The sequence below is a fragment of the Bradyrhizobium sp. RT6a genome (assembly GCF_040547675.1).
GTDB lineage: Bacteria > Pseudomonadota > Alphaproteobacteria > Rhizobiales > Xanthobacteraceae > Bradyrhizobium.
The window spans coordinates 1235952-1293622 of record NZ_JBEPQC010000002.1 but is presented as its reverse complement, the minus strand read 5'-3'; the positions used below and the strand labels follow the sequence as shown (position 1 = coordinate 1293622).

At 64.1% G+C, this 57671-nt stretch carries 48 protein-coding genes and 1 pseudogene (1 of these 49 only partly in view); 13 read left to right on the top strand and 36 right to left on the bottom strand.

All coding sequences use genetic code 11. The annotated features are described in order from the left end of the window. Positions 1-95: 95 nt before the first annotated feature. From ABIC03_RS16105 to ABIC03_RS16090, 4 genes and pseudogenes are all read right to left on the bottom strand, one after another. Positions 96-1316, bottom strand: a pseudogene (locus ABIC03_RS16105) (ComEC/Rec2 family competence protein); the annotation flags it as partial. A 95-nt stretch (positions 1317-1411) separates the two neighbouring features. Continuing rightward, positions 1412-1645, bottom strand: coding sequence for a DUF2171 domain-containing protein (locus tag ABIC03_RS16100; protein WP_354059068.1), 234 nt, complete (start codon positions 1643-1645; stop codon positions 1412-1414). Between the two features lie 84 nt (positions 1646-1729). Further along, positions 1730-2116 (bottom strand): YybH family protein, encoded by a 387-nt coding sequence (locus tag ABIC03_RS16095; protein WP_354059066.1) that lies wholly within the window; start codon positions 2114-2116, stop codon positions 1730-1732. Positions 2117-2125: 9 nt separating this feature from the next. Next, positions 2126-3802, bottom strand: a complete 1677-nt coding sequence (locus ABIC03_RS16090) for a glutamine--tRNA ligase/YqeY domain fusion protein (RefSeq protein WP_354059064.1) — start codon at positions 3800-3802, stop codon at positions 2126-2128. A gap of 156 nt (positions 3803-3958) precedes the next feature. Here ABIC03_RS16090 and gltX point away from each other — a divergent pair, with 156 nt between their 5' ends. The 8 genes from gltX (at position 3959) to ABIC03_RS16050 (ending at position 13215) form a co-directional block, all read left to right on the top strand. Next, entirely contained in the window at positions 3959-5386 is a 1428-nt protein-coding gene (gene gltX, locus ABIC03_RS16085; RefSeq protein ID WP_354059062.1) for a glutamate--tRNA ligase, read from the top strand. Positions 5387-5556: 170 nt separating this feature from the next. Further along, the gene (gltA, locus tag ABIC03_RS16080) at positions 5557-6861 is read left to right on the top strand and encodes a citrate synthase (protein ID WP_354059060.1); all 1305 of its coding nucleotides are present in this window, start codon (positions 5557-5559) and stop codon (positions 6859-6861) included. Between the two features lie 177 nt (positions 6862-7038). Next, complete coding sequence (locus ABIC03_RS16075; RefSeq protein WP_354059058.1) at positions 7039-8217, top strand: ROK family transcriptional regulator; 1179 nt, start codon at positions 7039-7041, stop codon at positions 8215-8217. Positions 8218-8274: 57 nt separating this feature from the next. Next, entirely contained in the window at positions 8275-9561 is a 1287-nt protein-coding gene (locus ABIC03_RS16070) for an ABC transporter substrate-binding protein (RefSeq protein WP_354059056.1), read from the top strand. Next, positions 9558-10481 (top strand): carbohydrate ABC transporter permease, encoded by a 924-nt coding sequence (locus ABIC03_RS16065; protein ID WP_275171260.1) that lies wholly within the window; start codon positions 9558-9560, stop codon positions 10479-10481. Before ABIC03_RS16070 ends, ABIC03_RS16065 begins: the two co-directional genes overlap by 4 nt. Then, positions 10474-11331 carry a carbohydrate ABC transporter permease gene (locus ABIC03_RS16060; RefSeq protein ID WP_275171261.1) on the top strand — a complete coding sequence of 286 codons (858 nt, stop codon included), beginning with the start codon at positions 10474-10476 and terminating at the stop codon, positions 11329-11331. The genes ABIC03_RS16065 and ABIC03_RS16060 overlap by 8 nt, the downstream gene beginning before the upstream one ends. Positions 11332-11341: 10 nt before the next feature. Beyond that, positions 11342-12451 carry an ABC transporter ATP-binding protein gene (locus ABIC03_RS16055; protein WP_275171262.1) on the top strand — a complete coding sequence of 370 codons (1110 nt, stop codon included), beginning with the start codon at positions 11342-11344 and terminating at the stop codon, positions 12449-12451. Next, the gene (locus tag ABIC03_RS16050) at positions 12448-13215 is read left to right on the top strand and encodes an SDR family NAD(P)-dependent oxidoreductase (protein WP_275171263.1); all 768 of its coding nucleotides are present in this window, start codon (positions 12448-12450) and stop codon (positions 13213-13215) included. Before ABIC03_RS16055 ends, ABIC03_RS16050 begins: the two co-directional genes overlap by 4 nt. Before the next feature lie 108 nt (positions 13216-13323). Here the strand turns inward: ABIC03_RS16050 and ABIC03_RS39270 are convergent, their stop codons facing one another. The 4 genes from ABIC03_RS39270 to lpxA all read right to left on the bottom strand — a co-directional run bounded on the left by ABIC03_RS39270 (position 13324) and on the right by lpxA (position 16679). Next, positions 13324-13713 (bottom strand): DUF7674 family protein, encoded by a 390-nt coding sequence (locus ABIC03_RS39270; RefSeq protein ID WP_354129737.1) that lies wholly within the window; start codon positions 13711-13713, stop codon positions 13324-13326. A gap of 116 nt (positions 13714-13829) precedes the next feature. Beyond that, positions 13830-15014, bottom strand: coding sequence for a lipid-A-disaccharide synthase (gene lpxB, locus ABIC03_RS16045; protein WP_354059052.1), 1185 nt, complete (start codon positions 15012-15014; stop codon positions 13830-13832). Beyond that, entirely contained in the window at positions 15011-15868 is an 858-nt protein-coding gene (locus tag ABIC03_RS16040; protein WP_219682193.1) for an LpxI family protein, read from the bottom strand. The genes lpxB and ABIC03_RS16040 overlap by 4 nt, the downstream gene beginning before the upstream one ends. A gap of 19 nt (positions 15869-15887) precedes the next feature. Next, complete coding sequence (lpxA, locus tag ABIC03_RS16035) at positions 15888-16679, bottom strand: acyl-ACP--UDP-N-acetylglucosamine O-acyltransferase (RefSeq protein ID WP_354059050.1); 792 nt, start codon at positions 16677-16679, stop codon at positions 15888-15890. A gap of 175 nt (positions 16680-16854) precedes the next feature. Between lpxA and ABIC03_RS16030 the strand changes: the two genes are divergently transcribed. After that, complete coding sequence (locus ABIC03_RS16030) at positions 16855-17199, top strand: KTSC domain-containing protein (protein ID WP_354059048.1); 345 nt, start codon at positions 16855-16857, stop codon at positions 17197-17199. A gap of 6 nt (positions 17200-17205) precedes the next feature. Here the strand turns inward: ABIC03_RS16030 and fabZ are convergent, their stop codons facing one another. The 15 genes from fabZ to ABIC03_RS15955 all read right to left on the bottom strand — a co-directional run bounded on the left by fabZ (position 17206) and on the right by ABIC03_RS15955 (position 37623). Continuing rightward, positions 17206-17667, bottom strand: coding sequence for a 3-hydroxyacyl-ACP dehydratase FabZ (gene fabZ / locus ABIC03_RS16025; RefSeq protein WP_354059046.1), 462 nt, complete (start codon positions 17665-17667; stop codon positions 17206-17208). Beyond that, positions 17664-18731, bottom strand: a complete 1068-nt coding sequence (gene lpxD / locus ABIC03_RS16020; RefSeq protein ID WP_354059044.1) for a UDP-3-O-(3-hydroxymyristoyl)glucosamine N-acyltransferase — start codon at positions 18729-18731, stop codon at positions 17664-17666. Before lpxD ends, fabZ begins: the two co-directional genes overlap by 4 nt. Positions 18732-18856: 125 nt before the next feature. After that, positions 18857-21406, bottom strand: coding sequence for an outer membrane protein assembly factor BamA (gene bamA, locus ABIC03_RS16015; RefSeq protein ID WP_354059042.1), 2550 nt, complete (start codon positions 21404-21406; stop codon positions 18857-18859). A 186-nt stretch (positions 21407-21592) separates the two neighbouring features. Beyond that, positions 21593-22744, bottom strand: a complete 1152-nt coding sequence (rseP, locus tag ABIC03_RS16010) for an RIP metalloprotease RseP (protein WP_275171269.1) — start codon at positions 22742-22744, stop codon at positions 21593-21595. A 44-nt stretch (positions 22745-22788) separates the two neighbouring features. Beyond that, positions 22789-24012 carry a 1-deoxy-D-xylulose-5-phosphate reductoisomerase gene (gene dxr, locus ABIC03_RS16005; RefSeq protein ID WP_354059039.1) on the bottom strand — a complete coding sequence of 408 codons (1224 nt, stop codon included), beginning with the start codon at positions 24010-24012 and terminating at the stop codon, positions 22789-22791. A gap of 4 nt (positions 24013-24016) precedes the next feature. Next, on the bottom strand, positions 24017-24802 hold the full coding sequence (locus ABIC03_RS16000) for a phosphatidate cytidylyltransferase (protein ID WP_354059037.1): 786 nt from the start codon (positions 24800-24802) through the stop codon (positions 24017-24019). Between the two features lie 53 nt (positions 24803-24855). Continuing rightward, a complete protein-coding gene (locus ABIC03_RS15995) occupies positions 24856-25614 on the bottom strand; it encodes an isoprenyl transferase (protein WP_354059035.1) in 759 nt (252 codons plus the stop codon). Positions 25615-25707: 93 nt separating this feature from the next. Continuing rightward, complete coding sequence (frr, locus tag ABIC03_RS15990; protein WP_007603628.1) at positions 25708-26271, bottom strand: ribosome recycling factor; 564 nt, start codon at positions 26269-26271, stop codon at positions 25708-25710. 66 nt (positions 26272-26337) lie between these two features. Next, positions 26338-27054 carry a UMP kinase gene (gene pyrH / locus ABIC03_RS15985; RefSeq protein ID WP_018455040.1) on the bottom strand — a complete coding sequence of 239 codons (717 nt, stop codon included), beginning with the start codon at positions 27052-27054 and terminating at the stop codon, positions 26338-26340. A gap of 60 nt (positions 27055-27114) precedes the next feature. Next, the gene (gene tsf, locus ABIC03_RS15980) at positions 27115-28038 is read right to left on the bottom strand and encodes a translation elongation factor Ts (protein ID WP_354059032.1); all 924 of its coding nucleotides are present in this window, start codon (positions 28036-28038) and stop codon (positions 27115-27117) included. Between the two features lie 131 nt (positions 28039-28169). Further along, the gene (locus ABIC03_RS15975) at positions 28170-29162 is read right to left on the bottom strand and encodes a 30S ribosomal protein S2 (protein ID WP_007610895.1); all 993 of its coding nucleotides are present in this window, start codon (positions 29160-29162) and stop codon (positions 28170-28172) included. A gap of 222 nt (positions 29163-29384) precedes the next feature. Beyond that, positions 29385-31904, bottom strand: a complete 2520-nt coding sequence (locus ABIC03_RS15970) for a caspase family protein (RefSeq protein ID WP_354059029.1) — start codon at positions 31902-31904, stop codon at positions 29385-29387. Between the two features lie 178 nt (positions 31905-32082). Continuing rightward, positions 32083-32823 (bottom strand): carbonic anhydrase, encoded by a 741-nt coding sequence (locus ABIC03_RS15965; RefSeq protein WP_354059027.1) that lies wholly within the window; start codon positions 32821-32823, stop codon positions 32083-32085. Positions 32824-32939: 116 nt separating this feature from the next. Continuing rightward, complete coding sequence (gene dnaE / locus ABIC03_RS15960; protein ID WP_354059025.1) at positions 32940-36443, bottom strand: DNA polymerase III subunit alpha; 3504 nt, start codon at positions 36441-36443, stop codon at positions 32940-32942. Between the two features lie 454 nt (positions 36444-36897). Continuing rightward, complete coding sequence (locus ABIC03_RS15955; RefSeq protein ID WP_354059023.1) at positions 36898-37623, bottom strand: outer membrane protein; 726 nt, start codon at positions 37621-37623, stop codon at positions 36898-36900. A gap of 252 nt (positions 37624-37875) precedes the next feature. Between ABIC03_RS15955 and ABIC03_RS15950 the strand changes: the two genes are divergently transcribed. Both ABIC03_RS15950 and ABIC03_RS15945 read left to right on the top strand, forming a co-directional pair. Beyond that, entirely contained in the window at positions 37876-38196 is a 321-nt protein-coding gene (locus ABIC03_RS15950; RefSeq protein ID WP_354059021.1) for a DUF3551 domain-containing protein, read from the top strand. Between the two features lie 217 nt (positions 38197-38413). After that, on the top strand, positions 38414-39748 hold the full coding sequence (locus ABIC03_RS15945) for an MFS transporter (RefSeq protein WP_354059019.1): 1335 nt from the start codon (positions 38414-38416) through the stop codon (positions 39746-39748). A 10-nt stretch (positions 39749-39758) separates the two neighbouring features. Here the strand turns inward: ABIC03_RS15945 and map are convergent, their stop codons facing one another. From map to ABIC03_RS15925, 4 genes are all read right to left on the bottom strand, one after another. Further along, complete coding sequence (gene map, locus ABIC03_RS15940) at positions 39759-40508, bottom strand: type I methionyl aminopeptidase (RefSeq protein ID WP_354059017.1); 750 nt, start codon at positions 40506-40508, stop codon at positions 39759-39761. A gap of 78 nt (positions 40509-40586) precedes the next feature. Then, the gene (locus ABIC03_RS15935) at positions 40587-43736 is read right to left on the bottom strand and encodes a GAF domain-containing protein (protein WP_354059014.1); all 3150 of its coding nucleotides are present in this window, start codon (positions 43734-43736) and stop codon (positions 40587-40589) included. Positions 43737-44218: 482 nt separating this feature from the next. Further along, a complete protein-coding gene (locus ABIC03_RS15930) occupies positions 44219-44857 on the bottom strand; it encodes an HD domain-containing protein (protein WP_354059012.1) in 639 nt (212 codons plus the stop codon). Between the two features lie 89 nt (positions 44858-44946). Beyond that, a complete protein-coding gene (locus ABIC03_RS15925; RefSeq protein WP_354059670.1) occupies positions 44947-45411 on the bottom strand; it encodes a carboxymuconolactone decarboxylase family protein in 465 nt (154 codons plus the stop codon). 124 nt (positions 45412-45535) lie between these two features. Between ABIC03_RS15925 and pdxR the strand changes: the two genes are divergently transcribed. Beyond that, complete coding sequence (gene pdxR, locus ABIC03_RS15920; RefSeq protein WP_354059010.1) at positions 45536-46942, top strand: MocR-like pyridoxine biosynthesis transcription factor PdxR; 1407 nt, start codon at positions 45536-45538, stop codon at positions 46940-46942. A 25-nt stretch (positions 46943-46967) separates the two neighbouring features. Here the strand turns inward: pdxR and ABIC03_RS15915 are convergent, their stop codons facing one another. Continuing rightward, positions 46968-47741, bottom strand: a complete 774-nt coding sequence (locus ABIC03_RS15915; RefSeq protein ID WP_354059008.1) for a helix-turn-helix transcriptional regulator — start codon at positions 47739-47741, stop codon at positions 46968-46970. Positions 47742-47850: 109 nt separating this feature from the next. Here ABIC03_RS15915 and ABIC03_RS15910 point away from each other — a divergent pair, with 109 nt between their 5' ends. Further along, complete coding sequence (locus ABIC03_RS15910) at positions 47851-48930, top strand: alcohol dehydrogenase catalytic domain-containing protein (RefSeq protein WP_354059006.1); 1080 nt, start codon at positions 47851-47853, stop codon at positions 48928-48930. 78 nt (positions 48931-49008) lie between these two features. On the opposite strand, the gene ABIC03_RS15905 is transcribed toward ABIC03_RS15910, so the two are convergent. The 8 genes from ABIC03_RS15905 to ABIC03_RS15870 all read right to left on the bottom strand — a co-directional run. Continuing rightward, a complete protein-coding gene (locus ABIC03_RS15905; protein ID WP_354059004.1) occupies positions 49009-49710 on the bottom strand; it encodes an ABC transporter ATP-binding protein in 702 nt (233 codons plus the stop codon). A gap of 7 nt (positions 49711-49717) precedes the next feature. Continuing rightward, a complete protein-coding gene (locus tag ABIC03_RS15900) occupies positions 49718-50998 on the bottom strand; it encodes a lipoprotein-releasing ABC transporter permease subunit (protein ID WP_007603606.1) in 1281 nt (426 codons plus the stop codon). 90 nt (positions 50999-51088) lie between these two features. Beyond that, the gene (gene proS, locus ABIC03_RS15895) at positions 51089-52408 is read right to left on the bottom strand and encodes a proline--tRNA ligase (protein ID WP_354059002.1); all 1320 of its coding nucleotides are present in this window, start codon (positions 52406-52408) and stop codon (positions 51089-51091) included. Between the two features lie 152 nt (positions 52409-52560). Continuing rightward, on the bottom strand, positions 52561-54123 hold the full coding sequence (locus tag ABIC03_RS15890) for a copper resistance CopC/CopD family protein (protein ID WP_354059000.1): 1563 nt from the start codon (positions 54121-54123) through the stop codon (positions 52561-52563). Further along, a complete protein-coding gene (locus ABIC03_RS15885) occupies positions 54123-54665 on the bottom strand; it encodes a YcnI family copper-binding membrane protein (RefSeq protein WP_473300891.1) in 543 nt (180 codons plus the stop codon). Before ABIC03_RS15885 ends, ABIC03_RS15890 begins: the two co-directional genes overlap by 1 nt. Further along, the gene (locus ABIC03_RS15880; RefSeq protein WP_354059668.1) at positions 54665-55183 is read right to left on the bottom strand and encodes a copper chaperone PCu(A)C; all 519 of its coding nucleotides are present in this window, start codon (positions 55181-55183) and stop codon (positions 54665-54667) included. Before ABIC03_RS15880 ends, ABIC03_RS15885 begins: the two co-directional genes overlap by 1 nt. Positions 55184-55322: 139 nt before the next feature. Continuing rightward, positions 55323-57530 (bottom strand): TonB-dependent receptor family protein, encoded by a 2208-nt coding sequence (locus ABIC03_RS15875; RefSeq protein ID WP_354058998.1) that lies wholly within the window; start codon positions 57528-57530, stop codon positions 55323-55325. 83 nt (positions 57531-57613) lie between these two features. Then, on the bottom strand, positions 57614-57671 hold the 3' end of the coding sequence (locus ABIC03_RS15870) for a DUF2946 family protein (protein ID WP_354058996.1). 317 nt of this gene lie beyond the right edge of the window; the window shows 58 of its 375 coding nt (coding positions 318-375); its start codon lies off the right edge, out of view; its stop codon occupies positions 57614-57616.

The window sequence follows — 57671 nt, the reverse complement described above, 5'->3', positions numbered from 1 at the left end:
TTCGTGCCTGCCGCGCAACGACGGGGAGAAGAAAAGCTGCCCATTTCCAATAAGTTAGAACAGCCTTCACCGCACTTGTTTGGTTACGACGCCAACATCTGAAAACTCGGATGCACCAGCGCTTCCGGCGCGACCGCCAGCACGATCAGCGCGGCGACAGCAAGCGTGCGGAAGGTGATGGCGCGGCGATCGACCATCACTGCGATCAGCACCACCGCGGTCATGAAGAACGATCTTTGCGTGGCGACCTCCGCGCCCGACAGCAGCAGGTAGAACGCAGCGGCGACCAGCGCGGCGGTGGCCGACCATTTCTTGATGGCGAAGCCGGCCGCCAATCCCGGGATCAGAGCGAGCAGCGCCCGCACCGCGAAGAACACGACACCGGCAACGACGGCCATGTGATAACCGGAGATCGAGAGCACGTGGCCGAGGCCTGAGATGAACATCGCGTCGTTGACGGGCGTGGTGATCGCATCGCGCCGCCCGGTGAGCAGCGCGGTCGCGATTGCCCGGTTGTCGCCGTCGAGCGTCGCCCGGATGCGGGCATCGATCGCATCGCGCAGGCCTTGCATGAAGGCCGCGTAACGCAGTCGCAAGCCGGCGGTCTCAGGCGGCGCCGCCACCGTGATGGCGCCCATCGCGAAGCCGGAGGCGCCGATGCCCTGGAAGAACATGTCACGCGAAAAGTCGTAGCTGCCGGGCCGCACCGGCGCGAGCGGCGGCATCAGCCGCGCCTTCAGTTGAACGAAGCTGCCGACCTCCGGCGCGGTGCCCTTGCGGACCGACAGGCGCACGCGCTCGAGCTTGACGTCGCTGCGCTGCGCCTCCATCGCGGTGACGCGCAGCACGAAACGATCGGTGCGCTCGCGGATGTCGCGGGCCTCGACGAAGCCCGACAACGACACCGAATAGAGCGTCTTAGCCAGCACCGGGTGGGCGATGCGCGCCGTCTTCCAGGTCGCGACGGCAAAGCCGGCCGCGACCGCCGCGATCATGATGGCCGGGGCAAACAGCCGGCTCCGCCGCAACAGAGCCGCGCCAAGCAGGAGCGCAATGGCGGTCGTTGCAACGACCCACAGCACCGGCTCGTGATCAGCAGAGAAATAAAGCGCGACGCCGCAGCCAAACGCGACGGGCACCCACGGCAACAGCCGCCCGGCACCAGCCTCGGCGCGCAGCCACGCGCGGAGGGTCTCGGCCAGCGATGTCCAGAAGTCGAAGCCTGCAGGCGCGAGGCCGCCCGCGGACGCGGCGCGGCCCGTGGGCCACGTCCCTGCTATCCCTTGCGACCGTACCGGCCGGCCCGGCTCCGCCATTCCCTGCACTCGATGATACGCAACGAAGTCAGAAGCTACCGGAACGTGCAGGCGGGCGGATAGCGGTACAGATCAGGAACGAAAGGGCGCGACCGCTACTTTTCCTCTTCCATCGTCACGGCGACATCGGCTTTGGCCGACAGCCGAACCTTGTTGCCCTCGACTTCGGCGACGAGGCCCTTATCGATGAAGTGGTGGTGGCCCTTGTGGCTGCCCTCACCGCTGTCCTTCTTGGTCAGCTTGATGCGATTGCCTTCGACCTTGTCGACGGTGCCGACGTGAACGCCGTCGGCGCCGATGACTTCCATATGCTCTGAGATGTTTTGCATGGTGGGTTCCTTGTTGGGCCCACCCCAACGCGCGAGGTGCAGGTTCGTTCTCTCACGGGAATGACGAAGTCGTGTGCCCGCTGGTCAGATCAGCGGCGCCTGCGACGAAGCATGGTGATTGACGATCTTCCAGTCGCCGTCCTCGCGAATGATGACCCAGCTCATCTTGACCACGAGATCGGGGCGCTCGCCGGCGAGGTCGAACGAGATGGTTGCGCCCATGTTGATGAGGTCAGGACCTGCCTGCGCCGCCTTCACCTCCGAAAACACCGCAGCTGGCTGGCGCCAGCGCGGCAGGCCGTTGAAATAGTCGGCGACGCCATCTCTGCCGCGATAGAGCTTCGGATTGGAGCCGAAGAAGAAGGCATTCTTCGAATACAGAGACGAGAGGGCCGCGGCGTCGAGCGTGGCGAAGCCGGCGCGCCACTTCGCGATCATGGCGGAAACGATGGCGTCGGCTTCGTCGCTCATTGCGGTCCCTCAGCCTTTGGCAACTTCCTTCGCGAACGTGTCGCGCAGACCGATGGTCCTGGAAAATACCGGCTTGCCGGGCGTCGAGTCCTTGTCGCGCACGAAATAGCCTTGGCGCTCGAACTGCATCGGCTCGGTCGAATTGCTCTCGGCGACCGATGCTTCGATCCGGGCATCAGCGAGAATTTCCAGCGACTGCGGATTGAGGTCGGCGGCGAAGTTCGAGGCGTCCGGGCTCGGGTTGGCAAACAGCTGATTGTAGATGCGGATTTCCGCAGGCACGGATGTTGCTGCCGACAGCCAGTGCATAGTGGCCTTGACCTTGCGGCCGTCGGGCGCGTTGCCGCCCTTGGTCGCGGGATCATAGGTGCAACGCAGCTCCACCACTTCGCCGGCATCGTTCTTGATCACGCCGGTGCATTTGACGAAATAGGCGTAGCGCAGCCGCACCTCGTTGCCCGGCGACAGACGGAAGAACTTTTTCGGCGGGTTCTCCATGAAGTCGTCCTGCTCGATATAGAGCTCTCGGCCGAACGTGACCTTCCGGGTACCGGCGGAGGGATCGTCCGGATGGTTGATCGCCTCGAGCTCCTCGGTCTGCCCCTCCGGATAGTTCTCGATCACGACTTTGAGCGGCTTCAGCACCGCCATGCGCCGCTGCGACGTCCGGTTCAGCTCCTCGCGGATGCAGAACTCGAGCATGCCGACGTCGACGACGCTGTTGGCTTTCGCCACGCCGATGCGCTTGACGAACTCGCGAAGGGCGGCCGGCGGCACGCCGCGGCGGCGCATCCCAGCCATCGTCGGCATGCGCGGATCGTCCCAGCCAGCGACATGGCCCTCGCGGACAAGCTGGGTCAGCACGCGCTTGGACAGCAGCGTGTAGGTCAAATTCAGCCGCGCGAATTCGTACTGGTGCGGCTTCGACGGCACCGGCAGCTTTTCGATGAACCAGTCATAGAGCGGTCGGTGGTCCTCGAACTCCAGCGTGCAGATCGAGTGCGTGATGCCTTCGATGGCGTCCGACTGGCCGTGCGCATAATCGTAGCTCGGATAGATGCTCCACTTGGTCCCGGTGCGCGGATGGTGCGCATGCAGGATGCGGTACAGCACGGGGTCGCGCAGATTGATGTTGCCCGCACCCATGTCGATCTTGGCCCGCAGCACGCGCGCGCCGTTCGGGAATTCGCCCGCCTTCATGCGACGGAACAGGTCGAGGTTTTCATCCACGGTGCGATCGCGGAACGGCGAGTTCCTGCCGGGCTCCGTCAGCGTGCCACGTGAGGCGCGGATCTCTTCCTGGGTCTGGTCGTCGACATAGGCGAGCCCGTCGCGGATCAGCTGCTCCGCCCATTCGTAAAGGCGATCGAAATAGTCCGAGGCGAAGAACAGGTTCTTGCCCCAGTCGAAGCCGAGCCAGCGCACGTCGGCCTGGATGGAATCGATATATTCCTGCTCTTCCTTGACCGGGTTGGTGTCGTCGAAGCGCAGATGGCAGCGGCCCGGAAACTCCTGGGCGATGCCGAAATTGAGCGCAATCGACTTGGCGTGGCCGATATGGAGATAGCCGTTCGGCTCCGGCGGGAACCGGGTCACGATCTCCTTGTATTTGGCCTGATCGAGGTCGGCCTGGATGATGTCACGAATGAAATCGCGCCCAACCTCGTTCGCCACCGGTTCTGTCATTACGAAAATCCTGTAGGGAAATCAGCGGCCCTTCTGCCAAATTCGGGACGCTGAGCCAAGAGCTTAAGCAAGGCCTTAAGCCGTCCGCTGCCGGGCTTTAGTTATGCACCGGTCCTGTTATATACCACCGCCTCCAATGCATAGGCCTTGCCAAGAATGACCTCTCCCGTCGTCACCCGCTTCGCTCCCTCGCCGACCGGCTTCCTCCATATCGGGGGCGCGCGCACAGCGCTGTTCAACTGGCTCTATGCGAAGAAGCACGGCGGCAAGATGCTGCTCCGGATCGAGGACACCGACCGGGAGCGTTCGACGGAAGCGGCGATCGGCGCCATCCTCGACGGCCTGAAATGGCTGGAGCTCGGCTGGGATGGCGATGTCATCTACCAGTTCAGCCGCGCCGCCCGCCACCGCGAGGTCGCCGAGCAGCTGCTCGCCGAGGGCAAGGCCTATCGCTGCTACGCCACCGCCGAGGAGCTCACCGCGATGCGCGAGAAGGCGCGCGCGGAAGGCCGCACCCGCCTCTATGACGGCCTGTGGCGCGACCGCGACCCGGCGACTGCGCCAAGCGACGTGAAGCCCACCATCCGGCTGCGCGCGCCGCAGACCGGCGAGACCGTGATCGAAGACCAGGTCCAGGGCCGCGTGGTCTGGCAGAACGAGAACCTCGACGACCTCGTCCTGCTGCGCGGCGATGGCAACCCGACCTACATGCTCGCAGTGGTGGTCGACGACCACGACATGGGCGTCACCCATGTCATCCGCGGCGACGACCATTTGATCAACGCGGCCCGCCAAAAGCAGATCTACGACGCGATGGGCTGGACGCTGCCGAGCATGTCCCACATCCCCCTGATCCATGGCCCGGACGGTTCGAAGCTCTCCAAGAGGCACGGCGCGCTCGGCGTCGATGCCTACCGCGCCATGGGATACCTCCCGGCTGCGCTCCGCAACTATCTCGTCCGACTCGGCTGGAGCCATGGCGACCAGGAAATCTTCTCGACCGAGGAGATGATCGCGGCGTTCGACCTCGCCAGCGTCGGCCGCGCAGCGGCGCGCTTCGATTTCGCCAAGCTGGAAAACCTCAACGGCCATTACATCCGCAATGCCGACGATCAATCACTCGTGAAGATGTTCGAGGACGTGCTGGACCACGTCGTGCCCAGCCGCGACGAGCTTAAGGCCAAGTTAAACGACACCACGCGCGCGCAGCTCCTGAAGGCCATGCCGGCCCTGAAGGAGCGCGCCAAGACGCTGATCGAGCTGATCGACGGCGCCTATTTCATCTTCGCCGATCGGCCGCTGGAGCTTGATCCGAAGGCGGCAGCGCTGCTGACGCCCGAGAACCGCAAGCTGATCGGCCAGCTTCATTCCGCGCTGGAGAAAGTCGAGACTTGGAGCGCGGCCAACGCGGAAGCCGCGCTGCGCGCCTTTGCCGAGGAAAATAGTCTCAAGCTCGGCGCGGTCGCCCAGCCGCTGCGGGCGGCGCTGACCGGACGGACGACCTCGCCCGGCATATTCGAGGTTTTGGACGTCCTGGGACGCCAGGAAAGCCTGGGCCGGCTTAAAGATCAGGCCAAGGACTAGCCCAAGGACCTGGCTACGACGTAAGTCGACCATGCGTGGCGCCATCTTGCAGCGCACACAGCAATAATATACCCATCTCAGCCGTACCTTCTGGAACATCCGGCCTGCCCTGCGATATCTCATCGGGGCCTCCGGGTCCGGCCCGTTTCACCATACATCGGGGACCTCTGATGGACGCAAAACCAAGCAATAAGACCGCCACACTGACGGTCGGAAACAAGAATTTCGATCTTCCGATCCACAGCGGCAGCGTCGGGCCCGACGTCATCGATATCGGCAAGCTCTACGGCCAGTCCGGCCTGTTCACCTACGACCCGGGCTTCACCTCGACCGCGAGCTGCCAGTCCAAGATCACCTATATCGACGGTGACGCGGGCGTGCTGGAATACCGCGGCTATCCGATCGAGCAGCTCGCCGAGAACGGCGACTTCCTTGAGACCTGCTATCTGCTGCTGTTCGGGGAGCTTCCGACCGCCGCGCAGAAGAAGGATTTCGACGACCGCGTGATCCATCACACGATGGTGCACGAGCAGATGGCCCGCTTCTTCCAAGGCTTCCGCCGCGACGCCCATCCGATGGCGATCATGGTGGCGGCTGTCGGCGCGCTCGCCGCGTTCTATCACGACTCAACCGACATCAACGATCCGAAGCAGCGCATGATCGCGTCCATGCGCATGATCGCCAAGATCCCGACGCTGGCTGCGATGGCCTACAAGTACACGGTCGGCCAGCCCTTCGTGTATCCGAAAAACTCGCTGAAGTTCGCCGAGAACTTCCTGCACATGTGCTTTGCCGTGCCGTGCGAGGACTACAAGATCAACCCGGTGCTGGCTGACGCGCTGGACAAGATCTTCATCCTGCACGCCGACCACGAGCAGAACGCCTCGACCTCGACGGTGCGTATCGCCGGCTCTTCCGGCGCCAACCCGTTCGCCTGTATCGCCGCCGGCATCGCCTGCCTGTGGGGCCCGGCGCATGGCGGCGCCAACGAAGCAGCGCTGGCGATGCTCGCCGAGATCGGCTCGGTCGACAAGATCCCCGAATTCATCGCCAAGGTGAAGGACAAGAACTCTGAAGTCCGCCTGATGGGCTTCGGTCACCGCGTCTACAAGAACTACGATCCGCGCGCCAAGATCATGCAGAAGATGTGTCACGCCGTGCTCAAGGAGACCGGCCATGGCGAGGATCCGATGCTGAAGGTGGCGCTCGAGCTCGAGAAGATCGCGCTCAGCGACCAGTACTTCATCGACCGCAAGCTCTACCCGAATGTCGACTTCTATTCGGGCATCACGCTGAAGGCGATGGGCTTCCCGGTCTCGATGTTCACCGTGCTGTTCGCGGTCGCCCGCACCGTCGGCTGGATCAGCCAGTGGAGCGAGATGATCGAGGATCCGCAGCAGAAGATCGGCCGCCCGCGCCAGCTCTACACCGGCGTCACCCGCCGCGATTACGTCGCGATCAACAACCGGAAGTAAGGTCGAGCCATCACGGCTTTCGAAGCGGCGCCATCTCCGGATGGCGCCGTTTTTGTTTTGCGCCGACACAATCGTGCTGCCGCGCACAACAACAAGTCGGCGCAATGCCTCGTCCGGCGCTTGACGTCGAAACGCTTCGCGCGCAAATTCTTACTCTAAGTAAGAATGATGACAGGGATGGAAATGCCGGAGCAGCCGAGAAGTCGGCGGCAGACGCGTGCTGCCATTTTGACTCATCTGCTTCAGTCAGGCGGGTCGTTTCGGCCGCCGCTGGCTAAGGCCGTGCGCCTGTCGGAAGCGAGCCTGTCGCGCATCCTGTTCGACCTGAAGGCCGAAGGCCTGATCGAGGAAGTGCGGCGCCCTGCCCCTTATGTCGGCGGCCCGACCGGCCTCGTGTCGCTCGATGGGGCGGTGGCGCTCGCGGCCTTCGAACTCAACACCCAGCGGCTCAGCGTCGGCGTCGGGGGCCTGTCGGGTGAATTGCACGACACCGGGCATGTGCCGCTGCCGAAGACGCCGACCGTCGCGACCGTCGGCCGGGCGTTTCGCGAGGCGATGGCATTGCTGCGCGACTGGACGCGGCGCCGACGCATCCCCCTCGCGCAGATCGGCGTCTCCATTCCGGGCCTCGGCCGGCTGGGCGCATCAAGCAATCCGATCATTCCCTGCGACGTGGGGCGGATCAGCGAGATGTTCGGCGAGAACTTTGCCGGCGTGCCGGTCGAGTTCACCAATTCGGTCGTCGCGCACGCCATTTTTCACCGCTGCCGCACGGAGAATTATCCATTCAGCGGCGCGCATCTCTTCGTCTTCGTCGGTCAGGGCGTCGCGGGCACCTGGATGGATGATCCGATCGAGGACGATGCCCTCCAGCCGGTCGAGCTCGGCCACATGGTGTTCGAAGCCGACGGACCCATTTGCCGCTGTGGCCATCATGGTTGCGTCGAAGCCTATACGTCGCTTCCGGCCTTGGCCGAGCTTCTGGGCGTCGCGGAAGCGGAGTTGCTTCAACCCGGCAGCGAATGGGTGACCGCGATGCCGCTCTCGTCGCGGGTGCGGCAGGAATTGCGCCGGCGGCTGTTCCGGCTTGGCCTTGCGATCGGCAACACGCTGAACGTGAAGCCATGCAAGGGCGTCGCGATCAGCGGCTGGCCGTCGCTTCTCGCCGAGGACGATCGCAACGCGCTCGTGGCGGGGATCGACGCCTGCCTGTTGGGCGGCCGCAAGCACGCGCAAGTGTCGCTCGCTTTCGTGCCGCCGTCGAATGGCAACGATCCGCGGGCGGCGCTGGCATTCGCGGCTTTCTGCCTCGCTTGCCGCGGCGGCATGCCGGCCGCATCGATCGAGGCCGCCTGAGATACCTGATGCCGCGCGGCTCTCGCGCGAAAGAGTTCACACCGGGAGGAACTTGCCATGCCGATCACGACAACAAGGCGCCAACTGCTCGCCGGATCTTCGGCCGCGCTCGCGCTGCCGGCATTTGCCCGCGCGCAAGGCGCGATCAAGCCGCGTCTGACTGCGATCTCGCAATGGTCCGCAGGCAGCGATGGGGCTGCCATCACAGCGCTCGGCAAGAAATTCGAAGAGAAAGGCGGGGTTTGGCAGCACTCGCCCGTCCCCGGCTTCACCACGGAGATGATGAACAAGCTGCGTGCCCAGATCATGGCCGGCGATCCACCGGCCTGCTCGCAGCTCAAAGGTCCCGAGATCGCGGCTTGGTCGAAGATTGCCCCAACCGTCGATCTCGATGCCGTCGTCGCTGCCGCCGGCTACGAAAAGGTTATCGCTCCGGACCTTGCAAAATTGCACAAGCCGGGGGGCAAGTGGATTGCGCTGCCGTTGCAGATCTACAGCACCAACATGCTGTTTCTCTCCAAACGCGCAATGGACAAGGCCAAGGCCGACAAGATCCCCGTCACATGGGCTGAGTTCAACGACCTTGCCGAGAAGATGAAAGCAGGCGGAGTTCCCTATCCCATCGCCAACGGTGGCACCCGCCCGGACGACGGCCAGAAATTCGAGGCCGCTTTGGCAGGCATCAGTCCCACTGCATACCGCGCAGCCCTCATGAATCTCGACAAGAAGGCCCTGGAGGGCCCCGAGATAAAGGCGGCCTTCGTACAGGTGCGCAAGATTGCCGACTGGATGGACCCCAACGTCGGCGCCCAGCACTTTTCGACCAACCTGAAGCGCTTCGTCGACGGCGACATGGGCATGATGATCATGGGCGGGTGGGCGCAGGGCGTATTGCGCAACGCCGGTTTCAAGTTCGAGGACTTCATCATCGCCCCGGGCCCGAGCGACAATGGCAAGCCGGTCTTCCTGTTGAATGCCGATGCCTTCATATTCTGGCAGCGCAAGGAGCCCGACCTGCAAGCCGGCCAGACGCTGATGGCCCAGCTCGTCATGGATCCAGCGATCCAGACCATGTATTCGCAGATCACGGGATCGATCCCCGTGCGCACCGATGTCGATCTGTCGGGCGAAGGCTGGTCGGACGGTCAACGGCGGACCGCAGCAGCCCTGAAAGACGCGATCGCCAGCAATCAGGCCGTCCTCAGTCTCGCGCACAACATGGCGCAGGAAAACGGCATGACTGCAGCGATGATCGATGTGATCACGGAGTACGTGAAGAACAAGACGATCAAGCCGGAGCAAGCGGCCGTACGCCTCGCCGAGGCCGTCGAGAGCTCACGTTGACGATCGCCGTCTCGACAACACCGGGCCGGCCGGCTGCCTCTGACTGGGTACGCCGGCTGCCCGAATATTTGACGATCTGGGTGCCGCTGCTGTTGTCCGCCACGCATCTCATTGCGTTTACGCTGTGGACGATCTGGATATCGTTCACGCCCTCCACTCTGGTCCCGGTCTCGGGCTGGGTCGGTTTGCGCAACTATTCTGCGGTTGCAGCATCACGGAACTGGCAGATTGCTTTGGACAATCTGCTGCTGTTTGGCAGCGCATTCGTGTTGCTGAGTCTGGCGACCGGCCTCATCCTTGCGATCCTGCTCGATCAGCGCATCCGCGGCGAGAACCTGCTGCGGTCCATCTTTCTTTATCCTCTGGCGGTGTCATTCGTGGTCACCGGCACGGTCTGGAGTTGGTTGCTCAATCCGGGCCTCGGGATCCAGAAGCTGGTCCGCGACCTTGGCTGGACCACCTTCAGGTTCGACTGGCTGATCGACCGCGACATGGCCATTTGGACCATCGTCATCGCCGCGATCTGGCAATCCTCCGGTTTCGCCATGGCGCTGTTCCTCGCCGGCCTCCGCTCCGTCGACGCCGACCTGATCAAGGCCGCGCAGATCGACGGCGCCGGACCGATCCGAATGTACCGGCGCGTCATCCTGCCGACCCTTTGGCCGATCACCATCACCGTGATCGTCATCCAGCTGCAGTTCGCGATTTCGACCTTCGACCTCGTCCGCGCGCTCACCAACGGCGGCCCCGGAATCGCCACCCAGCTGCCGGCTCTTGTCGTCTACGACCTGATGTTCCAGCGCAGCCTGCTCGGACGGGGAGCGGCGGCGGCAGTGCTCATGTTGCTCATTCTTCTCGCGGTTTTGCTGCCCTATGCAGCGTGGCGTTACGTCCAGCGGCGGCGGGCGATCCATGCGTGAGCGAACCATCGCGCCAAGCCGGATTCTGATCTATCTCGTCGTCTCGCTGATCGCTGCAGCATGGCTCGCGCCATTGGCTGTTGTCGTGCTGAACTCGCTGCGCACCAACGAGGAGATCGCGCAGGCCTCGATGATCGGCTGGCCGAAGCAATGGGCATGGAGCAACTACGCCGCGGCCTGGAGCGGCTTCTGCGTTGCCGAGACCTGTGCCGGCATCCGGCCGTACATGCTGAACTCCGCGCTCGTCACGATTCCCGCGACGATTTTTTCGACCCTGCTGGGTGCTGTCGCCGGTTACGCCGTGTCGCTCTGGCGTTTTCGCGGCGATAGCTGGATCTACGGCATTGTGACCCTTGGCCTCTTCCTTCCCCAGCAGATGCGCTTGCTGCCCTGGACCATCGTGTTGCGCGATACGGGCCTGATGAACACGTTAACTGGTCTGGTCGTGATCCACACGATCCAGGGGCTGTCCTTTACCACCTTGTTCTGCCGAAACTACTACACTGCCATCCCGCAGGATTTGATAAGAGCTGCACGCATCGATGGCGCAGGGTTCTTTCGTATTTTCTGGCGCATCATCCTGCCGCTCTCGCCGCCTATTCTGGTCGTCACCGTGATCTGGCAGTTCACGCATATCTGGAACGAGTTTCTCTACGGCGTGACATTCACGACCGGTCAGCAGCAGCCGGTCACCGCCGCGCTAATCGCGCTATCCGCCGCGGTCGCCGACATCCCGCAGCATGGCGTGCAAAGCGCGGCGGTGATGATCGCCGCGCTGCCAACCCTGCTGATCTATCTGATCGGCGGCAAGTATTTCGTGCGCGGCCTCACCGCCGGCGCCGTGAAATGATCGGATTGTCATGGCAGCCCTAAGCATTCGCTCCCTGTCCAAGCGCTACGCCAATCTGGAGGTGCTCAAGGGCATCGATCTCGACATCGAGAGCGGTGAATTCACCGTGCTCGTCGGCCCATCCGGCTGCGGCAAGTCCACGCTGCTCAACATCATCGCCGGGCTCGACCTCCCGAGCGCAGGCACCGTGGAAATCGGCGGACGTATCGTCAACGACGTTCCGCCAAAGGACCGCGACATCGCGATGGTGTTCCAGTCCTACGCGCTCTATCCGTCGATGACGGTGCGCCAGAACATCACCTTCGGCATGGAATGCCGCCACGTACCAAAGGCGGAGCAGGAGAAGGCGCTGGCGAATGTGGCCAGGCTGCTCCAGATCGAGCCGCTGCTCGGCCGCAAGCCGTCGCAGCTCTCCGGTGGCCAGCGCCAGCGTGTGGCGATGGGCCGGGCGCTGGTGCGCGATCCCCTGCTCTTCCTGTTCGACGAGCCGCTGTCCAATCTCGACGCCAAGCTGCGCGTCGAGATGCGGATGGAGATCAAGCGGCTGCACCAGCGCATCGGCGCCACCATCGTCTATGTCACTCACGATCAGATCGAGGCGATGACGATGGCGACGCGCATCGCCGTGATGCATCGGGGCGTGGTGCAGCAGTTTGCCGACCCTGATACTGTGTATCGCTATCCCGCCAATCTGTTCGTGGCCCGTTTCATGGGCTCGCCGCCGATGAACACCATGCCGGCACGGCTCGAGGCAGACGCCGGCGGGCCGGTGGTCGTGATCGGCGCGGGGCGGCCGGACGAGGTCCGCCTCCGCCTTGGCCAATATGACGCGGCGGCACCCTTCGTCGGCCGTGACGTGGTGGTCGGGATCAGGCCGGAATGCATCGCCGAGGGCAGCCGCGTATTTTCCGCCGATCCGCCCGTCGTCGTCAACGCGCCGGTGGAGATGGTCGAGCCGACGGGGGCCGAAACGATCGTGCTGCTGCGGCTTGGCGGCGAGCCCGCGCTGGCGCGCATCACGCCGGACATCCGCCCCACACCGGGCGCCGTCGCCCCGTTCGCGCTCGACACGCGCCGCATCTGCCTGTTCGACCCCGAGACGGAGCGACTGATCGCATGACAAGAACGAGCTATGCCGGTCTTAGGGATCGCGTGGTGTTGATCACCGGTGGCGCCAGCGGCATCGGTGCCGCCTTCGTGCGGGCGTTCGCGGCGCAAGGGGCTCGCGTCGCGTTCCTGGATCTGGACGAAGCAGCCGGCCGGGCGCTGGTCGCGGAGGTGAAGGCCGCGGCTGGAACCGCACCCTTGTTCGTGCCGTGCGATCTCCTCGACATCGACGCCTTGCGCGGCGCCATGGCGCAGGTGCACGGATCGCTTGGCGATGCCGCGGTTCTCGTCAACAACGCCGCCAATGATCAACGCCAGGGACTGGCCGAGGTAACCCCGGCCGAGTTCGACTGGATGATCGGCGTCAACCTCAAGCACGTCTTCTTTGCCGCGCAAGCGGTGGTGCCGCAGATGCAGGCGCGCGGCGGCGGCTCGATCATCAACATGTCGTCGATTGCCTGGATGCGCGGCGCGCCGGGGCTGCCGGTCTACGCCGCGGCGAAGGCCGCGATCGTCGGCTTCACCAACTCCCTGGCCCGGTCGCTCGGGCCCGACCGCATCCGCGTCAACGCGATAGCGCCGGGGATGGTGATCACGGAGCGTCAGCGCCGGCTGTGGTATCCGGACGACCAGACGATCGCCGAGCTGCGCACGCGTCAGGCCATTCCCGACGCGGTGACGCCCGACGACATCGCCAACATGGCGCTATTCCTCGCTTCCGATGAGAGCCAGCGCATCACGCGGCAGTGTTTTCAGGTCGACGCTGGTCTCGGCTAAAGCGTGTACTCACAAACCCGAGCTGCTTCGTAGAGGTCCGCTCCGCATCCGATAGCCGTCGCGTTGGCGTACCTCACCCTTGGTCCGAGTTGGGCCAGAAGCGGTCCTCTACAATCCGCGCGACGTGACTTTCCAAAACCTATCCATGGCTGAGCAATGCTCTCTGGACTTCGGCCCCAGCAAGTTTGCTACCGACCTAAAATCGAATGCTTTCGTGCCATCTGCGTGCTGTAGTGATTCAAGAAAGCCGGTTGCCAAAGCGGCACGTTCTTGAGCAGAGCCGTCTTCGAGCGCTTTTTCGCAGAGTTCAAAAACGGATTGTATTGTGCTTTTTGGCAGTCGATTGAAATGCTCAACAAGAGCCTCTGCCAATCCGGTACCCGCGAGGGTTATGGGCACAACTTCCGGCGACCATTCGGCATTTAGCTTAGCGAGCGCCTCTCTCAATTGAGGTGCAAGATCAGCGATTCTTTCAAGGTAGCTCTCATTCCTAGGCATGCGATCAATATGTCGGACGCGGATCACGTCGGCAATGGGTCACAAACCGCCGATCACGCCCAAGGTTAGGAGGCTTCCGCTTTGCGCTGGCAAGCCGACGCTTGTGAGTACACGTCCTAGCTAGCCCGCCTGCCCTTGCGCATGGTCGCCAGCACGATGTCGGCTGCGAGTACGCTCGGCGACTTGTTGCCGGTCGACATGATCGTATCGAGCTGGGCGAACGCTTCCACCTGCTGTCGGCGCAACGGTGAATCGGTCAGAAGCTGCGAGAGCGCGGGCGCCAGGTTCTCCGGCGTGCAGTCTTCCTGCAGGAACTCCGGGATGACATCCTTGCCGATCACGAGATTGGCGAGGATCACCGAGGAGACGCGGATCGCGCGGCGCAGGATGAAGGCTTCGATCGCGCCGACCCGATAGGCCGTCACCATCGGAATGCCCGATAGCGCGAGCTCCAGCGTCACTGTGCCGGATTTTGCCAATGCCGCGCGCGCGATGCGGAAGGCGGCGCGCTTCTCGTTCTCGCCGACCACGATTTGAGGCTTGACCGGCCAGTTCGCGATGCCTTCGCGGATGGTGGCTTCGAGATGCGGCATGGTCGGCAGCATCAGTTCGAACGCGCGGCCTTCCGTCTGCAATCGGCCGAGCGTCGCGCCGAACACGTCGAGATGGTGCCTGATCTCGCTGCGGCGGCTGCCGGGCAGCACCAGCAAAACCGGCGGCCCGCTGTAGCGGCGCTTCTGCTCCTCCGCGTTCGGCCGCAGCGAGGACAATTGCTCGATCAGGGGATGGCCGACATAGCTGCATGGCGGCCCGCCGAGCTTGCGATATTCCTCCGGCTCGAACGGCAACAGGCCGAGCACATGGTCGACATAGCCGAGCATGGTCCGCGCCCGTCCCGGCCGCCAGGCCCAGAGCTGCGGCGAGACGTAGTCGACGACCGGGATCGCCGGATTGCGCGCCCGCACGCGGCGGGCGACACGGTGGGTGAAGTCGGGGCTGTCGATGATGACGAGCGCGTCCGGCGCGGCTTCGGTTATGGCCTCCGCGGTCTCGCGGATCAGCCGCAGGATCTTCGGCAATTGCTGCACCACCGCGGCGAAGCCCACGATCGAGAGCTGCTCGATCGGAAACAGCGTCTCCAGCCCCTGGCGCGCCATGGTGTGGCCGCCGACGCCCACGAACTGCACGCCGTCGCCGAGGCGCTGGCGCAGCACCTTCATCAAGGCGCTGCCGAGCCGGTCGCCGGATTCCTCCGTGGCGATCAGGAAGATCTTGCGCTTGGGATCGCGGCCTTGCATCACGCCGGCAGGCCGATGACGAAGAGATATTTGGCGTCGGCGAGCGCGATCATCGCCTGCGGCTCGGCGGCGATGGTATTGCCGGCGACGACGGCGATCCCGGCCAGCCCCGCGGCGGCGACGCCCTCGAGGGTGCGCGGGCCGATCGTCGGCAGGTCGAAGCGCAGATCCTGTCCGCTCTTCGGGACCTTCACCAGCACGCCCCGCCCAGTGGCGGCGCGGATGCGCCCCTCCTCGCGCAGCCGCGCCACGCGCGCGAGCAGCGCATCGGTGCCCTCGATATCCTCGACCGCCACCACATGGCCGTCGATCACGACCGCAGCCTGGCCGATGTCGAATGGACCGAGCGCGGTCAGCACCGCGCGTCCGCGCTCGATGTCGGTCTTGCCGGTGTCGCTCGGCCAGGCGCGGCTGATGCAGCCCTCAGGCATCAGCAGGTCGGGCGCGACATCCTTGATGCCGACCATGCGAAACCCGCCCTGCTCGAGAATGCGCCCGACGCCGGATAACAAATGATCGTCGCCGCCGCGGAAGGCGCGGATGACATTGCCGAGCAGCCGGAGCGTCGTGAAGTCGACGCGGACTTCCGAAAGCGAGGGCCGTACCAGCGTGCCGATGAAGATCAGGTCGCGGCAGCCTTCTTCGCGAAACAACCGCATGGCGCGGCCGAGTTGGCCGACCGAGATCCAGCGATGGCGGAATTTTTCCACCCGTGCCGGATCGCAGGCCCCCCGAAGGGGAAACAACACCGGCGTGATGCCGCGGGCGGCGAGCGATTCGGCAACCGCGAACGGCATCGCGCCGCCGCCGGCGACCACGCCGACCGGCGATGAAATCTCCGAAGCCGCCGATGTCATGCCCGCGGCCATCCCATCATCACTTCGCGATGGCGGGAAGACAGAGCGGGCGCTTGCCCTTGCCGATGAAGTCGAGGATTTCGCCGATCGCCGGATCGTCACCGGCGAGCGGCCGCGCCGCCTCCAGGCGTTCGGCAAAGGTAGCGGGGCCATGAAAGAGTTTCTGATAGAACGCGCGCACCGTCGCAAGCCGCTGCTTGGTGAACTTGCGCCGCTTCATGCCGATCAGGTTGAGGCCTTCGAGGACGGCATACTGGCCGTTGACGAGGCCGAACGGAATGACGTCGTCGCGCACGCCGCACACGCCGCCGACCATCACCTGCGGGCCGATGCGGGTGAACTGGTGCACCGCGGACAGACCGCCGATAAAGACGAAATCACCGATCTCGCAGTGACCGCCGAGCGTGGCCGAGGTCGCGAAGATCACGTCGTTGCCGACATGGCAGTCATGGCCGACATGGCTGCAATTCATGAAATAATTGCGGTCGCCGACCTCTGTGATGCCGCCGCCTGCGACCGTGCCGGCGTTCATGGTCACGGATTCGCGGATGGTGCAGCCCGAACCGATCTTGAGCTTCGTCAATTCGCCACGATAGCTGAGCGATTGCGGCGGCGTGCCGAGCGAGGCGAACGGATAGATGGTGCAATCGTCACCGATCGTGGTCTGCGCGGTGATATGCACATGTCCGATCAACTTGCAGTTACTGCCGATCACGACATGCGCACCGATGATGCAGAAGGGGCCGATCTCGGTGCCCTCGCCGATCACGGCGCCGTCCGCGATCCGTGCGGTGGGATCAATCTTACTCATCAAGCAATCTGACTCATCAAGAAGGTCTGATTAGGTGTTGAAGTCGCTCGGTTTTCCGCTGGTTAGCGCGACTATGCCCGATCTGTCCAGTGACGTATGATCTTTCCGTGTTTCAAGTGCCGGATGAGGCAGCCTTCCCGGCTCATCAACAAGTTCATGCGGAGCTTCAGGTATCGTGGTCAGGGCCCTGGCACTTCTCCTCGCACAACTCGCCGCCGCGCCGATCGTGTCCGAGACGATCGAGACCGGTGAACACCGGCACATTGACCTCGCGACATTCGAATGCCGCGACATCACCCGCAGCACGGTACTCCAGCGGGTCTGTTACGATCGTGCGCAGCAGGCCCTCGTCGTGGCTGTGGACGGCGCTTATGACCGCTATTGCAGCGTGCCGGTCGACACGGTCGAGCGCCTGCTCGGCGCACCGTCCATGGGACAGTTCTTCAACCAGAACATCAAGCGCGAGGTCAGCGGCGGCCGGTACGCGTGTCCTGCACGCGAGCGTATCCAGAGAAGTTGATCCCGCTCAGTCGGTCAGCATGGCGCCGACGTCGGCCTCCGCAACCACCTGGCCGTTGACCTTGGCGTCGCCGTGAAACCACCACATGGCCTTGCGGCGACCGATCGAGCGCATGTGGTATTCGATGGTATCGCCGGGCAGCACCGGCTTGCGGAACTTGCACTTGTCGATGGTCAGGAAGTAGACCGCGCGCGGCTTGTCGGTGCCTTCGACCGACTTGATGCCGATCACACCCGCAGTCTGCGCCATCGCTTCGATCATCATGACGCCGGGATAGACCGGGCGATCGGGAAAATGGCCCTGGAACGGCGGTTCGTTGAAGGTGACGTTCTTGATGCCGATGCCGCTGTAATCGGTGCGGATGTTGATCACGCGATCGATCAGCAGCATCGGAAAACGGTGCGGGAGCGTTTGCAGGATCATGTTGATGTCCACAAGCTCGAACCTGATCGGTGCTTCGTCCGTCACTCCCGTTCCTCCTGCTTCGGATCGGCCTTGCTGTCGCGCGCCAAGCGCTCGACCGCCAAAATTTCCTTGAACCACTGCCGGGTCGGCTTGGCAAAAAAACCACCCCAGCGTCCGTTGGGAGGAACGTCGTCCTTGACGCCGCTCATGGCAGTCACCTGAGCTCCATCCCCGATCTTGACGTGATTGTTGATGCCCACCTTCGCTCCCAGCGCCACGTTGTCGCCGAGGGTCAGGCTGCCGGCAAGGCCGATCTGGGCTGCCAGCAGGCAGTGCCGGCCAATGGTCACATTGTGGCCGATCTGGACCTGATTGTCGATTTTGGTCCCTTCGCCGATCACGGTGTCGCGCAAGGAGCCCCGATCAATGGTGGTGCCGGCGCCGACCTCCACGTTGTTCTGAATCAGCACGCGGCCGGTCTGGGGCACTTTTAGATGGCCCTCGGGACCGAAGAAGATGAAGCCGTAGCCGTCCTGGCCGATCGAGCAGCCGGGGTGGATCAGCACGTCGTTGCCGATCAGCGCGCACTGGATGGCGGTGCGTGCGCCGACATTGCAGTCCCGGCCGATCTTGACGCCGGGGCCTATCACGGCCCCCACACCGATCACCGTGCCGCTGCCGATCTCCACGTCAGGGCCGATCACGGCCAGGGGATCGACGATCACGCCGTCCTCGAGCCTGGCCGTGGGATCGATGATGGCCGACGGCGCGATGCCCTCGTTACCAGTCCAGGATTGCGGCCGGAGCGCGTCGCCATGCCACTCCCGCGCGATCCTGACGAAGGCGCGGAACGGCTGCGGCGCCCGCAGCACGGCGACATGCGCGGGCACCCGGGCCTCGAAGCGTGGGCTCACCAGGCAAGCACCGGCCTTGGTCGCCTTGAGCTCATCGGCATATTTGAGATTGTCGAAGAACGTCAGGTGCATCGGGCCGGCTTCGTCGAGCGAAGCAAGACCCCTGATGATTTGGCCGCCCCTGGCGGGATCGACCAGCTCCGCCTTGGTCAGCGTGGCTATGTCAGCCAGCGCTGAGGCGGGCGGCTGTGTGAAGAAGTTCGGCTGCGCCATTCCACCCCGTCGCGGTCCGGCTTCGGCATGAAGCGGCCAAGCCGCATCATGCCTCATCTCCTGGATTGGCACGATCCCTTTCGGAAACCGGTTCCTGTGGTCCGGATCGTGCCGTGCTGTTCGAATTAGAACGAGGTGCCGCCGCCGAACCGGAACTCCTGCGTACGGTCGTTCTTGCCCTTGGTCAGCGGCACGGCGTAGTCGAAGCGCAGCGGACCGAACGGCGAGGCCCAGATCAAGCCGACGCCGACCGACGACCGGACGGCATTGCCGTTGTCATAGACCAGGCCGGTGCAGGTTCCAGCCGAAGCTGGATTGACGGTCGACGGCGTGCAGCTCGAATTCTTGGTCGTGGTCACTTCGTTGGTCACCGACCACGTCGTCGGGCCCTGATAGTCGAACAGCCCGCCGGCGTCGGCGTAGACGGCGCCCTTCAGACCCACTTCCTTCGGCAGGAACCAGAACGGCATCTGCAATTCGAGCGAAGCACCCCAATATTTGGTGCCACCAAGTGCGTCCTGCGTACCGAAGGGGTTCAAATCGCGCGGTCCGATGCCGTTCGGGGCAAAGCCACGGACGAGGTTCGGGCCCATCTGGAAGTGATCGAGCATGCGCAGATCGCTGCCCATCTTGTTCAGCATGCCGCCCTGCAACCGGACCAGGCCGACGATGTCGGACACCAGCGGAGTGTAGTACTTAGCGTCGACAACCGACTTCAGGTAAGAGACGTCGCCGCCGACGCCGGCGAAGTCCTGACGGAAGTCGACGAGCAGACCGTCGGTGGGGTTCTTGTTGTTGTCGAGCGTGTTGTAGGTCAGCGAATAGCCGAGCGCCGAAGTCAGGGTCTTGCCGCTGGCCAGCTCCTTGCGCACCGGCAGCGAGGCTTCACCGTCGCTGTAGCAGCCGAGGCCGTTGGTGGAGGCGAGGCTCAGGCCGGTTGCGTTGGCGAAGGCTGGGCTCGGGTTGAACGCTGGATTCGCGCTGCCATCGGGCAGAGTCTGTACGTTGTTACAGTTCGCCAGGTAAGACGGCAGCGTGATTTCCTGCCGGTAGATCGAGTAGCGCACCTGCAGCGACAGATCTTCACGCAGGGAGAAACCGAGGCGCGGGGAGAAGCCGAGCGTCTTGGTGCCGTAGGAGATGTAGCTGTTGGATTTCTGCTCACGCTGATAGAGGTCGAGACCCAGCGCGACACGGTAGTCGAGCAAATAGGGCTCAACGAACGACAGCGAGTAGCCACGGGCGTACTGACCATAGGTCACCGACGCCTTGGCGAACAGGCCGCGGCCGAGCAAATTGCGCTCGGAGACCGAGACTTCGGCCAACGCGCCGTCGGTGGTGGAGTAACCACCCGAAACCGAGAAGTCGCCGGTCGATTTCTCTTCCATGTCCACGAGCAAGATCACGCGGTCGCTCGACGAGCCGGGCTCCGTCGTAATCTTCACGGTCTTGAAATAGTCGAGGTTCTTCAAGCGGCGCTCGGCACGGTCGACCAGCGCGCGGTTGTAGGCATCGCCCTCGGAGACGTCGAACTCGCGACGAATCACGTAGTCGCGCGTGCGGGTGTTGCCGCGGAGGTTGATGCGCTCGATATAGGTGCGCGGACCCTCGTCGATGTTGAATACGACCGACACGGTGTGCGCTTCGAAGTTGCGGTCGCCGCCGGGACGGACCACGGCGAAGGCATAACCGCGCCGTGAGGCTTCGATCTGCATCTCCTCGACCGACTTCTCGACCGATTCGACGTTGTAGAGCGAGCCGACATTGACGCGCGAATAGTTGCGCATCGAGGTGGGATCGAAGTTCGGAATGCTGGAGCGGAAGTCGATCGAGCCGACCCGGTATTGCGAGCCTTCCTCGATCTTGAAGGTAACGTTGAAACCCTTCTTCTCCGGATCGTATTCGGTGAGCGCGGCTACGACCTGGACGTCGGCGAAACCGTTCTTGAGATAGAAGCGGCGGATCAGGTCGCGGTCGGCCTCGACCCGATCGGGATCGTAGATGTCGCTGCTGGCGAGGAAGCTCAGCAGGTTCGATTCGTGCGTCTTGATGATGTCGCGCAGGCGGTAAGACGAGAACGCGTTGTTGCCGACGAACTCGATCGACTTGACGCCGGTCTTGGCGCCCTCCTCGACCGTGAAGACGAGATCGACGCGGTTGTTCGGCTGCTCGATGATTTCAGGCGTGACGCGGACGTCGTAGCGACCGGAACGGCGATAGATTTCGGCGATTCGCAGCGTGTCGGACTGCACCATGGCGCGCGAGAAGGTGCCGCGCGCCTTGGACTGGACTTCACCGGTGAGCTGCTCGTCCTTGATCTTCTTGTTGCCCTCGAAGGCAATGCGGCCGATCACCGGGTTTTCCACCACGGAGACGACGATCTGGCCACCGGCACCGCGGTTGATCCTGACGTCCTGGAACAGGCCGGTCTCGATCAACGCCTTGAGGCCGTCGTCGATGGCGCCTTGATCCAAGCGACCGCCGGGACCCGGCTTGAAGTAAGAGCGGATCGTCTCCACCTCGACGCGGCGATTTCCCTCGACGGAAATCGACTGCACGGTCTGAGCAAGCGCAGACGAAGACACAAAGGCAGCCCCAACCGGGGCAAGCACCGGCGCGCCGAACATGATCAGGGTTGCGAGCAAGCCCCCCCGGAGTCGCAGTCCAAACTTCATTGCGCAACGCGCCCTTATCATTCCGTACCAGACCCAACCCCAAAGCCGGTCTGGAGATTCCCCAAGTTCAAGCCGCTTGTAGACAATTTCACCGACGCCGCAAACGGCCGAGCGCGCCGTAATTTCATTTTCATTCCAAGACGTTGCCCAAGAGCAACGCCCCGCAACGCCACAAAAAAGCCCCTATCAGGATGAGGCCATCCGGAGGATGTCGTTATAGGTGGCAAACACCATCAACATCAGCACCAAGCCGAGCCCGATTCGGAACCCCATCTCCTGAGTTCGCTCGGACAGGGGTCGCCCCCGCGCCACCTCCGCCGCATAGAACATAAGGTGACCGCCATCGAGCAGCGGGATTGGGAACAGATTCAACAGGCCGATCGACACCGACAGCACCGCGCAGAGGTTGATCACGAACTGGAACCCGGCGCTGGCGGCCTGCCCCGACATTTTGGCAATGCCAAGCACGCCGCTGACTTCGTTCGGATTGCCGTTCCCGACGAACAACGAGCCCAGGAACTTGAAGGTACTGGTGATGATGAACCAGACCTGCTCGACCCCGATCTTGAGCGCTTCGCCGACGCCGACCGGCGACGTCGAGGCCTCGCCGGCCTGAGACTTGTGCTCGATGCCGAGCACGCCGAGACGGTGGCTGTTGCCGAAGGGATCCTTGCGCTCGAGCAGCGCCGGGGTCGCCGTCAGCGACACGATGGTGCCGTCCCTCTTGACCTGGAAGGCAAGCGGCGAACCGGCATTCATCGCAACCATGCGTTGCATGTCGGCAAAGCTCTCGATCGGCTTACCGTCGATCTGGACGACGACGTCGCCAATCTTGAAGCCGGCCGCCGCCGCAGCGCCGTCGGCGACCACACCGTCGACGCGCGCGATCGTGCTCGGCTTGCCGTAATACAGCGCCATGCCGGCGAAGATCAGCGCGCCCAGGATGAAATTGGCGATCGGTCCGGCGGCAACAATGGCGGCGCGCGGGCCGACCTTCTTGTGATGAAAGCTGCCGGCGCGCTCCTCGGCCGTCATGGCCGCAAGCTTCTCGGACGATGGCGTCGAAGCCTCGCTCTCGTCGCCGAAGAACTTGACGTAGCCGCCAAGCGGGATCGCCGAGATCTTCCAGCGGGTGCCATGGCGGTCGTTGAAGCCGACCAGCTCAGGTCCGAAACCGAGCGAAAAAGTTAACACGCGAACGCCCGCCCAGCGCGCGACCAGAAAATGGCCGAGCTCATGGAAGAACACGACGATGGTCAGGACGAACAGGAAGGGAACCGCGTAGCCGAGGAGCCCATGGCTCAACGTATTGAAACTATGGACAAAAAAGTCGATCATCGAATTCCCTCATCCAGCGCCGCAAGGCCCTGGCCCCGAACCATCTAGGATGCCTTTAAGGCAATTTGAGGCAATAGGGCGGCAGCCCTATTTCGCGCAACATGGTCAACGGCGATTGCATCGTCCGCTGACGTCAGCGGGACCTGGTTCCCGCTGCGGATCCAGTCGTCCAGCGTCGCCTCCACCAGCCGGGCAATCGCGCCGAACCGGATCTTGCCGGCGATGAAGGCGGCGACCGCAACCTCGTTGGCGGCGTTGTAGACCGTGGTCGCCCCCTTCCCGGTCCGGAGCGAATCGAACGCCAGCCGCAGCCCGGGGAAGCGCTCGAAATCCGGCGCCTCGAAGGTCAACTGGCCGATCTTGGCCAGATCGAGCTTGGCGGCCGGCCCCTTGATGCGGTCGGGCCAGCCGAGGCAATGCGCGATCGGCGTACGCATGTCGGGTGAGCCGAGCTGGGCCACGACCGAGCGATCGGAGAACTCGACCATGCCGTGGATGATCGACTGCGGATGTACGAGGACGTCGATCTCATCCGGGCTCAGCGCGAACAGATAGGAAGCCTCGATCACCTCGAGCCCCTTGTTCATCATCGAGGCGGAATCGATCGTAATCTTCTGGCCCATGCTCCAGTTCGGATGCTTCAGGGCTTGCGCGAGTGTCGCCTGCTCGATGTCGGCAGGCTTCCAGGTCCGGAACGGGCCGCCGGAGGCCGTGATGATGACACGGACGAGCTCGTCGCGATTGCCCGAGCCGAGCGCCTGGAACAGCGCATTGTGCTCGGAATCCGCGGGCAGGATGCAGGCGCCCGCTTTCGCCGCGCGCTGCATGAAGAAATCGCCGGCGCAGACGAGACATTCCTTGTTGGCGAGCGCGACATGCGCGCCGCGATCGACCGCGGCCAGTGCCGGCTTCAGCCCGGCCGCGCCACTCACGGCGGCCATCACCCAATCGGCCGGACGCGCGCCGGCCTCGATGACCGCGCTTTCGCCGGCGCCGCATTCGGTGCCGGTGCCCGCGAGCGCAGCCTTGAGCTCGGCAAACTTGGAGGTGTCGGCGATCGCGACGTAACGCGCCGAAAATTCTTTCGCGAGCTTTGCCAGCGCCTCGACATTGCTGTTCGCCGTCAGCGCCTCGACACGGTAGCGCTCGGGAGAGGCGCGCAGCAGATCCATCGTGCTGTCGCCGATCGAGCCGGTGGCGCCGAGAACCGTGACGCTGCGGACGGTCGACGCCGCAGCCTTGTTGTTACGCAATGGAACCGCGCTCATATGTTCACCAAACCATAAGACCGCTTCCGGCGCTATGCACACCATGGCGGAGGAAGCCGATAATCCATGCCACCAGGATGGCAGCGACAAAACCGTCCAGACGGTCCAATAGCCCGCCGTGGCCGGGAATTAAGTGACTGGAATCCTTGACATCGAAGCGCCGCTTGACCGCGGATTCGAACAGATCGCCGCAGGCCGACACGACCGAGAGGACCGCGGCGACGAGCAGCAATGGAGCCAACTTTCCGATCCCACAAGCGGCAAAGGCGACCGCGACCAAAAGGCTCGCGGCAAAGCCGCCGAGCGCTCCTGCCCAGGTCTTCTTGGGGCTGACGCGCGGCCACAGCTTCGGTCCGCCGATGCCGCGGCCAGCGAAATAGCCGCCGATATCGGTTGCCCACACCACGAGCAGCACGAACATCAGCGCGGCGAAGCCGTTCACGAGATCCTTCCGCAGCAGGATCGAGGCGAGCAGCGCTGCCGATGCATAGGCGAATCCGGAAGCCGCCCAGACGAACTTGCCTCGCGCGATCACCGTCACGATCGCACCGCCAATCAGGCCGGTGATGATTGCGGTCTTCAGCGCGCCAAAGGCGACGCACAAGCCCATCGTGGCGATGACGATCGTCCCCGCCCCGGTCAGCGCGGTCGAGCCTGCGCCCACCACCATCAGCCATTCCGCGAACAGTCCGATCGACACCAGGGTGACGAGCAGCGCCCAGAGCCAGCCGCCGGCATAAGCGAGTGCAATGGCGAGCGGCGCCAGCACCAACGCTGCGAGGATTCGCATCACGAGATTGCTCGGGGCAGGCTGAGAGCCGGCCGGTGCGGACTCGGGTTCGCTCACGAGGCGGTTTTCGCGACCAGGCCGCCGAAACGGCGCTCGCGCCTGGCGAATTCGGCGATTGCGCCTTCCAGCGCCGCCTTGTCGAAATCGGGCCAGTGAATCGGCACGAAGACAAGCTCGCTATAGGCGGCCTGCCACATCAGGAAGTTGGACAGACGCTGCTCGCCACTGGTGCGGATGATGAGATCGGGATCGGGAATGTCGGGCGCGTCGAGATGAGCGCCCAGTGTCTCGGCGTCGATCGTATCAGGATTGCGCCGGCCCTCGGCGACTTCGCGCGCGAGCTTCTGCGCCGCCTTCGCGATCTCCTGCCGCGAGCCGTAATTGAAGGCGACGACGAGCGTGAGCCGCGTGTTATCGCGCGTCAGTTCCTCCGCCTCGTTGAGAAGTGCGCAGATGTCGCCCTCAAGTCCGTCCCGCTCGCCGATGATGCGCACCCTGACGCCGTCGCGACGCAGGCTCGCCAGATCATTGCGGATGAAGCGGCGCAACAGGCCAAAGAGATCGCCGATCTCGCTCGCCGGGCGTGACCAGTTTTCCGAGCTGAAGGAGAAGATGGTGAGATAGCGGATGCCAAGCTCATGCGACGCGCGAACCACGCGGCGCAGGGCCTCCACGCCGCGGCGATGGCCTTCCGCCCGTGGCAAGCCGCGCGCGGCCGCCCAACGCCCGTTGCCATCCATGATGATGGCGACATGCGCAGGCGCATCGGACCGATCGGGTCCTTCCGTTGCGGGCGCGGCGGCGTTGGACATGAGGCTGCCTTAAAGCATGACCCGGAAGAATGCGAAGCGGTTTTCCGAAAAGATCATGCGCGAACAATAACCTAAAGCGCGATCCATCGCGCTTTAGACGGTGAGGATTTCTTTTTCCTTGGCGGCCAGCAACTGGTCGATCTCGGAGATCGTGCCGTCGGTCGCCTTCTGCACCTCGTCGGCATGGCGCTTCTGATCGTCCTCGGACATCTCGTGATTCTTCTCGAGCTTCTTGAGAACGTCGAGACCGTCGCGGCGAACATGGCGCGCGGCGACCTTGGCGGCTTCCGCGTATTTGTGCGCGACCTTGACGAGCTCCTTGCGACGCTCCTCGTTGAGCTCGGGGATGCGCAGGCGCAGCACCTGGCCTTCAGTCGCCGGCGACAGGCCGAGATTGGAATCGACGATCGCCTTCTCCACTGCCTTGACCATCGACTTGTCCCAGACCTGCACCGAAATCAGGCGCGGCTCCGGCACGCTGACGGTGGCGAGCTGGTTCAGCGGCATGTGGCTGCCATAGGCGTCGACCTGCACCGGATCGAGCATCGAGGCCGAGGCGCGACCGGTGCGCAGCCCGCCAAGTTCGTGCTTGAGCGACTGGATCGCCCCCTGCATGCGGCGCTTCACTTCGTTGAGATCGAAATTATCCGTGGCCATCACGTTTCTCCTTCAAAATCCCGGCGACCTCTCCGCACCCTTCCTAAAGGGCGCAACGACAAGCCGTCAGCCGGCGACAATGGTTCCGTGGCCGCCGCCACGCAGTACAGCGCCGATCGAACCCGGCTCCGCAATCGAGAACACGATGATAGGCAGCGACGTCTCGCGGGCAAGCGCGAAGGCGGTCGCATCCATCACCTTGTAGCCGCCCTCGATCGCCTGAGAATGCGTCAGACGGTCGAACCGCGTCGCCGTCGGGTCCTTCTTCGGGTCGGCCGAGTAGACGCCATCGACATTGGTCGCCTTCAGCACCGCCTGGGCGCCGATCTCGGCGGCACGCAGCACCGCGGTCGTGTCGGTGGTGAAGAACGGATTACCGGTTCCGCCGCCCAGCAGCACGATCCGGCCCTCGGCGAGGTATTTGTGCGCCGCGGTGCGGGTGAACAGCTCGGAAATCTCGGGCATGACGAAGGCCGACAGCGTGCGCGCAGGCGTGCCCTTGCGCTCGATCGTGGCTTCGAGCGCGAGGCAGTTCATCATCGTAGCGAGCATGCCCATGGTGTCGCCGGTCGGGCGCGACACGCCGCGCGAGGAGACCTCGACACCGCGAAAGAGATTGCCGCCGCCGATCACGACGGCGACTTCGGTGCCGAGATGGCGGGCTGCGATCAGATCGTCGGCGACCCGGTCGATGGTCGGTTGATCGATGCCAAAACCCTGCGGTCCCGCGAGATATTCGCCGGACAGCTTGATCACGACGCGACGATAGACCGGATCAGTCATGAGCACTTTCCTTGTCCGGGCGCCGCTTCCGGCGGCACGCCGGAAGGAACGTTCCGGCGCTTACTTCTTGCCGCTGGCCGCCGCGACCTCGGCCGCGAAGTCGCTTTCCTGCTTCTCGATTCCCTCACCGAGAGCATAGCGCACAAAGCCCGCGATCTTCACCGGGCCGCCGACCTTGCCTTCGGCTTCCTTCACCGCCTGCGCCACCGACTTGCCGGTGTCGTGGATGAAGGCCTGCTCGAGCAGGCAGACTTCCTTGTAATAGGTCTTCAGGCCGGACTCGACGATCTTCTCGATCACGTTCTCGGGCTTGCCCTGCTGGCGATATTTGTCGGCGAGCACGTCCTTCTCGCGCTTGACGACCGCCGGATCGAGACCGGACGGATCGAGCGCCAGCGGGTTGGCGGCCGCGACATGCATCGCAATCTGGCGGCCAAGCGTTGCGAGCTCGTCGGCCTTGCCCGGCGATTCCAGCGCCACGATCACGCCCATCTTGCCGGCGCCCTCGACGACCGCGCCGTGGACGTAGCTCGACACCACGCCCTGGCTGACTTCGAGCGAAGCTGCGCGGCGCAGCGTCATGTTCTCGCCGATGGTGGCGATCGCGTCATTGATCGCTGTTTCGATCGTGACGTCGCCGACCTTGGCGGCCTTGATCTTCTCGACATCGGCGCCGACGTTGAATGCGACCTGGGCGATCATCTTGACGAGGCCCTGAAACTGGCCGTTGCGCGCGACGAAGTCGGTCTCGGAATTGACCTCGACCACGACGCCCTTGTTGCCCTTGGTGAGCGCGCCGATCAGACCCTCCGCGGCGACGCGGCCCGACTTCTTGGCGGCCTTCGACAGGCCCTTCTTGCGCAGCCAATCCTGCGCCGCTTCCAGGTTGCCGTCATTTTCGGTCAGCGCGGCCTTGCAGTCCATCATGCCTGCGCCGGTCGACTCGCGCAGGTCCTTGACCATCGCAGCTGTGATCGTTGCCATCGTTCAAAATCCTTTTTGCCTGCCGGTTTACCGCGGCGCGGCCAGATCGCCTCGCCGCGGTCCATCTCAGGAATTCGCGTCAACTGAAATGGTGGCCGGAGCTTGTCCGGCCAACCCATCGCTCTTTTTGACTATTCCGCTTCCGCGGTCAGCGCCTTGGCCTTGGCCACCCAGGCGTCCGCACGGCTCGGCAGGCCGACTTCTTCGCCGATCTTGTGCGCGGTGTCGTGATCGAGCTCGGCCAGCTGCCAAAAGTGGAAGATGCCGAGGTCGTTGAACTTCTTCTCGATCGCGCCCGATACGCCCGGGAGCTTCTTGAGGTCGTCGGAGGTGCCGCGCGGACCGGCGAGGCCCTGGAAGCCGCTCGTGGCAGCGGGCAGCTCTTCTGCGACCGGCCGAACCGAAGCGCCGACGTCGATGCCGGAGTCACCCTGGGCGCGCGAAATGCCGTCGATCGCAGCGCGCGCGATCAGATCGCAATAGAGCGCGATCGCGCGGCCGGCGTCGTCATTTCCCGGCACCACATAGGTGATGCCCTTCGGATCCGAATTGGTGTCGACGATCGCGGCGACCGGGATGTTGAGCCGCTGGGCTTCCTGGATCGCGATGTCTTCCTTGTTGGTGTCGATCACGAAGATCAGGTCGGGCAGACCGCCCATGTCCTTGATGCCGCCGAGCGAGCGGTCGAGCTTGTCGCGCTCGCGCTGAAGCGTCAGGCGCTCCTTCTTGGTGTAGGAGGAGGCATCGCCGCCGGCGAGCACGTCGTCGAGATGGCGCAGGCGCTTGATCGAGCCCGAGATCGTCTTCCAGTTGGTCAGCGTGCCGCCGAGCCAGCGCGAATTGACGAAGTACTGAGCGCAGCGCTTGGCCGCGTCGGCAACGCCGTCCTGCGCCTGGCGCTTGGTGCCGACGAACAGGATGCGGCCGCCCTTGGCGACGGTGTCGCTGACCGCCTGCAAGGCGTTGTGCAGCAACGGCACGGTCTGCGCGAGGTCGACGATGTGGATGTTGTTGCGAGCGCCGAAAATGAACGGCGCCATTTTCGGATTCCAGCGGTGAGACTGGTGACCAAAGTGCACGCCGGCTTCGAGGAGCTGACGCATAGTGAAATCGGGTAGTGCCATCGTTCTAATTCTCCGGTTGGTTCCTCCGGAAGCGTGTGAGCAGAACGGAGCGTTGTCGCCCCGGCTGCCACCGGACGGCCTTGTGAGCCATGCTTCCGTGTGAGATGGCGCGGTGTATAGCGCGATTTCGGCCAGAAGCAAGGAAATAAGGGCCTTTCGGGGCGGCTTTCGCCCGCGAGAGGCCCCCCTTCCCTAAAGACCGCGCGGCGGCCTAGCCCCTGCCTAGCATCTGGGCTGGTTCGGCGGGCACTTCTTTGCCGCCGGCGGCGGAGCCGCGGGACGCGGCGGAGGTGCTGGCGGCGGTGCTGCCGGCCGTGGCGGCGGCGGTGGCGCGACGGCCATCCGGGGCGGCGGAGGTGGCGCCGGCCGGGCGACCGGCGGCGGCGGCGCGGGTCGCGCCATTGGCGGCGGCGCCGGCCGAGCGACCGCTACGGGCGGAGCCACCCGCGCCGGTGGCGGCGGCGCAATACGCGACGGAGGCGGAGGCGTCGGCCGCGCCACGGCCTGAGGCCGCGGTGGTGGTGCCGACGGCCGGGCAGCCTGGGCGGGAGCAGCGCTCGGCTGATGCGGCGGCCTGATCGGCTCCCGCGCCGCCGAGGGCGGCGGCGTGACCGGTCGTCCAATTGCGCCAGGAGGCGTGCGGGCAGCCGCCGGCGAACCAGCGGGCTCGCGGGTCGCGGACTTGCCATGGTCCCCAGGCCCGGTCCCGGGCGGGGCCTGTGCCACCGGCGGCTTCGGCAGTTGGCCGGGCACAGCGGCTGAGTTTGTCGGCGTGGCCGCAGTCGCCGGCGCGGCGGCGGTCGGCGCACCGGGATGAGCCGCCGGCGGAGCGCCGGGAGTAGCAGTCGTCGGCACCCCCGCAGGCGCTCCCGGACGGGTCGGCGGCGGTGCGCCGGGTGCGGTGGCCGTCGGCTGCCCGGGTCTGCCGCCCGGCAATGGCCCGGCTCCCGCTGGCGGTGCAGGTGGGCCGCCATGGGTGCCGGGAACCGGCAGCGTGTTGGCTTGGGGCAGCTTGGCCGGTGGGGTTGCAAGTGGAGTGGCAGATGGACTGGCAGGCGGAGTGAGAGGTGGCGTACCGGTCGGCGCGACATTGGCCGGCCGCGCCGGAGGCGTTCCTGGCCTCGCCGTCGGCTGCATCGTCGCGCTCGGGGGCATCGGCGCCTTTCCCTGCTGGATCAGGGTGGCGCGCTGCACGGCCGCCTGCGGCATGGCTGAACCAGCCGGATTGGTGCGCCCGGCAATGGCCGGCGTGAGATTGCCTGGTCCGGCACCCGCCCCCACCGGCGGTGCCGGCGGCTGGTTGATCACCGTGTTGATGACCGTCCTGTTATGGATGTTCTGATAGATGATATTGTTCGGCGGCGGTGCGACATAGACCGGCGGCCTGACGAACACAGGGATCGGCACGAACATCGGCTGCGGCAGCACGAACAGGCCGATCACCGGCATCGGCGGCGACAGCACAACGAAATCCGGCGGCGGCGGCGGCAGATAGTAGACCGGCGGCGGTGGTGGCGGCGCGAAGCCAAAATCCGGATCGCTGAAATACAGCACGGGACGGTCGACATAGACCACCTCCTCCGGCGGCGGTGGCGGCACGTCGTAGTCGATCATCGCAAAGCTCGGCGGCGGCTCGGGCGGCGCGGTGAGGATCGCCAGGCGCCGGCGCGCATCCGCCGCATGCGGACCACGCGGATAGCGACGCAGATACGACCAATAGGCTTCCGGCGTGTCGGTGCGATAGGTCCGCCGCCAGGTGATGGCCTCGCGGCGCGCCGCGACGATCACCATCACCCGCTTCGACAGCGGGTCGCCCGGATAGGCGGTGAGAAACTCTTCGTAGGCAGGTAGCGTGTCGCGCGTGAGCGCGGCGGCATAGGCATCCTGCACGCCGAGATCGCGGATCGGCTTGTTGCGGATCGCGGCGACCTGGTCGGGTGCGGCCTCCGGCGGCGGCGCGTCGGGCCCGCGCTCGAAGAACGAGAATGGCGCCGATATCTTCTGCTCGTTCCAGGGCACCTGCGCGCCCTTGCTGGCCTCGTTGACGCGCAGGCGAACGCGGTCGAACACCTCAGGCAGCGGCAAGCCGCCGGTGCGGATCATCTCCGCCAGCGATTGCGCATAGATGCCGTAAGGTCCGGGCTCCTCGGGCGCCACCGTGCCGGGCGCGGCGTTGAACGCGATCAGCATGTTGGCGTCGGGCTCGACCAGCGCAAGTCCGCCCGCGATCTGCTGGCCGCCCTCCACGAAGGGCTGCGCCCGCGCTGCGTCGAGCACGACGATATTGGCCTTGAGCGGAACGGAGGCGAGCTGGCGGAGATAGTCGCCGATGCGCAGGCCTTCGGTCGGAATGTCGGTGTCGCGGGTGATGTTGGAATCGACCGGGATGAAGTAGTTCTCACCGGCGAGTTGCACGCCATAGCCGGCGAGATAGACCATCGCGACGGTGCCCGGTCCGGAGGCCTGCGCCTTCTGGATGAAATCGCGAAAGCTCTTGCGCAGCGTGTCGCCGTCGAGATCGCGGGCGCCGACGACGTCGAAGCCCGCCGCCTGCAGCGTCTGCGCGATCAGGCCGGCATCGTTTGCCGTCGTCGCCAGCGGCGACTTGGCATAGGCGCCGTTGCCGACCACGAGTGCGATACGCTTTTCCTGCTGCTGCGCACGCGCCGGATCCGGTACGCCGGCGGCTAGGACCGCGATCGGCAGGAGAAGGCAAATGAAGGCTCTGAGCGTCCCACGCATGGCTTGCTTGCCCGTTTTTGTTGTTGAGGTGCCGCCGCGCATCAGACGCGCCGCCAGCTGAATGGCACTTGAACGAAAGGCTTCCAAATAACGAAGGCTTGGATTGAGGCGGCGGCATGGCGCCCGCGCGCCCGCGTCAGCCTCGCGACAACGAACCGGCGCGAGCCGGTCCATCTCGTCAGATCTGCGCGATCAGGTCGACCGTTCCCGTCGTGAGCCGATAGATGCCGCCGACGACCTTCAGCTTGCCCTGCTCGACGGCCGCATTGAGGATCGGCGCGGCCGACTTAAGCTTCGCGACATTGTCGATGACGTTCTGCCGGATCGCCTTGTCGAGGACGTCCCCACCCTGCTGCATCGCAGCCTTCGCTGCGGGCGCGATCGCATCGACCAGCGAGGGAATATGGCCCGGTGGCGGCTTGTTGTCCTTGATCGCCTTCAGCGTCGCATCGACCGCGCCGCAACTGTCATGGCCCAGCACCAGAATCAGCGGCGCGTTGAGCACGGCCACCGCGTATTCCATGCTGGCGATGGTCTCCGTGCCGGCGAAATTTCCTGCGACGCGGCAGACGAACAGATCGCCACGGCCCGTGTCGAAGGCATATTCCGGCGCGATGCGCGAATCGGCACAGCTCAGCACGGCCGCGAACGGATTCTGTCCGCCGGCCAACGCCTCGCGCTCGTGCTTGAAATCGTGCCGCCGCGACATGCCGTCGACATAGCGCGCATTGCCTTCCGTCAGGCGCTTCAATGATGCGTCGGGCGACAGCACGTTCTGCGGCTTGGGCGGCGCCTTGGTCTCCTTGGCAAAGGCTCTGCCGGTCAGCGCGAGGCCGAGCGCCGAGGCACCAAACAACATCGCGGATCGTCGCGACGGCCCCGTGTTTCCCTGCAGAGCTTCAGAGCATTTGTCGCACATGTCGCGTTTCCTCCCGGCGAGGTGGACGATGGCATCGCCGCGATCATAGCCGCAATGACGTGACGAAACCACAACATCCGCAGGGAGCACGCACGACTTCAGCGCCGCCCCCTCGATCAGAGCTGCTGCACGTCCACGACGCCAGCGACTGCCTTGATGGCGCCGGCGATCTGCGGCGAGACCTTGAAGCGGCCGGGCAGCTTCATCTCGACCTCGGTCTCGAGGTCGAGCATCATGACCAGCGAGACCTCGCCGTCGCCGTTGGAGCGCGGCGCGGTGCCCGGACTGCCGACCTTCGGCGCGGCGCCGTTCGAAGCGGCCATGTCGGGGCCGGCGAGACGCTTGGCGATCGAGTCCAGGGGCTTGGTATCGCGCACGAAGATGCGCAGGCCCTTCTGCGTCTTGGCCGCGGCCTCGTCCAGCGGTTCGGCGTGCAGCACGCGCGCGCGGACATCCTCGCCCTGGAGCTCGGCGCCGAGCTGGAGCAGCACCGCGGCGCCCGGCTCCAGCACGTCGCGATATTGTGCGAGGCCTTCGGAGAACAGCACCGCCTCGAAGTGACCCGTGGGATCAGAGAGCCCCATGATGCCCATCTTGTTGCCGGTCTTGGTGCGCCGCTCCATCCGCGACACCACGGTGGCAGCGACCTTGCCGGCGGTGGCGCCGGTCTTCACCGCGCGCGAGAACTCGGCCCAGGACTGCACGCGCAGCCGCTTCAGCACGGTGGCGTAATCGTCGAGCGGATGTCCCGACAGGAAGAAGCCGATCGCGTCATATTCGCGGCGCAGCCGCTCGGCCGGCAACCAGGGCTCGATCTGCGGCAGCATGATGGTCGGCGCGTCGGCCGAGCTGCCGAACATGTCGTTCTGGCCGATGGTCGCAGCTTCGTTCGCCCGCTGGCATGCCGCGAGAATCGAATCTGCGCCGGCGAAGACCCGCGCCCTGTTCGGCTCCAGGGTGTCGAAGGCGCCCGCGGCGGCCAGGCTTTCGATGATGCGCTTGTTGATCGCGCGCGGCGACACCCGCGCGGCGAAGTCGGCGAGCGAGGTGAACAAGCCGTTTTTGGTCCGCTCCGCGATGATCTGCTCGACGGCCGCGATGCCGACGCCCTTCAGCGCCGCGAGCGCGTAGTAGATGGTCTTGTCGCCGACCTCGAAAGTCGCGCCGGAACGGTTGACGTTGGGCGGCTCGACCTTGATGCCGAGGCGCTGCGCCTCGGCGCGGAATTCGGACAGCTTGTCGGTATTGTTGAGATCGAGCGTCATCGACGCCGCGATGAACTCCACCGGGTAATGCGCCTTCATGTAGGCGGTGTGGTAGGACACCAGCGCATAGGCCGCCGCGTGGCTCTTGTTGAAGCCGTAGTCGGCGAATTTCGCCAGCAGCTCGAAAATGGTGTCGGCCTGCCCCTTCGGCACGCCGTTTTTCACTGCGCCTGCCACGAATATCTCGCGCTGCTTCTCCATCTCGGCGCGGATCTTCTTGCCCATTGCGCGGCGCAGCAGGTCGGCGTCGCCGAGCGAATAGCCCGACATCACCTGCGCGATCTGCATCACCTGTTCCTGGTAGATGATGACGCCGAAGGTCTCCTTGAGAATCGGCTCCAGCACGGGGTGGAGATATTCTGGCTCCTCGTCGCCGTGCTTGCGCGCGCAATAGGTCGGGATGTTCGCCATCGGGCCCGGTCGATAGAGCGCGACCAGCGCGATGATGTCCTCGAAACGGTCGGGGCGCATGTCGACCAGCGCGCGCCGCATGCCCTGGCTTTCAACCTGGAACACGCCGACCACCTCGCCGCGCGCCAGCATCTGGTAGCTTTCGGCATCGTCGATCGGCAGCGTGGCGAGATCGACATGGATGTCGCGCGGCTTGAGCAGTTTGCACGCGACGTCGAGCACGGTCAGCGTCTTCAGGCCGAGGAAGTCGAACTTCACCAGGCCCGCCGGCTCGACCCATTTCATGTTGAACTGGGTCACCGGCATGTCGGACTTCGGATCGCGATACATCGGCACGAGTTCGCTCAGTGGGCGATCGCCGATCACGATGCCCGCCGCGTGCGTCGAGGCGTGACGGGTCAGGCCTTCGAGGCGCTGGGCGATGTCGAAGGCGCGCGCCACCACCGGGTCCTCGTCGCGGAACGCCTGGAGCTTCGGCTCGCTCTCGATCGCGGCGGCCAGCGTCACCGGCGCGGCCGGATTCTGCGGCACGAGCTTGGTCAGCTTGTCGACCTGGCCATAGGGCATTTGCAGCACGCGGCCGACGTCGCGGAGCACGCCGCGCGCCTGCAGCGTACCGAAGGTGATGATCTGCGCCACCTGGTCGCGACCGTAGCGCTCCTGGACGTACTTGATCACCTCGCCGCGGCGGTCCTGGCAGAAGTCGATGTCGAAGTCCGGCATCGAGACGCGTTCCGGATTGAGGAAGCGCTCGAACAGCAGGCCGAACTTGATCGGGTCGAGGTCGGTGATGGTCAGCGCCCACGCAACCAGCGAGCCTGCGCCAGAGCCGCGGCCCGGCCCGACCGGGATGCCCTGCCCCTTCGCCCATTTGATGAAGTCGGAGACGATCAGGAAGTAGCCCGCGTACTTCATGCGCATGATGACGTCGAGCTCGAACGCAAGGCGCGCGCTGTAATCTTCTTCCGTCGTGCCTTGCGACAGGCCGTGCACGCGCAGGCGGTTGGCGAGCCCCTCCTCTGCCTGCCGCTTCAATTCGGCCGCCTCGACCGAGGCGGCATCGGAGCTTGCGGCAGCGCCGACCGTGAAGAACGGCAGGATCGGCTTGCGCGTCATCGGCCGGAACGAGCAGCGCTCGGCGATCTCCACCGTCGAGGCCAGCGCCTCCGGAATGTCGGCGAACAGCACCGCCATCTCGGCGCGGGTCTTGAAGCGGTGATCGGGCGTGAGCTGCTCGCGCTCGGTCTCCGCGATCAGCCGCCCGCCGGCGATGCAGAGCAGCGCGTCATGGGCTTCGTAATCGTCGGTCGCCGCGAAATACGGCTCGTTGGTCGCAACCAGCGGCAGGCCCTTGGTGTAGGCGATGTCGATCAGGTGGCTTTCGACCCGCCGCTCCTTCTCGGTGTTGTGGCGCTGCAATTCGATGTAGAGGCGGTCCCCGAACAGGCTCGCCAGACGCTCGCAGCGCGCCGCCGCGAGCTCGGTATAACCGCCGGCAAGCGCCAGCGAGATCGGTCCGTCCGGACCGCCCGTCAGCGCGATCAGGCCTTCGGTCTCGCCTTCGAGCCAGTCGAACTTGATGTGGGGAGCATGAGTGTCGGGCGTCTCCAGGAACGCGCGCGAGTTCAGCCGCATCAGGCTGCGGTAGCCGCGCTCCTGCGCGGCCAGCAGCACCACGCGCGAAGGCAGAAGCGCATTGCGCGCATTGGGATCCTGGTCGCCGAACTCGATCGCGATCTCGCAGCCGACGATCGGCTGGATACCGGAGACCGCCATCTTGTCGGAGAACTCCAGCGCACCGAACATGTTGTCGGTGTCGGTCAGCGCCAGCGCCGGCTGATGATCTTTCTTCGCAAGCTCGGCGAGCTTGGCGATCTTGATCGAGCCCTTGAGCAGCGAGTAGGCCGAGTGAACGTGAAGGTGGACAAATCCGGCGCTCGGCATGGTCGCGTGACGGCCTCTTGCAGATGAGATGGAGCGGTCACCGGCACCGGAGGCATCCTGCACTCGCCCGGCCGACTCGCCTCACAATGGTGGGGCGTCACGCTGCCAGAGTCCACGCCGGAACGGCCGATCGGCCGCGTCGTCCTGCTTTTCCCCAACCTGGGCCCGCGCCTAGAGCTGCGGGAGTACCTGGGCCCAGATCGCGATCATCCCGACAAACAGCGCGATCGACGCCAACGCGGCGGCTTCTTCGACGAAAATCCTGAACATGGCTTGCTCCATGGTGAGAACGTATGAAGAACATTGTTCTCATTTCGTTCTCGGGAGTCAAGCTATCTCGATCGTCTCCGCATAGAATGGTTAACCCGCTGAATTTGAATAGCAAAAAGCCCCGGCCGATGGCCGGGGCTTTCGCCGACCGCTCGAAGTCGAGCGATCGATAGGAGTCTTTTACTCAGTAACGGCCGAGGCTCGGGCCGCCGAACTTGTAGTTCAGGCGGACGAGGCCCATGTCGACGTCCTGACGGATGCGATCGGTCGAGGGCACCAGCGCGAACGTGACGTCCTTGTCCTGCAGGAAGATGTGGTTGTACTCGACGCCAACCGACCAATTCGGGGCGAAACCGTACTCAAGGCCGGCACCGACCGTGCCACCCCAACGGGTCTGATCGGCCGAGGACAGCAGTGCGCCGCCCAAGGTCGAGACTTCATACTTGCTGCCGGCGACAGCCGCACCGCCCTTGGCGTAAACGAGAACGTTATTCCAGGCGTAGCCGATCTGACCGGTGATCAGACCGAACGAGTCGATCTTGGAGCGGTTGCGAGTCCCGAACCCCGGGATCGCGCTGACGTTGTCGCCCGAGAAGTCGGCCCAGTTGCCCTGACCTTCGATGCCGAACACCCACTGGCCCGACTGCATGCGATAGCCGATCTGGCCACCGACCGTGCCGCCCGTCGCATCGTGCGAACCCTCGCGGCCACCGCCGACGAGATCCCAGGTCGAATGGGCGGAACCGCCGCCGCCGTTGATACCGATGTAGAAGCCGCTCCAGTCGTAGATCGCGGCAACCATCGCCGGCGCCTTGGTGTAAGGCCGCGCAGCGAGGTCAGCAGCCACCGCCGGTGCAGCCGCGCCGAGCGCGACAAGGCTCACAGCAGCAAGCAACAGATTCTTGTTCATTTGATTCCCGTTCCAGTTTCGTCGTTAGGCCCCCGGGCCGTGGCGTCGTCATACCAGCGCTCGACGGAATTGCTGTAACCTCGACGCCACAGTTCGCGCCAAAGGATCGCGCTTCATTAATGAAGATTTACCAACGCGCGCCGGAAACCCTTTGAAACAAGTGTTTTCATGAGTTCCATTGTGGACTACACGACATCTGCGGCACGCGCGCGTGACAACGTCGTGCGCACGTTCGCGTGATTGGAGAATCGAATGCGCAGACGAATTGCTCTCCCCATTGTCGCCATATTTTCGCTCGGCCTCGCCACATTTGGGATCACGCTCGGCGCAAGCGTGCCCGCGCGCGCGTTCGGGACCCACCATGCCTTCTGCCTCACCGGCGATGAATGGCCGGGGCTCAGCAATTGCACGTTCGACACTTATGCGCAGTGCCAGGCGAGTTCGTCCGGTCGCGCCCTCACCTGTATTGCGAACCCGTATTTCGCAGGCCAGAGCGACGATCCCTATGCGTATCAGAACAGGCCGCGCGCGCAGGTGCCGGGTTATTCACCCGGTTACTACATGCCGCGCTGAGATGCGCCGCGCTCGCCCGATTGCAGCGGACGAGCAATCAAGAGGCGCGGTGTTCGCGTCGTGGTTCACAAATCGGGATGCTGATATGCGGCCTGCCCTGCGTTGAGCTTGCAGCGTTGACGCCGACCGATCCGGGTTTAAGTAGCGACAGAGAAATCTTGCAGGGGTGGCGACGTTCGCTGGGCTGGTTCCCGTTGACGCCACCATTGCAGGACATATGACGACATCGAAACAAGCGACATCGCAGCAAGCGACCTCGCCCCGCGCGACCGCGGCATCCACGCCCCCTCATCTCGCCATCGTCCTGTTCTCGCTCGCGATGGGCGGCTTTGCGATCGGAACCACCGAATTCGCATCGATGAGCCTGTTGCCGTTTTTCGCCGCCGACCTCGGGGTCGACGAGCCGACCGCGGGACGCGCGATCAGCGCCTACGCGCTCGGCGTCGTGCTGGGCGCGCCGCTGATCGCCGTGCTCGGCGCACGGTTGGCGCGGCGCGCGCAGCTCTTGGTTCTGATGGCCGTGTTCGCGCTCGGCAATGCCCTCACCGCGCTGGCGCCTGGCTTTGGCTCGATGATCGCGGCGCGTTTTCTCTCGGGATTGCCGCATGGCGCCTATTTCGGCATCGCCGCGCTGGTCGCAGCCTCGCTGGTCCCTCAACATCGTCGCTCGCAGGCGATCGGCCAGGTGATGCTCGGCTTGACCGGCGCCACCATCGTCGGTGTGCCCCTGGCCAATCTGATTGGGCAGGCGATCGGCTGGCGCGCGAGCTTCGGCCTCGTGTCGGTGCTGGCGTTGCTCACGGTGCTGCTGTGCGCCTTGTTCGCGCCGCGCGACAAGGCTGGCCGGTCCGATCCACTGCGAGAGCTCGGCGCGCTGCGAAGCGGCCGCGTCTGGATCACGCTGGCGATCGGCGCCATCGGCTTCGGCGGCATGTTCGCCGTCTACACTTATCTCGCGACGACGCTGATCGAGGTGACCAAGGTCAGCCCCGCGCTCATACCGCTTTTTCTGGCCGTGTTCGGCATCGGCGCGACGCTCGGCAATCTGTTCGTGCCGCGCTTTGCCGACCGCGCGCTGATGCCGACGGCGGGAGCCATCCTGCTGTTCTCAGCGGTCGCCCTCTCAGTGTTTCCGCTCGCCGCCGGCAATCCCTGGGCGCTGGCGGCAGACGTCTTCGCCATCGGCGCCGGCGTCTCGCTCGGAGCCATCCTCCAGACGCGGCTGATGGACGTCGCCGGCGACGCGCAGGCGCTCGCCGCCGCACTCAACCATTCGGCGTTCAACACCGCCAATGCGCTCGGCCCGTTCCTCGGCGGCATCGCCATTCGCGAGGGGCTGGGCTGGACCTCCACGGGACCCGTCGGCGCCGCGCTGGCGGTTCTGGGTTTCCTGATCTGGATTGTCGCCTATCGTGACGCCGGATCTGCCCCGGTCGATATCAGCTCAGGAAGCAACACAGCCTCACCGAAGAATCCTCCGGCGAGACGTGCACCGCCGCTGGCGCCGGATGATCGAAGCCGTTCGGATGCTGCCCGAGATCCGGTAGCTTGAGGACGCCTTCTTAACCAGCCATCGTCACGATCAACGGTCCGCTTCGCGTGGCGATCACGGTGTGCTCGTATTGAACGGTCGGCGCCTCGGGGCTGCTGTAGAGCGTCCATGGATCATCGCCATCCTGTGCCCATTCGGCGCCCAGGGACAGGAACGGCTCCACGGTGAACACCAGGCCTTCGCTCATGACGCGGCGTTCGGAGCGGTCGGGCCATGTTGCGATCTCCGTCGGCTCCTCGTGGAGCGACAGGCCGACGCCGTGACTGGCAAGGTTCCTGACCAGGCTGTAACCGTTCTTCCGCGCAAAGGTCCCGATGGCCTGACCGATTCCGGCGATCGGCTTGCCGGCTCCAACCTGCTGCAGGCCCGTCCACATCGCGCGCCGGCCATCCCTGCAAAGACGTTCAACCGCGCGGGTTGCGGGTGGAACGGCGAACGATGCTCCCGTATCCGCAAAGAAGCCGTGCTTCTCGGCTGATACGTCGATGTTCACGAGATCCCCGCGCGCGATCCGCCGATCGCCGGGAATGCCATGAGCGATCTCCTCGTTCACGCTTATGCAGGTCGCCCCGGGAAAGTCGTAGGCCAGCTCCGGAGCCGAACGTGCGCCGGCAGCCTCCAGCAATGTTCGCCCGATCTGGTCGAGGTCGGAGGTGGTCATGCCCGGCTCGAGCGCCTTCCCCATTGCCTCCAGGATATTGGCGACGATGCGCCCGATCTCTTTCAGGCGCGCGAGGTCGTTGTCATCCGAGATTGTCATGTCATGCTCTTCCGAAAGCCGGGACATAGCCCTTGTGAAGGCGGCTTGCAAACGGAAGAGATCGTTTCCAAAACGCGTTCAGATATCGTCGAGCAAGCTGCGGACTTTGGCAGCCAGGTCGTCGATGGCGAAGGGCTTGGGAAGCAGATGCTTGCCGGCATCGAGCACGCCATTGTGAACGATTGCATTACGCGTGTAGCCGGTGGTGAACAGCACCTTCAGCTCCGGGTATCGTTTCGACAGCTCGGCCGCAAGCTCGGCGCCCGTCATGTCGGGCATGACGACATCCGTGAACAGCAGATCTGGAACGAAGCCGTTTTCGATCGTCCTGATCGCCTCCTTGGCGCTGGCTGCCTCGATGACGGTGTAGCCAAGTTCGCGCAGGCTCTCGGAAGACATGCTGCGGACGCGCTCGTCGTCTTCCACGACGAGAATGGTTTCGTTCTGATGGCTTGCACCGGCAGGTATCTCTTCCTGCGACGGATCTGAGCCCGCCTCCTCGCCGGCGAAGCGTGGCAGGTAGATCTTCACGGTCGTGCCAACATCGACTTCCGAGTCAATTTTGACATGGCCGCCCGACTGCCGCACGAAACCATAGACCTGACTGAGGCCGAGGCCGGTGCCCTTGCCCACGACCTTGGTGGTGAAAAACGGATCGAACACCTTGCCGAGCACATCGGCCGGAATTCCCGTGCCGTTGTCCGTCACGGCCACGAGAACGTACTGCCCGGGTGCGAGTGCGTACTCGCGAGCATACATTCGATCGATCGAGGCGTTGCTGGTTTCTATCGTCAGCCTGCCGCCCTTTGGCATGGCATCGCGCGCATTGACCGCGAGATTGATCATCGCGCTCTCGAGCTGGGCCGGGTCTGCCTTGACCCGCCAGAGGCCAGCCGCCAGCACCGTCTCAAGGCGGATCAGCTCGCCAAGCGATCGCTCGAGCAGCTCGCTCATCCCGCCGACCATCTTGTTGATGTCGACGACCTCAGGCGCGAGAGGCTGCTGGCGCGAGAACGCGAGCAGCCTTTGCGTCAACGTGGCTGCGCGATTTGCACCGTCGATGGCGCCCTCGATGAAGCGGTCTATGCTGACCTCTCCTCTGCCGAGCCGCCGCTTGGCAAGATTCAGGCTGCCGAGAATCACGGCCAGCATATTGTTGAAGTCGTGGGCAATACCTCCGGTCAATTGCCCAACGGCTTCCATCTTCTGGGATTGCCGCAATTGCTCTTCGGCTTTCATGCGCTCGGCGATTTCGTCGGCAACACGTTGTTCCAATCCGGCATTGAGCGCCTCGAGCCGGGTCAAGAGCTGGGCGTTGTCGATAGCGGTGGCGGCATGGCCCGCAATACCAAGCAAGGCGGCCTCATGCTCCGCCTGGAATTTAGCCGTCTCGGCGTGACCGAAGAAAAGTCCGCCGAGGACTTCGCCGGTTCGCGAGATCACGGGGACCGCCAGGTAGGATCGGACCGGAAGATGGCCCTCGGGCATGCCTTTCCGCGGCGCGTTCTTGCCATAGCGGGGGTCCTGCAGGATGTCGTCGGACCTCACCACGCCAGAGCCCTCGAAGGTCGGGCCAAAGACGGCGGTGTTGCGGGGCATCGGAAAGTTTTCAAACGCGGATCGCGGCGCACCCGACAGCGAATACAGCATGTAGCTGCCGCCATCCGGCGCCAGAACGTTGTAGAAAAATGCGCCGAATTGAGCACCGGTGAGTCCGACGCCAGCATCCGTGACGATCTGGACGATCTTGTCGAGGTCGCGCTCGCGAGAGACCGAAGCCCCGGTATCATTCAGTATTCTGAGATGACGCTCGGTTTTCTTTTGCGCGGTGATATCAAGTACCGTTCCGATGAACCGAACAGCCTGACCGTTGGCGAAAATGGCTTGACCGGTCGCGGCGATCCAGCGTTCGACCCCATCCTCGATGCCAATGGTTCGGTATTCCATATTGTAGTGTGCTGGCGCGTGCGGCGTCAGCGCTGCGGACACCGCCTCGTGGGCGCGCTGCCTGTCCTCGGGATGAAGGCCCTTCAGGAACGTCCCTTCATAGCTGGCTTCGGCGTCCGGCGGTAAACCGAACACCTCCTTGCAGCGGCTGTCCCATCGAAGAACGTTGTTGACCGGGTCGTAGTCCCAGGTGCCGATACCAGCCGCGTTGTTCGCAAGCGTCAGTCGTTCGGCGGCTTCCCGCGCTGCCTGTTCCGATCGGACGCGCTCGATGTGGGCCCACGATCGCTCGGTCACCTCGGTGAGCAAGGCGAGTTCGCGCGGCGTCCACTGGTGCGGGCCCCGGTGATGAATGGCCATCAAGGCGGTAAGTCGTCCTTCTTTCACCAAGGGCATGCAGATCGTCGAACCGATCCCGATGTTCTGGAAAGTGGCGGCCTCCTCAGGCGCAAGCTCCTTCAAATTGTCATTGATGATGAGGGGCCTGCCGGCGCCGAGCTCTCGCACCGCCTTCTTGCCGAAGTCAGCCAGGCTGTAGCGACCGATGATATGCATTGCGCCCGGCGCCGCCCAATCTCCGCGTATGGTGAAGCCGTCCTGGTCCGCATCCATGTCGGCATAGGCGCAGTTCGAGACGCCGAGATGCTGGCCGACCATTTTGGTCGTGACCGCCATCACGCCGTCGGCATCGCGAGTCCTGGCCGTCTCCTTGTTGAGCGCGTCCAGGAAAAGAAGCCGGGCTTCGTTCTCCCGAACAGCCGTCTCCGCGCGGCGGCGCTCGACGGCCGTGCGCGTCCGCTCGGCAACATCGCGAATAAGCTCCAGCTCTTCGGAGCTCCATTCGCGCGGCCTGGCATCGTTCAGATACAGCAGCGCCACGACCCCGTCGGGCTCCGAGATCGGCATGTTGACGAGCGCGCGCGCAGAGATCGCCTCGAGGGCCTCGGCACGATCGCCGACGCGAGGGTCTTTTTCCGCATCGGCACAGATGACGGTCTCGCCGCGCTTGAGGTCTTCGATGTAGCTGCCATAGTCGCGGAAGCGCAGCACGCCTGCGAGGCTCAGGATGCCCGGTGCGTTCCAGTCGCGGACAATGGTGATGGTCTCGGCTGAGGTATCGACCGTGCCGTAGCCTGCCCTGCTGACGTTTAGGCTGCGGCCAAGCAGCTCCGCCGCAGCATAGGCGAGATCGTCGGGATTGTTGATCTCTCGGATGTAGTCGCCGAGCGTGGCTAAGACGGAATTGCGATCGGCCGAGCGGACCCCGGTCGCTGTCGTCATTGGTCTTCCCCTGCCACTTCCCTAACTCCACGATGAGCTAGCTGTTTGATCGTCCCGCTACTGTTCGCTTCGACCCCAGGTAGCCCGCCTGAACTTCGAAGTGATGCAGACGGGTCGCGCAAATTATCTGCGCGATAACCGCATGATCGCATTTAGGTTCCCGTCGGTACCGTCCCTTGGGAGACTGCCGTTCTGGCCAGCTCCATCGGGCCCCCTGATTGCCAATCCAGACGTCGCGGACAGACCCGTGCGGACGCGCGACCGCAAGTTGTGGCAGCGCGGATCGTCGTGTAGCATCAATGTCTGCTTTTCACCCCGCGTGGTCCCCGTCGTTTCATGCTCGCCCGGCGTCATGCGCGTCGGTGACGCCGACTCCGAATAACCCTGGCCGGCCATTCAGCGGCCGAACGCCAGCGCAACGCCTCCGGCCGCACCGGCGCCATAAACCAACGTGGCAAAGCCCGAACACCGCGCCGAAGGGCTCAGCTCTGCCAGGGCGTGTTGCGGATGCGAGTGCACGCGTTCGGCTTGCGAAATGTGGGATCGTGATCTTCGATGTAATCGAAATTGACCGTGCCAAACGTGGTCTGCGGCTTCTTCAAGGCTGAGCAGGTTTGTATCTGAAGGAAGTCATTCTTGAAATCACCGCGCGGAAATGCGGTGGTCACCTGGTTGCGCTGCTCTGGCGTGTACTCATCATAGCCAATCCCCACGACGTCGACCAAAACGCCCGCATTCGTGAGAGCGATTTCCGGCCGCATGTATTGTGGAATTCCAGGCGTCGTATGTAACGCGATCGCCTCCCAAACCAGATCGGCTTTTGGCTCGTCAATGCCGTGCCCCCTCAGAAATGCGCGGGCGGCATCGGCGCCATCAACTTCAAATCGCTTGGTCTGCGTGTGGTAATGGTCGACGAGCCCGAGATCGTGGAACAGCGCCGCGATGTAGAGCAGCTCGGGATCGAATTTTAGATTTTGCCGATGTCCCTTGATCGCGCCGAACACAAAGACGCGGACCGAGTGATTGAACAACATGTCGTTTTCGTACTGGCGCACCAGCTCGGCGGCCTCTCGTGCGATCTTGCTGTCGGGAATCTTCACGCCGGAAATTGCAAAGGTCATTTCAAGCTCCTGCCTTGCATCTCTGAGATCTCAGGACATCCTTCGCAGTCGAAGGCATGTGTTTACCCTCTTGCCGTCTGGCACCGCGGTCAGGCTGCCATCTCCTCCTTCGCGGCCTGTGGCGTATTTCGGAAGCTGATTGCCATGCGATTGTACGCGTTCATCAGGCCGATCGCGATGGTGAGATCGACGAGCTCGCGCTCCTCGAAGACGGCGCGGGCAGCCTCGTAAGCTTGATCCGGGATGCCGGTTTCAGCCACACGGGTCACCGTTTCAGCCCATGCGAGGGCGGCACGCTCCCGCTCGTCGAAGAGATGACCGCCTTCCGCCCAAGCCTGCACCAGCGCGATCTTTTCGATCTTCTGTCCGCTCTTCAGCAGATCGCGCGTGTGCATGTCGAGGCAGTAGGCGCAATTGTTGATCTGCGAAATGCGCAGATAGACCAGAGTGACAAGCGTTGCAGGAAGATTGCTCTGCATGACATAGCCGTAGACGCCGCCGAGCGCTTTCATCCCTGCGGGTGCGATGCGGTCGTAATCGAGACGCTTAGCCATTTTCATACTCCATGATCGATTCTGTTCGGCGGCTGTCGCCGCGTACTTTCCTTGTCGATAAATGTCCCCGCGCTGGTCTACAAAAAAGCACCAGGAATGGACAAACATCGTGTACTACGGAGGCATGGTCAAACCGCTGCGGCTGGAGCTCGATCGATCTGCGAAGACGCCATTGGCGGAACAAATCCGCAGAGGTATCGGAGCTGCCATCGAGAGCGGCGTGCTCGCGCCGGGAGCTCGTCTGCCCTCCTGGCAGGATTTGGCGGCTCAGCTGGGTGTCGCGCGCGGCACCGTGCGTTCGGCTTACGAAAAGCTCTCATCCGCGCAACTGATCGTCGCGTCGCGCGCGACCGGAACGCATGTTGCTGATCGACCCGCCTTTACTCCTCGGCAGGAAGCAGCTCCCCACCCCGGTTCGTTCATGGAAATGTACCAGGAGCTCACTGCGGGACCGGCCGTTTTCCAGATGGGTGTGCCCGCTCACGAGACCTTTCCTGCCAAGCTGTTCTCGAGGATGCGCACGCGGGCGGTGCGCGCGGAGACGAGCGCGCCGGCCATCTACAGGGATCCCCGCGGCGAGCTGGAGTTGAGGCGCGACATCGCTGCGTATCTCGCGCTGGCGAGAGGTATCGAGTGTGCACCGTCGCAGATCATCATCACGGCCGGCTTCAGCAGCGGGCTCGGACTGGCACTCCGGGTTCTCTGTCTCGAGCAGAGAAAGGTCTGGATGGAGGACCCGGGCTTCCCCTTCACAAGGCACGGCCTTGAGCTTGCAAGGTTGTTGATCACGCCGATCCCGGTCGACGCGGACGGCATTGACGTCGATTACGGCCTGAAACACGCTCCCGATGCTGCATTGGTCGTCGTGACCCCGGGACAGCAGGCACCGCTTGGCTCCACATTGTCGCTGGCAAGACGTTCGCGTCTTCTCGACTGGGCCGCCCAGGAACGGGTCTGGGTGATTGAGGACGACTATCTGAGCGAGCTTCAGCTGAGGGGTCGGGCCACACCGGCGCTCGCCTCTCTCGATCGTTTCGGGCGCGTCATTCACATCGGATCTTTCAGCAAGACCCTGACTCCTGCCTTGCGGCTGGGCTTCGTCGTTGCACCCGCCTCACTGGCTTCCCGTTTTGCCGAGGTTGCGGCATGCCTCGCTCCGGCGCCCGGGCCGTCCGTACAGATCGCAACCGCCGAATTCATCCGCGACGGCCACTATCTACGGCATCTTCGACGCACGAAGCGGGCCTATGCCGCGCAAGGCGATGCGCTGCTGAAATATTTGAAGGCACGCGCCAAGGACGTGGCGATCGCCGGATTGGCCGCGGTCCTGAGACTGCCGGACGGAACCTCCGACCTTGCGATCGCGAGGGAAGCGGCGTCGTTTGGATTGGCGCCCACGCCCCTGTCGCTATGGCATGCGTCCCCGGCTTCGGCGCGATCCGGCCTGTTGCTGGGCGTCGCCACATCTCCCCACAAGAGGATCGAGGCATCCTGCGACCGGCTCCTTCAGATCGTCGACCGTCATACGTGACGAGCACGCCCTATGCTTTCGCAATCTAAACCGGCGTGTAGATCACGAGCTTCAGCGCCGGATCGTCATTGGCCTGAAAGCTCGTGTGCTCGAACCGGAGCACGCCCTTGGTCGGATGATTCATGATCTTGAGGCCCGCGGCGGTGCCGCGGATCTCGTGTGCTTCCCACAATTTCACGAATTCCGGGCTGCCCTGGCGCAGCCGCGCCAGCAGTTCCGCGAAAGCGGGATCGCCGGCCCAAACGTCGTGAGTGGCGCGAAACATCGCGACCATGCTCTTGGCAACGTCGGCCCAGCCGGCACCGTAGAATTTTCGCGTCTGCTTGTTCGTCATCACCAGCAGCAGCGTGTTGCGGTCCTGCTCGGGCAATTGTCCAAACCCGAAGATCTCCTCGGCCGCCGCGTTCCAGGCCAGCACGTCCCAGCGCCGCCCCGTGATGTAAGCCGGCTGCGCCAGGCTCTCGATCATCCGCCGAACAGGCGGCGGCACGATCTCGCGCGTGAACGCGCGCCTGTCGCCGTCGCGGGCCAATGCCTTAAGGTGCGCATGCTCGGTCTTGCTAAGGCGCAACGCGCGCGCCAGCGCATCGACAGTCGTGACTGAAGGGCTGACGGTGCGGCCCTGCTCGAGCCGGATGTACCAGTCGACGCCGATGCCGGCGAGCTGCGCGACCTCCTCTCGGCGCAGGCCCGCGGTGCGGCGCCGCCGGCCGGCGGGAAGCCCGACTGTCTTCGGCGACAGCTTTTCGCGGCGCGACCTGAGGAAGTCGCCGAATTCGATGCGGCGTGGGTCGGCCATGGTGACATGCCTCGATGGAGGGCCCGGGGAATACTAGGATAATACCAGGCCTTCCTCGGCCTGGAAAGGCGGCGCATATGACGTGTCACCCGAACATGAGGTGACCACCATGAAAGCCGCCGTACTCAAATCCCTGGGATCTCCGCTCGTCATCGAGAATGCACCCGAACCGGTGCTCGGGACCGGCGAGGTCATCGTGGACGTCGTCGCCACGCGCGTGCTGTCCTACATGAACGAGGTTTTCAGCGGGGCGCGCAACTATGCGCTCGACCTGCCGATCATCCCGGGGCCTGGCGGCATCGGCAGGGTCCGCGCCATCGGCCCCGACGCGACGAAGCTCAGCGTTGGCGACTGGGTGTTCTGCGACCCGACGGTGCGCTCGCGCGACGACGCCACAGCGCCCGACATTGCCCTGCAAGGACTCACTGCCCCCGGTGCCGGCGCCATGCGCCTGCAACAGCATTTTCGCCACGGCTCGTTTGCCGAGCAGATGAGGGTGCCGACGGAGAACGTCAAACGGCTCGGCACGATCACGCCGGAGGACGCCACGCGATGGTGTGCGCTTGGGACGCTGCTGGTGCCCTATGGCGGCTTCCTTGCCGCCAACCTTCAGCCCGGCGAGACCGTTCTGGTGAGCGGGGCCACAGGCAATTTCGGCAGCGCGGCCGTCTCGGTCGCGCTCGCGATGGGCGCGGCCTGCGTGGTCGCGCCCGGCCGCAACGAGACCATTCTCGCCGACCTCGTCCGCCGCTTCGGCGATCGCGTCAAGCCGGTCAAACTCACCGGCAACGTAGACGACGACCGCGAGCGCATGAAGCGCGCGGCGCCCGTGCCGATCGACTGCGTGCTCGACATCATGCCGCCCTCCGTGAGCACGAATGTGGTGCGCGCGGCGATCATGACGGTGCGCGCATACGGCCGCGTCGTGCTCATGGGTGGTGTCGGCATGGCGGGCGGCGCGGGCCTCGAGCTGCCCTACCCCTGGATCATGCGCAATTGCATCAGCATCCACGGCGTCTGGATGTATCCGCCGGATGCGGCAGGCCGCCTGATCGCGCTGGTGCGCGCGGGACTGCTCAGGTTGGAGGAGTACGAGGCCACCGCTTTCGATCTCGACCATGCCAACGAGGCGGTGGACCATGCCGCCGCCAATGGCGGACCGTTCAAATTGACGGTGATCCGGCCTTGAGCACCCCGGGGAACGCCATTTCTTTCGTCAGTCCGACCAAGCACTTGGCTACTGTGCATGGGGTTGTTTTCGCGTCTTTTATTCCAGCTCGACCACCTGGCCGTTCGACAGCGACACGCGACGGTCCATGCGGCCGGCGAGCTCCATGTTGTGGGTCGCGATCAGCATGGAGACCTTGGTCGCCTTGACCAGCTGCATCAGGGCCTGGAAGACGTGGTCCGCGGTGTGCGGATCGAGATTGCCGGTCGGCTCGTCCGCAAACAGCACCCGCGGAGCATTGGCCACAGCGCGCGCGATCGCAACGCGCTGCTGCTCGCCGCCGGACAGCTCGGACGGACGGTGCGTGATACGCTCGCCGAGGCCGAGATAGCCGAGGATCTCCTTGGCGCGCTTGACGCTCTCGGACTTCTTGAGGCCGCGGATCATCTGCGGCATCATGACGTTCTCCAGCGCCGAGAACTCCGGCAGCAGCCGGTGCGACTGGTAGACGAAGCCGATATCGGTACGGCGAAGCTGGGTGCGCTCGATGTCGGGCAGTTGCGAGGTCGGCGCGCCATTGACGTAGACCTCGCCGGAATCGGGCGCTTCCAACAGACCAGCAATGTGCAGCAGCGTCGACTTGCCCGAACCTGACGGCGCCACCAGCGCGACGGACTGGCCCGCCCACAGCGCGAGCTTGGCGCCGTCGAGGATCGTCAGCGGCATCTCGCCCTGTAAGTACTGCCGCTTTATCTCGTGGAGATAAATGACCGGTACATCTTCCGCCCCCTGCTGCTCCATCAGCCCCTCACTCGTACCGCAGCGCTTCGACGGGATCGAGGCGCGCGGCGCGCCAGGACGGATACAGCGTCGCTAGGAACGACAGCGTCAGCGCCATGATGACGACGGCCGAGGTCTCGCCGATGTCGATCTCGGCGGGCAGCTTCGAGAGGAAATAGAGCTCTGGCGAAAACAGCTCGGTGCTGGTCAGCCAGGACAGGAATTGCCGGATCGACTCGATGTTGAGGCAGATCACCAGCCCGACGATGAATCCGACCATCGTACCGACCACGCCGATCGAGGCGCCCGTGATCAGGAAGATGCGCATGATCGAGCCTTGCGAGGCCCCCATCGTGCGCAGGATCGCGATGTCGCTGCCCTTGTCCTTCACCAGCATGATGAGGCCGGAGACGATGTTGAGCGCCGCGACCAGCACGATCATGGTGAGGATCAGGAACATCACGTTGCGCTCGACCTGGAGCGCGTTGAAAAAGGTCGAGTTGCGCTGGCGCCAGTCTACCAGGAACACCGGCCGGCCCGCCGCCTCCGTCACGGCCTGACGAAACGCGACGATCTGATCCGGATTGGTGGTGAAGACCTCGATCGAGGTGACGTCGTTGCTGCGGTTGAAATAGGCCTGCGCTTCCGCGAGCGGCATGAACACGAAGCCGAGATCATACTCGGACATGCCGATCTCGAACACCGCGGCGATCTTGTACGGCTTGATGCGCGGTGTCGTGCCCATCGGGGTGACCGCACCCTTCGGCGCCACCAGCGTGATGCTGTCGCCGGCGTGCAGCGACAGCTGGTCGGCGAGGCGCCGGCCGATCGCGACCCCCTGCCCGTCATCAAAGCCCTCAAGCGAGCCCTGCTTGATGTTCTTGGCAATCGAGGTGAGATTGTTGAGGTCGTCGGAGCGGATGCCGCGCACCAAGACGCCGGAGGCGTTCCACGGCGATGACGCCAGCGCCTGGCCGTCCACCACGGGCGCTGCGAGCCGGATGCCCTGGACCTGGCTGAGGCGGTCGGCGACGTCCTTCCAGTCGGTCAGCGGCGATTCCAGCGGCTGGACCAGGATGTGGCCGTTGAGCCCGAGGATCTTGTCGAGCAGCTCCTTGCGGAAGCCGTTCATGACGGCCATGACGATGATCAGCGTCGCCACGCCCAGCATGATACCGAGGAAGGAGAACCCGGCGATGACCGAGATGAATCCCTCCTTGCGGCGCGCCCGTAAGTAGCGCGCCGACAGCATCCACTCGAATGGCGCAAAAGGCGCGGTTTGAACGGTTTCGGTCATGGTCTCATCCATCGCTCGATAGTCCCATGATTCGGGGTCAAATGTGGCCGGATTGGCGGCCGCAATCTGGGGCGATGAACAATATTCAGCCGACCAGCCTTATCAGCCCACAAGTCTTGCGACCGCGTCCGCAGGCGACATGGTCTCGCGGGCGCCGTCACTTCGCCGCTTGAGCTCGACCTTGCCGTCGGCGAGCCCTTTCGGCCCGATCATGATCTGCCAGGGGATGCCGATCAGGTCGGCGGCGGCGAATTTGGCTCCGGCCCGCTGGTCGGTGTCGTCGTAGAGCACGTCGACGCTCTTGGCGGACAGCTCCGCATAGAGCTTCTCGCAGGCCGCATCGACCGCGGCATCGCCCTGCTTGAGGTTGAGAATCGACACGCGGAACGGGGCAACGGCCTCCGGCCATTTGATGCCGGCATCGTCATGACAGGCCTCGATGATGGCACCGAGCAGGCGCGAGACGCCGACGCCGTAGGAGCCGCCGTGGATCGGCACGTCGACACCATCGGGGCCCGCCACCAACGCTTTCATCGCGTCGGAATACTTCGTGCCGAAATAGAAGATCTGCCCGACCTCGATACCGCGGGTGTTCACCCGCTTGTCCGCGGGCACTTCCTGCTCGAAGCGCGCGGCGTCGTGAACGTCCTCCGTCGCCGCATAGACCGAGGTCCATTGCTTGATGATCGGCGTCAAATCGCTCTCATAGTCGACGTCCTCGCCCGGCACCGGCAGGTCCAGCACGTCGCGATTGATGAAAACGCCGGATTCGCCGGTCTCGGCGAGCACAATGAACTCGTGGCTGAGATCGCCGCCTATCGGGCCGGTCTCGGCGCGCATCGGAATCGCCTTGAGTCCCATCCGCGCGAAGGTGCGCAAATACGCCACGAACATCTTGTTGTAGGCGACGCGCGCCGCGGCCTCGTTGAGGTCGAACGAATAGGCGTCCTTCATCAAGAACTCGCGGCCGCGCATCACGCCAAAGCGCGGACGCTGCTCGTCGCGGAATTTCCATTGAATATGATAGAGATTCAGCGGCAGGCTCTTGTAGGACTTCACATAGGCGCGGAAGATCTCGGTGATCATTTCCTCGTTGGTCGGCCCGTACAGCAGCTCACGCTTGTGCCGGTCGGCGATGCGCAGCATCTCGGGGCCATAGGCATCGTAGCGGCCGCTCTCGCGCCAGAGGTCGGCAAGCTGGAGCGTCGGCATCAACAGTTCCAAAGCGCCGGAGCGGTCCTGCTCCTCGCGCACGATCTGCTCGATCTTCTTCAAGACGCGGAAGCCGAGTGGCAACCAGGCATAGATGCCGGCGGCCTCCTGCCGGATCATGCCGGCACGCAGCATCAGCCGATGCGAGACGATCTCCGCCTCTTTCGGATTTTCCTTCAGAATGGGCAGAAAGAACCGCGACAACCGCATGGCAATACTCGAGGAATCAGTGACGGCTTGCAGTGAAACCGGATTGGGAGCCAAAACACAAGACCGGGAATGAGGAAAACCCGCTAACACAGCGGAATTCCTGTCATTTTCCGTCGACTTCAGATTCGACAGGATGTGCCGAAGAGCGCGATTCAGGGCGCTGCCACCTCGAGTTCGTCCTCCAGCGTGATCTTCTCGAAATCGCTCACCAGAGCGTCGATCCGCACATGCCAGCGGCCCGCAAAGGGCAGCTCGACCTTGCGCACGTGCCAGTAGCGGTCCGGCCCGCGCGAGGCGTTCCGCTCCATCGGCTCAATGCCGCGTTCGGGCAGGCTCAGCGTCAGCGTCACCTCCTTGGCCTCGAGCACCGCCCCCTCGCCGGTCATGAGCTGCAGCACGAAATCGTCGATACCCGCCTTACCCGGCGAGACCAGGACCTGAAACATCGCCCTGTCCGTATGGATGTGGATCGCCAGCGGCGTCTCCGGAACGATCGTCCGCGGCGGCGGCGTGAAGCGCCAGCCGGCCACGTCGGCGAAGATGCCGAGCGCGATGACGCATTCGAGCACGATCGAGCGCTTCAGGGTCTGCGCGGCCTTGTGATCCCCCGCCAGCGCCGGGGTCAGGCGAAAGCGGTTGAGCGTGGCAAGCGCCAGCAACACGAGGACCAGCGCAAGCTTGATCGAGAGGATCAGTCCGTACCGGGTCTCCACCAATGCAGACGGCTTTTCAAGCTGGACGATGGCGAGCGCGAGGCCGGTCAATGCGAGAACGCCAACGACCGGCGCGGCGAGGCGAGCAAAGCGGTTCACGACAGGCAATGCCGCGGCGGGCCGCCTCGACAACAGGGCGACCAGCGGCGCGAGAGCCCCAATCCAAAAGGCGACACCGAGGCCATGGAGAAAGATTGCCGGCCGGGTCAACAGTTCGGGCGGTGCCGTAGCGGCGTGCCCAGTCATGGCCAGCGACAAGCCGACGCCGACCAAGGCAATGATCGCCAGAGCGCGCGCGCACCACGCGTTGGCTAGCGCCAGCAGCGCGAACAGCATTGCGGCGATGGCCACGAGCAAGGCTGGGCCCGCGCTGGTCCCGGATGCGACTTTCCAAGGAGCTATCGTCGCGAGAGCCGACAGCGGTAGCCCGAGGAGATCCAGCCCCAACACACCAAGGGAGACCACCGTGCTCGGGATGCCGATGGCGAGCGCCACGCACGGAACGGTTATGCCGGTCATCGACCGCGCAACCCAGCGCGCAAAGAACACGCCGCCGACGCCGACGAACAGGCCAAGATAGAGAGCGACCCGCGCCAGCCAGATCAGCTCGTTCAATCCGCCATCGGCATTTGTGGGAGGTTGCGTCCCCGTCGGCATGCCGATCGAGAAGATCACCGATCCCGCAACGGGATGGCCATCCTGCGAGATCACGCGATAGCTGACGACCGCCGTGCCCTGCGGCATGTCCGCCGGCATCGCAACCGAGATGGTCTCGCCCGATGCGTCGACGCGCAAATCATCCCGCGCCCTGCCCGCGCCGTCGATCAATTGGATGGCGCCCGGCGTCACTGTCTCGTTGAAGCGCAACTCCACCGCCTTCGGCGCGCTCGCGAGCATGCTGCCGCTCGCCGGCTCGACCGCGACGAGCGCCGCGTGCGCCGAGGCGCCGGTCGAGAAGCCGACAACGAGGAGTAGCGTCGCGAGCGCGGCGAGCAGGCGCATCAGGGTTTTGGCAGGAGTTTCAGGCCAGGCGCCGGAGAACTGCCTTCGTGCGAATGCTTCGCTCCCTCCGCGGGGATCTCGATCCAGCGGCTGACGCCGGTCTCGCATTCCTGGACGACGGGAAAATACAGCGTCGTGTTCGGCTTCAGGCTCGTGGTGAGGAAGCTGCTGATGACGAACTCATCGTAATTGTGGTCCGGCAGCTTGCCGCCGGACCAGGCCACCTCCTTGACGCCGGTGGAAAGCTTGTTGCCGTGGTAGTCGTACTCATTTGCGTATTTGCCCTCGACGATATCGACGGTCCAGCCCGCCTTCGGCATCGGCTTCACAGCGATCACGCCTTCCGGAATCTGCACCCGGATCTTCACCGTGGGCGAGCCCTTGCAGCCGTGCGGCACAGCGAAGACGGCCTTGTAGTAGGAGCCGACCGCCGCCTGTTTGGTCTCTAGCGTGATATGCGCCGCCGCAGGGGACGCTGCGAGCGCGACGATCAGACTCGCAAGGATTCGATGCATGGTCATGGAAGGCTTGATCTGTTTCATCACATCTTCATTCCCGAATGATCAGGCATTTTCTTCATCATGTGTCCGCTATCGCCGGGCGCCTGGGCGCCGACGCCTTGGACGTCGAGGGAGACGGCGACCTTGCCGGCCTTCTCGAATTGAAGCGTCACCGGCACCTTGTCCCCCTGCTTGAAGGGGCCCTTCAACTCCTGGAGCATCAGGTGATAGCCGCCGGGGGCGAACTTCACCGTCTTGCCGGGATCGATCACGAGTCCCTTGTCGAGCAGGCGCATCTTCATCACGCCGTTGTCCGTCGCCATCTCGTGGACCTCAGCCTTCCCCGCGATATCGGCGTAAACGCCGACCAGCTTGTCGGCCACTGTGCCCTTGTTCTCGATGGTGAGATAGCCGCCGGCGACCTTGGCGCCGCCCGGCGTCGCCCGGCTCCATGCCTGCGAAATGACGAGATCGCCGGCCTTGACGTCGTCGGCCCGTGCGGCGGCACAGCCGGTCAGCAATAGTGAGATCGTAAGGAGAGTTCGTCCGATAGTCTTCATGTTGATTGCCTCTTTCACGATGATCGGGCCGAGAATGGCCCGGCATTCTTCCACGACGATCTTCCGCGCAGTGAGCATCGGCATTCGGAATGCCGGCCTGCCGCGGACCCGAACATAGACCCAAGTGCCCATTTGCACGTCACCATCGATACCTCATTCCAGCGTACACTGCTCTTCCCGTACCCGGCTCAAACAATGCTGATGTCGCTGTCGCTCGATCGATGATACTCGCGCTGGCTATGTAGGTCTTGTTGGTGAGATTGCGCCCCTCGATGTAGGCAGACATCGGGCCGCCATTGTCGAATCCGGCTTTCAATCCCAGCAGGGCGTAAGGCTCTGTCGTCAGCGTGTTCATGCTGTCGATGAAGTAGGCCTGTGGCACCCATTCGACGTGGGGTCCAATATAGAAACCGGCAGGGTGCTTGTAGAGAAGCTCCGCGCGCAGGTAGTGAGTTGGGGCTCCCGGCAATCGATTGTTTCCGAAGATCGGATCTTTGTCGAAGCGGAAGTCGTTGATGGAATAGGCGACATTCAGCCAGATCTTGTCCGGCGCCGGGCCATTGACGAAGATGTCACGAAAGATCGCCGCGCCCGCGCCGGCCTCGATGCCTTGATGGATGGTGCGGTCGGCATTGGTCACATTGCAGTTGCCGAAAGCACTATAGAGGCATTGCAATTCGTCGCGAATGTTGGCCCGGTAGGCCGTCAGTTCCCAAGCGTAATCAGATCGCTTCATGCGAGTCCCGATTTCGTACGTGGTCGCAATCTGCGGGCGGATGCTGGTGAACGGGATCGTCGGAATGCCGAGACCAATCGCGCTTTCGCCGAAGCTCGGCACCTCGGCGCTCCGCGAGACATTGGCGAAGGCCTGCCAGCTCGGATCGATTTGCCACAACAGACCGCCTTTCGGCGACCAGATATTAAAGCGCGTTGCCCCCGATTGATTCCCGTCGCTGAGGAAACGATCCTGCCGATTGCGGGTCGCGTACAGGAATTGCGTGCCGCCGATCACTGCAAGATTTGGAATGACGTAGAAGCTGTCTTCGACATAGGCCGAGGTATTCTCCGACCGATCGATCGACGAAGAAAGCAGCGCTCCCTTCTGCCCGCCAATGTTGGCGAACTGCTGGTTGTCAATGCTGCCGTTCAGCACCTGGACGCCCGCGACCAACCTGTTGCGGAAGCCGCCAATGGTGCGGTCATCCGTGATCTTCGCGAATCCTCCATAGTCCTTGTAACGGTAGTCCAGCCACTGAAAGATCGGATGCATCAAATGGCGATCGACGCCAAAGGCCCCGAATTCGACTTTGGTGTCATCGAAACGAAAGGTGGTTTTGTTGGCGAGCCTGACGGTATCAATATTGCGCTGCTGATCCATCGCAACATTCGCGGGTGCAGCAGCTTCCGGATCGGTCAAAGCGGATGTCTTGGTCACGGTACCCGGGATTCGCTGCCGCACTTCGTTGGCATTGAGGTAGAACCGTGTCTCGACATCCGGCGAGAACTGATACCCGACATTGCCGCTCAAACGGTTGCTCGAGCCGAAGCTGTGATCGCGAAAACCGTCTGCGGCCTGCGTGGAAGCGGTAACGAAACCGTCCCATGGCCCGTTGACGCCTCCTGCGTTCGCCTGAAGTCGTTTGTAGCCGAATCCTCCGACATCGAAGGATACACCATTCGGAAACGAGTCGCGGCCGGTCGGGGTCACGAAGTTGATCGCGCCTCCCAGCGAATTGGCGCCAAACTGAAGCGCGTTGCCTCCTTTGAAGACTTCGACATATTTATAGGCGCTCGGATCGATCTCCTGGAAATCGCCATAGCCATCCGCAGTGTTGATCGGAATGCCGTCCATATAGAGCTGCACGCCGCGCAGATGAAAATTGCGCGACAGGCCAGACCCGCGAATAGAAAGGCGAGTGTCGTCGCCCCATTTGGGCTGGGCGTACACGCCGGGCACGTAATCCAGAACATCCTTGATCGTGTTGGATGGCGTCGAGTTCCTGTACGCCTCGGCCGATACGAGCGCCACGCCGCCCGGAGTCTGGTTAATCTCCGCCAGCGCTTGTTGCGCAGTCAGAACCGTCAGGGCGCCCGGAGCCCCTACATTCTGTTCGCTCGCGGTTTGCTGCGGCGATAGGGTCGTTCGCGGGCTTCGCGTCGCGCGCGCCGATCGCGCAGAATTGCGTGGTGGTCGGACTGCCGACGCACGCTTCTGCTGAGGTGCCTCAACGGTGATTGGCGGCAGCACTGCGCTGCTGCCTTGGGCAAAGGCTCCGCTCGACGACGCAAGCAGCGCGGCCTGAACGGCAACGATGCTCACGCCGCGGCGGGCATGACAACGTAACATGGGGGCATTCCTGACGCCGGGCTTTCTCCGGCCATTCGACAGCATCAATCGCCTGCGGCGGGCCGCGGCGATCACGAGAGTCGTCAGGAAGGTTGAGGCGGTGCGCGTGCCTGAGCACTCGAGCCCTTATGGGCAGCGCCG

Coding starts and splice junctions, on each gene's coding strand:
- ABIC03_RS16100 (WP_354059068.1), bottom strand. CDS start 1,645: ATGCAAAACATCTCAGAGCATATGGAAGTCATCGGCGCCGACGGCGTT.
- ABIC03_RS16095 (WP_354059066.1), bottom strand. CDS start 2,116: ATGAGCGACGAAGCCGACGCCATCGTTTCCGCCATGATCGCGAAGTGG.
- ABIC03_RS16090 (WP_354059064.1), bottom strand. CDS start 3,802: ATGACAGAACCGGTGGCGAACGAGGTTGGGCGCGATTTCATTCGTGAC.
- gltX (WP_354059062.1), top strand. CDS start 3,959: ATGACCTCTCCCGTCGTCACCCGCTTCGCTCCCTCGCCGACCGGCTTC.
- gltA (WP_354059060.1), top strand. CDS start 5,557: ATGGACGCAAAACCAAGCAATAAGACCGCCACACTGACGGTCGGAAAC.
- ABIC03_RS16075 (WP_354059058.1), top strand. CDS start 7,039: ATGGAAATGCCGGAGCAGCCGAGAAGTCGGCGGCAGACGCGTGCTGCC.
- ABIC03_RS16070 (WP_354059056.1), top strand. CDS start 8,275: ATGCCGATCACGACAACAAGGCGCCAACTGCTCGCCGGATCTTCGGCC.
- ABIC03_RS16060 (WP_275171261.1), top strand. CDS start 10,474: ATGCGTGAGCGAACCATCGCGCCAAGCCGGATTCTGATCTATCTCGTC.
- ABIC03_RS16055 (WP_275171262.1), top strand. CDS start 11,342: ATGGCAGCCCTAAGCATTCGCTCCCTGTCCAAGCGCTACGCCAATCTG.
- ABIC03_RS16050 (WP_275171263.1), top strand. CDS start 12,448: ATGACAAGAACGAGCTATGCCGGTCTTAGGGATCGCGTGGTGTTGATC.
- ABIC03_RS39270 (WP_354129737.1), bottom strand. CDS start 13,713: ATGCCTAGGAATGAGAGCTACCTTGAAAGAATCGCTGATCTTGCACCT.
- ABIC03_RS16040 (WP_219682193.1), bottom strand. CDS start 15,868: ATGACATCGGCGGCTTCGGAGATTTCATCGCCGGTCGGCGTGGTCGCC.
- lpxA (WP_354059050.1), bottom strand. CDS start 16,679: ATGAGTAAGATTGATCCCACCGCACGGATCGCGGACGGCGCCGTGATC.
- lpxD (WP_354059044.1), bottom strand. CDS start 18,731: ATGGCGCAGCCGAACTTCTTCACACAGCCGCCCGCCTCAGCGCTGGCT.
- bamA (WP_354059042.1), bottom strand. CDS start 21,406: ATGAAGTTTGGACTGCGACTCCGGGGGGGCTTGCTCGCAACCCTGATC.
- rseP (WP_275171269.1), bottom strand. CDS start 22,744: ATGATCGACTTTTTTGTCCATAGTTTCAATACGTTGAGCCATGGGCTC.
- dxr (WP_354059039.1), bottom strand. CDS start 24,012: ATGAGCGCGGTTCCATTGCGTAACAACAAGGCTGCGGCGTCGACCGTC.
- ABIC03_RS16000 (WP_354059037.1), bottom strand. CDS start 24,802: ATGCGAATCCTCGCAGCGTTGGTGCTGGCGCCGCTCGCCATTGCACTC.
- ABIC03_RS15995 (WP_354059035.1), bottom strand. CDS start 25,614: ATGTCCAACGCCGCCGCGCCCGCAACGGAAGGACCCGATCGGTCCGAT.
- frr (WP_007603628.1), bottom strand. CDS start 26,271: ATGGCCACGGATAATTTCGATCTCAACGAAGTGAAGCGCCGCATGCAG.
- pyrH (WP_018455040.1), bottom strand. CDS start 27,054: ATGACTGATCCGGTCTATCGTCGCGTCGTGATCAAGCTGTCCGGCGAA.
- tsf (WP_354059032.1), bottom strand. CDS start 28,038: ATGGCAACGATCACAGCTGCGATGGTCAAGGACCTGCGCGAGTCGACC.
- ABIC03_RS15975 (WP_007610895.1), bottom strand. CDS start 29,162: ATGGCACTACCCGATTTCACTATGCGTCAGCTCCTCGAAGCCGGCGTG.
- ABIC03_RS15970 (WP_354059029.1), bottom strand. CDS start 31,904: ATGCGTGGGACGCTCAGAGCCTTCATTTGCCTTCTCCTGCCGATCGCG.
- ABIC03_RS15965 (WP_354059027.1), bottom strand. CDS start 32,823: ATGTGCGACAAATGCTCTGAAGCTCTGCAGGGAAACACGGGGCCGTCG.
- dnaE (WP_354059025.1), bottom strand. CDS start 36,443: ATGCCGAGCGCCGGATTTGTCCACCTTCACGTTCACTCGGCCTACTCG.
- ABIC03_RS15955 (WP_354059023.1), bottom strand. CDS start 37,623: ATGAACAAGAATCTGTTGCTTGCTGCTGTGAGCCTTGTCGCGCTCGGC.
- ABIC03_RS15950 (WP_354059021.1), top strand. CDS start 37,876: ATGCGCAGACGAATTGCTCTCCCCATTGTCGCCATATTTTCGCTCGGC.
- ABIC03_RS15945 (WP_354059019.1), top strand. CDS start 38,414: ATGACGACATCGAAACAAGCGACATCGCAGCAAGCGACCTCGCCCCGC.
- map (WP_354059017.1), bottom strand. CDS start 40,508: ATGACAATCTCGGATGACAACGACCTCGCGCGCCTGAAAGAGATCGGG.
- ABIC03_RS15935 (WP_354059014.1), bottom strand. CDS start 43,736: ATGACGACAGCGACCGGGGTCCGCTCGGCCGATCGCAATTCCGTCTTA.
- ABIC03_RS15930 (WP_354059012.1), bottom strand. CDS start 44,857: ATGACCTTTGCAATTTCCGGCGTGAAGATTCCCGACAGCAAGATCGCA.
- ABIC03_RS15925 (WP_354059670.1), bottom strand. CDS start 45,411: ATGGCTAAGCGTCTCGATTACGACCGCATCGCACCCGCAGGGATGAAA.
- pdxR (WP_354059010.1), top strand. CDS start 45,536: ATGGTCAAACCGCTGCGGCTGGAGCTCGATCGATCTGCGAAGACGCCA.
- ABIC03_RS15915 (WP_354059008.1), bottom strand. CDS start 47,741: ATGGCCGACCCACGCCGCATCGAATTCGGCGACTTCCTCAGGTCGCGC.
- ABIC03_RS15910 (WP_354059006.1), top strand. CDS start 47,851: ATGAAAGCCGCCGTACTCAAATCCCTGGGATCTCCGCTCGTCATCGAG.
- ABIC03_RS15905 (WP_354059004.1), bottom strand. CDS start 49,710: ATGGAGCAGCAGGGGGCGGAAGATGTACCGGTCATTTATCTCCACGAG.
- ABIC03_RS15900 (WP_007603606.1), bottom strand. CDS start 50,998: ATGGATGAGACCATGACCGAAACCGTTCAAACCGCGCCTTTTGCGCCA.
- proS (WP_354059002.1), bottom strand. CDS start 52,408: ATGCGGTTGTCGCGGTTCTTTCTGCCCATTCTGAAGGAAAATCCGAAA.
- ABIC03_RS15890 (WP_354059000.1), bottom strand. CDS start 54,123: ATGCGCCTGCTCGCCGCGCTCGCGACGCTACTCCTCGTTGTCGGCTTC.
- ABIC03_RS15885 (WP_473300891.1), bottom strand. CDS start 54,665: ATGAAACAGATCAAGCCTTCCATGACCATGCATCGAATCCTTGCGAGT.
- ABIC03_RS15880 (WP_354059668.1), bottom strand. CDS start 55,183: ATGAAGACTATCGGACGAACTCTCCTTACGATCTCACTATTGCTGACC.
- ABIC03_RS15875 (WP_354058998.1), bottom strand. CDS start 57,530: ATGTTACGTTGTCATGCCCGCCGCGGCGTGAGCATCGTTGCCGTTCAG.